Raw genomic sequence first — 57,671 nt, 5'->3', positions numbered from 1 at the left:
GAACTACTCCATTTTAAAAAAGAACCAGGCACAACCAAAAAAATATCAAGGCGAAATATTAGTGCCTTTCTGTGTGGAATCATCGCTTTCGGGAGTAATGGGCGAGGTTAAACCAGACGATCGGATTTGGTACAAACGAACTTTTGAAATTCCGACGGACTGGAGTGAGAAAAATGTAATTCTGAACTTTGAAGCCGTTGATTATTCAACTACTGTTTTTATAAATGGTGCTGTTGTGGGTGCACACAAAGGAGCTTATGATCGTTTTTCGTTTGATATTACAGAATATCTGACCGGAAAAGGAGAACAGGAATTGGTTGTTTGTGTGGATGATCCATCAAGTTTTGGCTCACAGCCGCGGGGGAAACAACAGATGCCTCAGGAGGGAATCTGGTATACTCCGGTAAGCGGAATCTGGCAGACGGTCTGGATGGAAGCTGTTTCTCCGGAAGCGTTTTTGAAAGAGGCGAAGCTGGTTCCCGATATCGATAAAAAAACAATCGCGGTAACTCCTGTATTAAACAAATCATTAAAACCGGAATACAAAATTGAGACGGTGGTTTCGTTTCAGGGAAAAGAAGTGGCAAAAACTGAAATTCCGGCAAATATTAGAGGCTTAATCGATATCCCAAATCCTGAATTATGGTCGACCGATGCTCCTAATTTATACGATTTGAACTTAAAACTTTTTAATAAGGCAGGTGAAAAAATTGATGAAGTGCAAAGTTATTTTGGGATGCGTAAAATTAGTCTGGAAAATCACAAAGGAACAAAATACCTTTTCCTAAATAACCAACCGGTTTTTCAATATGGCCCGCTTGATCAGGGGTGGTGGCCTGACGGATTACACACACCTCCTTCTGATGAAGCAATGAAATACGACATTGAAATGACAAAAAAAATGGGATTCAATATGATTCGGAAACACATAAAAGTTGAGCCTGACCGCTGGTTTTATCACTGCGATAAACTGGGTATGCTGGTTTGGCAGGATATGCCTTCCGGGATGGTTGTTATTCCAAAAACAGGAAATGAAAGACCGGAACATGTCCAACACGTAAGGCCAAACGGGCCCGATTTGAATGTTCGAAATGAAGATGCGCAACAGTTTGAACTGGAACTTCGCAGAATGATTGATACTCATTACAATTCACCAAGTATTGTAATGTGGGTGCCTTTCAACGAAGGTTGGGGCCAGTATGCTACCTGCAGAATTGCAAAAATGGTAAAAGACTACGATCCCACCCGTTTAGTAAATGCAGTGAGTGGCTGGGCGCTTCGAAATTGTGGTGATGTTTATGATATTCATACCTACCAGACTGAGGTACGCATACCTCCTGCTTCGTTGGACAGAGCTTCTGTTATTGGTGAATTTGGTGGAATCGGGTATCCGATAGAGACAAATTTGTGGAATCCCGAGATGCGAAACTGGGGTTATCAGACTTATCATTCAGAAAAGGAATTATTAGATGCCTATATTTACAAATTCAACCAGATTGTTGAAATGAAAAAAACCAAAGGACTTTCTGCGGCAGTTTACACACAAACCACAGATGTGGAAGGCGAAGTAAATGGTTTGATGACCTACGACAGGGAGCTTATTAAAATTCCTGTCGATAAATTACATGAACTACATTCGGTATTATATCAGGAATAATTAAAAAAAAAAGAGTTAAAAGTCGGGTTATGAATAAACAGATATTTTTTTATTTGGTGCTTATATTATTAGGCGGATGTGATTTACAAAAAAACAAAAATTATACGGAATCGTCGCCAAAACCCAATATTATTCTTATTCTCTCCGACGACATGGGGTATTCAGATCCGGGATGTTTCGGAGGAGAAGTGGAAACCCCAAATTTAGATGCGCTGGCCAACAAGGGGCTGCGTCTTACACAGTTTTACAACGGAGCACGCTGCTGCCCAACCCGCGCCAGCCTGATGACGGGTTGCTATCCGCATCAAACCGGAATAGGTCACATGACCAACACTCCCGCTGACTTTGCTCAACACGATTTGGGAATTCCTGAATACCGTGGTTTTTTGAATAAAAACTGCGTAACAATTGCCGAAGTGCTAAAAGAAGCCGGTTATACCACATTGATGACCGGCAAATGGCACCTCGGAATATCCGATAAATCAAAATGGCCCTTACAACGTGGGTTTGATAAGTTTTACGGGTTAATTCCCGGAGCAAGCAATTTCTTTAAACCGGTTTATCCACGAGGTATAACTTACATGAACGATACGGTTTCGGTTAGCGATGACGATTTTTATACAACCGATGCTTTTACCGACTATGCCATTCAGTTTATTGATGAAGCAAAAACAGAGAATAGTAAGAAGCCTTTCTTTTTATACCTGGCTTACACTGCACCGCACTGGCCTTTAAATGCGCCCCGGAAAGTGGTTGAAAAATACAAAGGAAAATACATGGAAGGCTGGACAAAACTGCGGGAAGCCCGTTATGAGAGAATGCAAGAGATGGGAATTATTGATGAGAAATGGGATTTGTCTCCCCAGGATTGGCGCGATTGGAACACTTTGTCCGAGGAAAAGAAAATAGAAATGGATCTGCGACGAGCTATCTATTCGGCAATGATAGACCAAATGGATCAGAACATAGGAAAACTTGTTAGTCATTTAAAAGACCAAAATATATTAGACAATACGCTGATTATCTTTTTAAATGACAACGGCGCCTGTGCTGAAGGCGGGGAACTGGGAGGAGGACCGGCAGAGCAACTGGATACAAAAGAAGGCTATTTCTTGTCGTATGGCGGTGCATGGGCCAATGCTTCAAATACCCCCTACCGCGAATACAAACACTGGGTGCACGAGGGAGGAATAGGAACACCATTTATTGCGCATTGGCCCAAAGTAATTCCAAAAGAAAATGAAGGCCGAATCGTTTCGGAATACGGATTTTTGCCCGATCTTATGGCCACATTTGTTGACGTTGCCCAAACGACTTATCCTGAGGAATATCGGGGAAATAGAATTGTGCCAACTTCAGGAAAAAGCCTTGTTCCGCTTTTAAAAGGTGAAAATAAACCTATTCATACTGAACCCATATTCTGGGAACATGAGGGAAATAAAGCGGTACGACTGGGAAAATATAAACTGGTTTCAAAATGGAATAAAGAACGTGAAACAGAATGGGAATTATATGATTTGGAAACCGACCGGTCGGAGATGCACAACATTGCTTCTCAACAACCGGAAAAGGTAAATGAAATGGAAAAAATGTATGAGGAATGGGCACAGGCAAATCATGTGCTGGCCTGGAATAAAATTCAAAAACTGTACAAAGAAAAAAACAGTTCCGAAAAGAAATAAATCAGGAACTGAAATTAAAAAAATAAAACATGAAAAATTTGTTGTATGTTTTTGTTGCGTTGATTTTTGCAGGCTGCAGCTCAAACACAGAAGAAAAAAAAGAGGAGAAAAAGCCAAATATTATCATCGTTATGGCCGACGATCTGGGCTATTCTGATATTGGTTGTTATGGCGGCGAGATAAACACTCCAAACCTCGACGGGCTGGCAGCCGGAGGTGTCCGGTTTACACAATTTCATAACGCGGCACGGTGTTGTCCTACACGCGCATCCCTGTTGACCGGCAAATATCCTCATCAGGTTGGACTTGACAGAAACGGACAAACGCTTTCACGAAATGCAGCAACTATTGCTGAAGTATTAAAAACAAACGGTTACCATACCGGAATGGCCGGGAAATGGCACCTCTCGCGAACCAAAGCTCTGCCCGACAAGGAAGAACAATTGTTGTGGCTTTCCCATCGAAAAGACACAGGCATTTTTGCTCCCCCGGAATCCTACCCAAGCAACCGTGGTTTTGACGAATACTGGGGGGTAATTTGGGGAGTAGTTGATTATTACGATCCCTTTAGCCTGGTTCATAACGAAGAAGAAATAAAAAATGTCCCCGACGACTTTTATATCACCGATTTTATTACCGACAAAAGTATTGAGATGGTTGATTCGTACAGTAAAGACGATAAACCTTTCTTTTTGTATGTTGCACACACTGCACCACACTGGCCGTTGCATGCTTTGCCTGAAGATATTGAAAAATATAAAGGGGTGTATGACGAAGGCTGGGACAAACTCCGTGAAAACCGATACAAAGGATTAATTGAACAGGGAATAGTCGATCCGGCAATTGCTCCGCTGGCCCCAAACGAATCTGGAAAGTTGTGGACTGATTGTGTAAATAAAGCCTGGGAAGCCAGACACATGGAAGCACATGCTGCTATGGTTGATCGATTAGACCAGGGAATCGGACGGCTGATTCAAAAGCTGAAAGAAACCGGGGAATACGACAATACAGTTATTCTTTTCCTTGCCGACAACGGAGCTTCGCCCGAGCGGGGTTACCAACCTGGTTTCGACCGCCCCGGACACAACCGTGAAGGTGAAGAAATAGATTACAATACCTTTGAACGGCCAGGACCTGAACTCACCTGGGGCTATCTGGGTGTGGCATGGGCCGGAGCTATCAACGCCCCTTTTCGTTACTGGAAAAAAGAATCGTTTGAAGGCGGAAACTGCACACCGTTTATTGTACACTGGCCAGCCGGGCTAAAAGGAAAAGAAAATACCATCAACCAGGGAGTCGGGCATGTTATCGATATTTTGCCCACTTGTCTGGAACTGGCTGAAGCTGAATATCCCTCTATGATAAATAATTTGGAAACTTCGCAGATAGAAGGAAAATCAATCCTCCCCCTTTTTAAAGAAGAAATTTCAACAACTCACGATACACTTTTCTGGGAACATGAAGGCGGACGGGCCTTACGTATTGGCGACTGGAAAATTTCGGCATTAAGTGGCGGTGAATGGGAGCTGTTTAACATGGCAACAGATCGCACGGAAACCAACAATCTGGCTAAAGAAATGCCGGAAAAAATAAAAGAAATGGAAGCAGTTTGGCAAAAAGAATATCAACGGATCTTTCCTGCAAAAAACTAAATATAAAAAACAAAGGGGCAGGTACAAATAGCAGTACCTGCTATACCCCTGATTCTATTCGCCCCCGGGGCAGTTTTTAGTGGGCACCGTCTAATTTGCAAAAACATCTTTTAAGAATAGCCCAGTGGCCTTTTATTAGGAGATTGAGCTGCAACTCGCCACAATGTTCCGCCGGCACGGTATTCCACGGTGCACAATCCGCATAAACTTAGCCATGCCTTGTGTTTCTGACTGTATGTTTTTTTATTCGATTCTCTTTTTCAGAATTAATTCAACTGAGGTCCATGCAGTCCAACTGAAAACAATTCCAAATACCAGTCGATGCGTTATCGGCATCGACCAAAGTCCAAACACAAAGCCCATCATTGATAACACAAGAATCACAGCCGTCAAATTTGCACGAATTCTTACTTTTCTTTTTAACTTTTTGTTATATCCAAGTCTCGAAAGACCAAACAACCAAAAAGCTAATCCAAGACAAATTGCAACGATATGAGCTTTAGAAACAGGTGTTCTGGATAATTGCATATCTATCGGTATCGCTGTAAAAGCAAATCCTAATCCGAATAGCGATAATAAAACTGATAAAAGTTTGTCATTTAGCAAATTTCCATAAGTCAAACCAAAAACAAAAAGTAATATTCCGACTGTTATAAAACCGAACAGATTAAAATACAGAGCGTTTGGTTCTCCTTTGGCTCCAAGTTCACTTATATAATCATTTGTAAAACTAAATTCAGGGTTTAAGGAACCAAATATGAATAAAGCTGCCAACAGATTTAAAACAGACAAAAGCCCTGTAATCCCAATATTTTTTTCCCTTACTATCATTTGCTTTCAAATTTCCATACAACGACATGTGTCTGAAAAATAAAATCAAGCCGTTAAGATTTCAATATATTATTCTTTTTAAAGTCAGCTTCCCAAATCCGTATTTGATACAAAGAGTTTTTTAGAAGACAGTCTGTATTAATATGCGTCGTGCCCGATTCGAAGCTCCAAACGATAAAACTACTGCAATTTAGAATAAATATATGAAACCTAATTTTTTCCAAACCACCCGTATTACGTATATTTTTTGTTGCAAGTCGTTTTTATCTGAATTGTTTTGGTTTCTGATTTTTGCTTGCATTTTTTGCGATTTCCAGAATTCTTTTTTGTCGTGTTTCCGTTCTTTTGGCAGAAATCACCCAATGCAATAAATTTTTTTTATCCGACTTACTTAGATTATCAAAGTAATCTTTGGCGTTTTTGTAATTTAATAATTCCTTTTTTAAATCCTCAGGAACTAACAGTGCTTCAACTCCGTCTAAAATTGTCCAGGAACCATTCTTTTTAGCTGTTTCTATACTATCAAAACCTGCTTTTGTCATTTGATTGTTCCGTATGAGTTTAACAACTTTCTCTTTGTTAATTTTAGACCATGCACTGTTTGGTTTTCTCCTGGAGAAATACTGCATATATCTTTCGTTGTCAATAGATTTTATCGTACTATCTATCCAGCCGAAACAAAGTGCTTCATCAACAGCATCACTCCAACTAACGGAAGCAATTTTTGTTGATGACTTAAAATAAACAAGCCAAACAGACTTTTTTGACTTATGATTTTCCTCTAACCAATTTCGCCAGTCTGTTCGGCTTTTAGGACAATATGTATCTTTTTCCTTTTTATCCATTTCTATTTCATTGAATGAAACCTCATTCTGTTACCTTCAGTATCAATAAACTCCGCCATGAACATTTTTTCAATTGGAGTTTTTGGCATCGTTATTCTTCCGCCTGCTCCTTCAACTCTGGACAAAGGAATGTCCAAATCATCTCCTCCGTTAAAGTAAATTATTGGCCCCTCTGTAGTCGGCACAAAACCTTCCTTTTTTACGATCCCTCCGCTAACAACAGAGCCATCCGGTTTATATGGGAAATTCCCGTATTTCATTTTTCCATCAGGAGAAGGCATTTCTTCCATCTCAACTTGTAATACATCAGAATAAAACTTCATTGCTCTTGCGAAATCTATAGCCGGGATTTCAAACCAGTTAATTACGTTTGTCATTTTAATTGTTTATAGAATTTATTAATACAAACGTACACCTGACATGTGACAGCCCTATGTCAAGGGTCTGCAAAAATTAATGGTATTTGTCAAAATATTCCTGTAAAGTCATTCTGTGAGGTTCAAAGTTTTCTGACAGAATTTCGATTTTTTGAATTCTGTCCAATCGAAAAAACCGAAATTCCTCACGCAAACGACACCAGGCAATCAAATACCAATTTTCTGTACTCAATAATGCAAATGGCTCTAACAACCTGTTCGTTACAGTCTCTTCCTTATTTATATACTGCACCTTAACAAGGTAGTAATTGGTCAATGCATATTGCAGATCAGACAAATTATTGCTATTTCTTTCCTGATTTACAATTTCTTCAAATTGAGTTCTGTTTGCAAGTAAATTTGCTTTGTCTTTGATGGTATATCTTAAAATAGATTTGATTTTATCAATTGCTTCCGAATAATCCTTTACAAACGAAGCGTCCTTATTTTTCAACACCAGCTGCTCTGCAAGTATTAAGGCGTTTGCCTGTTTTTCGCTGAACATTACCGGTGGAATTTTATATCCTTCCATTAACATGTAACCTTTCCCTTCTTCGGTTAAAATAGGAACACCTGCTTGCTCTAGTGCTTTTATATCTCTGTAAATTGTCCTTTTACTAACTTGAAATTTTTGAGATAATTCGGAAGCTGTAACAATACTCTTCGTCTGAAATTGAATGAGAATGGCAGTTAATCGTGATAGTCTGTTTACTTCTGAATATTCCATTTTTAAATATAGTTAAAAGTTGTTTTAGAGAGCAGTTGATACAAGTTGACGAGGCGGATTTCGAAAGGCGTCTTCGTTCTACAGACGCTGACGGTCAAGAAAACAGCAGAGACAACGCACACCACGTCCCCCGCAATACAATTTGCAATTTGTTAACACGAGTATTTTAATCCAATAACATGTGTTTCAATTTATATTTAATTGGAGTTCAATTTAAATAGGTAATCTTCAGCGTAATGCACTATTGTATCGGCGCCAGCTAGACTTAAAATGTATTTACCTGTTCCTTCCATAAAGCGAACTAACTCCTCATTCCGTTCAAGAGACTGAAGAAACTGCGCATTTCTTTCAAATACCATAAGACGTCCCATAAAAACTATTGTTCCATCGTGAATTATAGAATTTCTGTTAAAAATTTCTCTTCTTTCTGCGTGATAATTTAACTCCATGTTTAACATTTCAATCTTTTGCTCTTTTGTAAATCGTTTCAAAATGCTGTCCTGTGCAGAGGCAATTTCAATTGCATACAAATTATAATCGAGAGTATGGGGAAGCTCCTCAGATTTGAAATATGAAATCAGCGCAGCAGGAGCGTCATACCGCCTCTCCAACTCATCAAATCCCCTGCACCAACCTTTCAACAATTTATATCCTGATTGGTATCCGTTTGAGGCTTCGATAACAGCTCCGTAAATTGTCTTGTAACAACTTTTAATTAATCCTTCAGTTGTAATACAACCAAGAACATCTTCCGGAATATTCCAATATTCTTTTATTTCTTCTTTGGTGAAAGACGAATCGGGTTTTTCAGTAGGAAACATGTAAACTCCGTCAACTAGTAAATTGCAAGGATCGGTTTCTTCTTCAACAGGAATATCTCTTTTACTGCAGCCTAAAGCAAATATGCAGATGCATAAAATGTAAATTAATTTTTAGATGTTTTTGTTTTATTTAATATTAGCGTTAACACATCTGTAACCCCACACTTTGGACTATCTCTTTATGGTTACTTTGGTTTATAACACCATTTCAGGTGGATAACCCAACTTTTGAGAAATATATGTTTCCGGAAATGTGTTGGATAAGCATCATGGAATGTGTTTTGAAACGATTCATTTTGAGATGGATTTTATGGGTGGCACAACAGGTTTAGTTCATGAGTTACCGAATTATCGTGCATTAAAAATAACAATCATTTGTTTTAAAACCAAGAAGTTTCTTTCTGCCCTGTAAAATTTAGCGACGGGAGGAAGGACAGTTTTAGAGGCTTAAAAAAAGGGGGAAATGAGGATACCGGGCAAAAATCTGCTTTTGTTTCAGCACAGTACTACACCCTGTGTCTCATTTAGCCCATCACCTCTTTTATCCGACTGTCAATCTGTTTCAACAACTCTGCTATCTGTTTGTGTTTTATCCCCGGGCTATAATAACTCGCATTAATCGTCAAGACATTATTGTATGTCATAATTCCAATCATAAAAGCTGGCGCAAAAAATGCCGGAGAAATTAAACATAAATCTTTAATCCTGGCTTCACCAAAGCAAATAGCCTTAGAATTAAAAATCCCAAGATTCGAAATCATTGGCGTACAGTTTCCTGCTTTCTGAATGGTTTCCCAATCCGATTTTATCAAATTTTTTATTGTTTCATATCCTTCCTCTTCTGCCAGGTCTCCAGCGATTGTTCCGTGAACAAAATTATCTGTATCCGTAATTTTCCGAATTGCTTTATCTGTTTGTTTTACCAGCTCTAAAAAATCAGTCGTTTTTGTTGGCAAATCTGCATTTAAAATAGCGGAAAGGTTACATACGTTTTGAGTTGTATTTGACGGTAGATACTTTCGAAGGTCAATCATAAACTGAAGCTCTTTTATGTTGTCGTCAGGTTTTAAACACCTTTGTAAAGCATCAAAATAGGCTGCCATTAACAAGGTATTTAAGGTTACCTTTTGCTTTTTTGAGCATTGTTTCATTTTTCGAAAGTCATTGGCATTGTAACGTAACTGCTGATATGAAAAAGTCTGTTTTTTAAACATTTCCCGGCTCGTCGGAAATCCCCAGGTTGAAACCAATTCTGCTTTTTCCGGCTCGAAGTAGCTTGCTTTATCTTTAATTTTCAAAGCGTCATAGAAGTTTTGAGTGCCTCTTACTGGAACCTTCGTAGCAGGAACAAATGAACTGTCTTTTTCTAATCGGGTATAAATGGTGGCAAGTTGATTTATCAAATATTTTGAACCTGAACCATCGCAAACAGAATGACTTATTTTTATCACAATTGCATTTGTCTTTTTGTTTTCCAGTAAGCAAATCTTTACCGATAACTGTGTTGATGCATTAATTTTTGTTTTTAGCACAGAATTAATCTCATTTTCAATATTTTCAGTTTCTATCCGGCAACAAACATCATCTGCGTTTACCGGAGCCGGAGTCCATTCAGGCATTTCCTCTTTTTCGACAAACAGACAACCCAAAACCGGTTCAGCCTGTATTAAAAGCAAAACTGACTTTTGGAGCAATTGATAATCAATTTTATCATCTGTTTTCAGAACGTATTGTATTAATGCATTTGATGTAACATTCTGTGCAATATGGTTAAACCAATCTTGTGATGTTGTATTATACTTGTTTGTCATTTACTTCTTTTTTTTCAGCGGGTTAGTCTGTTCAAAATGCACAACAATAAAGATATAAAGTCTCAGCACTTGCGAGTTGCCGGGATTATCCGACCGATACAGATAATGGAACGACATTTGCCCGCAAGGAATCGCCCTTCAACTGCCGCTTATTCGACACTCAGCAACAGCCATTTATAATCTTTTCTTCAGATAAATCATATCAATCAGTTGTATTCCGTCTTCAAACATCGGGTGGTCATAATTATCGGTAAAAAAATTTCTGATAAAATGAGATCTTTCAAATCCACAACTTTTGTAAAATGACAAAACCGCCGGAGTTTCACCTGTTCCTACAAACATCGTTTTATAGCTATTTTTGTAATAATCTGATATAAATTTTATCAGCGCCTTAGCATACCCTTTGCCTTGATATTTTGTATATGTTGCGATGTTTTTCAATTCGCAGCTTTCTTTGTCAGTTGCAACAACAACACAAACGGTTTTCAAATCATCATCGTATAGTGCAAACATATCGCCACGTTCCAGATATCTGTCAATCATATCTTCTTGCTCGTCTGCTAATAACAATAAATCAAGGAATTGCTTCTTATTATCGGTAATTTTTTCTATTCGCACTTTTTTCAGTAATACTCGTTACAAAAATTTGAAAACACCGCTTTTATTGTCCAGGTGTTTGGGCTTCCGCCAAGGTGTTACCACCATACTATCGAGGCTTCGAGGCGTTGCATTGAACTGTTTTTTTGCATGAAAGATAATAAATCTCAGCTTACGTTCCTCCCCCTGCAGCTGAAGCTTAAGGAGTATATTGACTTTTGTACGTTTTACTTCTACTTAAGAATTTTGTAACCAATACAATATCTGGGTATTTGAAGCTTATCAAAACCAATAAAATATAATTCAGAAGACTCTGTTAATTTTTCATTTATTTCTTTTACCGGAAGCTCTTTTCTCAAAATGACCGGTTTTTTTATGTTAAAATTTGAATATGTCTTTTTTAACCTGGCCATAGATGTCCAGTTCCCCATAGAAAGCGAAGATGTTTCTGCCCAGTGAAGAACATTTGGCACTATTTCCATAACATCCAACACCGAAGTATCTTTCGGATAAAAAACAGCCCATACACTATCGGTAAGATTTTCATAATCGGGGTTACAGTTATAAATCCTCAGTGAATTAACATCCGGAATATTTAGTACAGGACTCAAATCAGATGTATGCATATTGTGAAGAATAACTTCGCCCATATCTTTAATGTTTGCTTCTGGAGCGCCCCAAAATTTCTTTTGCTTTTTATAAGAAAAAGCACCAATTTCATCAAAAATTAAATTGGTGATTCCATCGGGTGACGCCTTTTCTGAGTTTGGATAATAGCTAAATGCTCCTTCGGCTGCTACGTAGTAGTTTTTAAAACATATATCAATATTTCTGGCAATCATTTGCTCTGCATTTTTCTTGTCTCCGGTTGAGGCATCATTCCATAAGTACCTTAACAACATAGAAAAACCTTTTGCCTGTCGAAGGTTCCATTCATGTATCTCCGCCAGGTCATCTTCATCCGGATAGGGCTCAGACAATTGTTCCAGTGACGATTTAAAAAGCTTATCGCCGTATTTTAAAGGAAATTCTTCATAAAGATTGTTCCCCTGCTTATCCCTGAAACTTTTAACGATTGATTTTGTGTTATTTAAATCATATTTTCTTAGCTCACCGGTTCTTTTATTTTTGGGTCCCCACATACCACTTGTTGTATCCTGAAAATCATACATCCATTTTAGCATCGTATGTTTCCATTCCGGTGAAAAAGTATACAAATTGTGTGCTTCCAAAGCGTTATCAGCGCTGGTTGCGTCCAGAATATTCCGGGCAAAATGAAAGGTTGTCTGTGGAAAATGTGATGCTAACCAACCGACGTAAGATATGTCATTCAAATGTCCTATTAAGTTTTCCGGTGTATTAATCGAGTCCAGAAATGTTAGCGGATAATGCAGCTTTAAGGGAGCTGTTGTTGAATCGGATAGTGACACTAAATGTTCGATAACATTTTTCGTAGCCTCATAGTAAACACAAAAAGGAGCTGATTCATCAATAAAGGCTCCTGTACGTGGGTTCTGAAGATCAAGATAAAAATCGATTTCTTCCTGATTGTTTTTGAATTCAGGAATTTTAACCAAACCTTCTCTGTTCCTCAGTTTTGTATAATAATCAGACAACTTTGTTTGCGCTTTCCGATATTGGTGTTTATCAATATAGTACCCCATACCGACCAATTGGAATTCAAAACCTGTCATAAAGTAGCCTTCTGCTTTCAATGTCTTATTCAACTTAAACAGTTCTTTTACCTGAGATTTCATTTTTAGCGCGTTATAGCCTGCTAAAATGGCTATGACAATGCATAGGCCAAGTATGCCTAATGTGATATGCCTTACCAGTTTCATTTTGTTTACTATTTTCTGATGAATTCATTTTTCCGGTTTTACAGACTCTTAAAAAAAGCAATAATACAAGTGACAAAACTGAAACAAACATAGCGGTAAACACCTGTGTCACCAAGCATAAGGGATATATGGTCCTAATAAGTGATGAAGTGGAATGAAATAGTGTTCGTTCCTAAAATTCTATAGCGTTGTCATTTTCTCCAACTTTTGCGTCAGCGTTTTAAAATACGTCCGTGAAACAGGAATTTCTTGTAGCTCATCGTCATCAAGAATAAGTCTTGCATTTTTACTGTTTCCCTTCATTTGTTTTGCCTTTTTCATATTTACAATAAAGGCCCGGTGACAACGGAAAAATTCCAGATAGTTTTCTAAATCTGCTTCCACCTGATGCAGTCGACCTCTTTTGGTAAGCTTTGTTGTCACTCCGTCGCTTTTACACAAATGGAAATCTAAATAATTGCCTTTTGATTCAATAAAAACAAGTTTTTCTCTGTTTACAGTAAATTGACCTTTTTCCAACGTTAGTGCCAGATTCTCCTGAGTGTTTTCTTTTTGAGCCGTTTCTATTTGTTGGGAATATTGTTGAATTCGAGAAGACAAATCTCCGACCCGAACACCCGCCGATTTATTGCTGTAATGTAAGTATTCGATAATACCAACTACCGTAAGCAGACTGGTTGTATAATAAAAAAGGGTTGAGTACCAGTGGATATTAAAAGGCATGTCACCGGTAATCCAATAAGAATATAGTTGGATGATAAACACCAGTGGAAACATGCCTACGATATGACTTATAATTTCATCTTTCAGTGCCCATGTTTTTTTTGATTGAAGCATCTTCCTGATGATATAAAACCTGACAATACTATAGGAAAATGCGATAAGAGAAAAACCGGGAAATAGTAGGATTTTTAGTTCTATATCTTTATCCCTGAATCCGAAAGGCTGGAACAAGAGAAAAATGATTAAAACAACGATAGCATGAAAAAGCCCGTTTTTCCATGAGGCATTCTCCTGATTGTATTTGATATATTCCTTATTTAAAAATTCATATAAAATCATTGTTTGTAAACGCTGATTAGTCCACTTGTTGCAATATTACGGGTAAAGGTCATTTGCAGCTTACTTTTTCATATTTCAAAAAGCCTCAGTGCCTGGCAGGATACGACAGCAGAAAAAAAACGAAAACAAAGCACTATACAAACGCCGCTATGCCAGACACAATTATCCCGGCGTTTTATTGTTTTGTATCACCACTCAATTCCCCCGGTTGATTGTATAATTTCCTGTAGGAGCGAATTCAACCCACTTCCCGTTTATTATTTTTTCCTTTTCAGTTCTGTTGTTTACCAAATACAAAGCATACGAAACATTTCTCTCCCTGTATTGTATTTCAACCGAAAATTTTGAATTACCTGATGGTATAGTTACAGTTTCCTGTAAATTGCCATACTTGCTGTCATTTCTTATTGAAGTAGCCGTGTAAATGGTTTTATCTCCGTTAAAATATAGTTTGCCATTCTCAATTCCTGACGGAATTTCAACCAATATTGAATCAGATTCTGTCCAGGCAAATGCATCATATTCGGCGCTTTTAAAAAATGAGGTTTTATCAATGCCAATTCCATTGATGGGGTGAAATGAAAATTCCTGTGACGATTGAAGATTAAAAGAAAAGGAGGTACCTTGCTTTACAAAGATGGAGTCACCATCACTTTCATCAAGCTTATATTCAATTCTATCAAATGTATATCCTTGCGATTTTTTTTGTTTTACCTGAATTTCTTTCGACTCATTTCCGGATTCAAGAACTATTGTGAAGTTAAAATCTTCTCCCGTACTGTTTTCTTTGAGAGCGACTTTAAGTGAAGTAAAAGAATTACGAACAATACTAAATCCCTTATTTGTCCAGAATGCATCTACTCTGCCTAAACTATCTAATTTTAGCGTGTAGTTTTCCCGAATCAAAGAGCCGTCTATAGAATAGCTGTCGCCTGAGATTTTTACATCACCATTTTGATTGATTATTCCGGCAATTTTCCAGTTTGAATGGGTGAATAAAATTTCTGTTTCGCCACCTTCTCCCTCCATTTCAATCTGTGTTAATGAAGGGTCAATCAGGTTAAATTCATTCTCACTATCGTAACATGAATAAAAGTAAAAAGAAATCAGAATGGTCAGGAAGATATTTACGTGTTTCATTTTGAGTATCCTTAATTTTTTTGCAATCTTACTCATTTTACACGCATTTTACAATGTATAATGATTGGTTTATTTACTTAATTCTGACAACACCATATACAGCTCAAAAAGCATCGGATTTTTATACTCATTATTCCACAAAATTACGATTCGGTTTTTTTCTAAAAAACGTAGTGCGTAACTTGAAGTTCCTTTACCTGCACCACCATGGCTTACCGTTGCATCTATCTCATTGCTGGCATAAGGTAAGTCTATTAAGCTAAATCCATACCCGTAAGGACTCTGATGTGGCCCCCATTGGCTTTTGGCCTCTTCGGGTAATGAGTGAGCCTTAAAAGCAAGCGCCCATGACTTTTTTGAAATCAATTGATCCGTTCCGACAGCCAACATAAATTTATGCAAGTCGCGTAGTGTGGTCTTTTCGCCGCCGGGACCCGTAAAATCAAGCTCATCGGCTGGAAGAAATGCATTTCCATCTTCTAAATAATATACAGGCATAGTTGGACCATAAATAGGTGCAGACCAGTATGTTTCATTCATTTTGAGTGGTTTAAAAATATGCTCCTGCAAAATAGCGTTATAATCTTTTCCCAGATGCGCCATTATCACTTCCGATAATAAAACATATCCGGTATTGCTGTATAAAAAGGCTGCTCCGGGTTCAAAAGCCAGGTCTGATTTAGCTATTTTATGTTCAAGGATACTTCTCTGACTTTTTTCATCATGTTCAGCTATTTCTCGTTCCTCATAAATTCTACTTTGGAATCCTGAACGATGGCTCAGAAGTTGATGGATTGAAATACTATCTGCCAACTCATGCCTGAACCAGGGTAGATGTTTGGAAATCGGATCTGTTAAAAAAAGTTTATCCTCTTCTGCGAGTTGAAGAATAAGTACGGCTGTAAACATTTTTCCGATACTGGCATCCCAAAAACGCATCTCATGAGAATTTGGGATGTTCAAATTTCTGTCAGCCAATCCAAAGGCGTTTTCATAGATTATTTGATTTCCTTCTGCGACTAACAATCCACCATTAAATTTTCCTTCTTTGTGTAATTTTTGTGCTACACTGTCAATCTTCGCAGCGTTCTCTAACGTTAATTGACAAAAAACAGATTGTGCTGTTATTAGAAGAATTGTGACAATTGCAGGCGTTTTTTTCATCATCGTAATCTTATTAATACTGAATTACTATAAAAGTAAATCATTCTTTTTGCTTCATTCCTTTATTCGTATTGCTTATCTAATCACAAAGTTGCAAACAATGTAAGAACAAAGATGATAAATGGAAAGTTTGTATTAGGATTTATTAAAGCAAAAGAAATAGATAACTTATCATAAATCTGTTTTGAATTTTCCCACTTATTTACGCAAAATTGTGTCCTACGACAGCATGTCAAAAAAGTAAAATTAAGCCCTGAGTTTTCAATATTTTATTAAAAAAAATCAGTTGCCCAAATCATTCTTTTCTGGAAAGAGGTTAGACAGTCTGGCGGTTGGTAAATGTTGTCAGGGCATATTTCGAAAAGCGCTCATCGCGAGGACTAAACGGCGATACGAGAATCCGCAGTTGGCGTACCACCAGCCCCCGCCATGTAATATCTGCTTCCAAAGTTTGTAATTTATTGCAGAATTTTAAAAGTTGGTTTATAAATCACTTGTTTTTTCTTAATATATCTTCTTGTGTTTATAATAACTAATATGAAATTATATAAATACCAAATTATGACTATTAATGGACTTATTATAAATGAGGCTATTAGCATTCCAAAAAGTAATATATTCCAGGAAATCTGGTAATTTAAAATTACTTTACCGATAGAATCTACGTTTTTAATTTTATCTTTTTGGTTAATCCATATAATCATTGGAACTATTATTCCAATCCAGGGGAAAAATATGAACCCTAATTGAGATAAATTAAGTAATGTTATAATGTTGTCATCTTCTTGAATCTGCCAATCTATGATTTCTTCAGGCGAAACTTGAAGCGCAATAGCTATTTTTTTAAAAGTATCTCCTCTCGGTATAGATTCTCCATTTTCAATTCTTTGAATGGTTCTGAGACTTAATCCCGTTTTATTTGCAAGCTCTTCCTGTGATAATCCTTTTTTAATCCTAAAATCTCTTACTCTTTTTGGTAACTCTGAATTTTCCATATCATGTGAATATTAAACTATTGAGTAAAAGTATTTAGTCTCTATTGTCGTTGTAACGTCATTATTGCGACAATTATATGTAAACTTTGTCATAATTATAAATTCATGTATCTAATATGAATTTCTCATTCGTTATTGTGCCACCCAACGGCTATGTAAGCCAATACTTTCATTTACCTCTTTATGGTTACTTTGGGTTACAACATCATTTCGGGTGGCTAAGCCAGTTCTGAGGAAATATATGTTTTCAGAAAAGCGTTGGATAAGCGTCACGGAATGTGTTTTGGAACGATTCATTTTTAAATGGATTTATGGGTGGAAAACAGTTTTAGTTCATGTGTTACTGCTTTTTTGCGCATTAAAAATAACAATCATTTGTTTTAAAAACAAGGAGTTTCTTCCCGGCCTGTAAAATTAGGTACGGGGGATATCTTTTTTGTAAGAAACCTTTACATATCCTGTCGTTGGCCGGTTTTGGAAGCGTCGGCAAGTAGAATAGAACCATCCTGTCTCGGGATACAATGATTATATCCTTGGATAGCATGACAATATCTAAGGATAGCATGATCATATCCGAGGATAGCGCGATGATATCCCGGTTTTGCATCGTAAAAAAGCGGTTTTTGACACCAAAAACAGGGATAGGATGATCATATCCCACTCTATAACGATCATATCCATGGACACAACGATCATATCCCGGGATAGGACGATGCTATCCTTAAAAAAAAGAAGCATGTAAAAGAAGATTTTGGCAGAAAGCCAAATGGGCAAGGTGATAAAATCGCGCAGCAGTGCAATAAAACCCGGTAGCGGTGTTGTATAACCAAGAAGTTAATATAAAACTATCAATTGCCCGTTATTTTTAATGCGCAGTAAGGATGCTTTGTTACATATTTAAATGTACCGGATTCGACTGTATTTTCTTCCAGCGTTTTCATGTTCCAGGTATCAATCACCTCCAGTTTGTACGATGAATCCCCGGGTAAACTTATTTCAACGCTCTGATTGGAGTCTGCAACATACGCAAGATAATACGCTCCCTGCTTTGAAAAAATGTAAACATTGTTGTTCAGGTTTTCGGGATCGCCCCTATCATTCAATTCAGGTTTCATAGCTGTTACAGGTGCCTGTTCCAATATTGATTGAAAAAAAACTATTCTTTCCGGGCTTTCGCCAACACAGTTTCCGCCTTTTGACCACCATCTTACTTCGGAAGTATCGGAGTCGTTTGTAAATGTTTCGCCATGTGTGCCATATCCTCCGCTTAAACCGGCCATCCAAAAATAACTGACCATTTCTTCCCCGCTTAAATTGCCCCAGTCGCTGGGAACGTCTCCCTCGTAACGCATTTCGTCAAACATCAGTGGTTTTTTGTATCGCTTCCTCCACTTTTCAGCATTGTAAAACTGTGAGGTTTGCGCACTTACATGTGTAAGCCACGAGCGAGAATGATCATAAAAATGATCTTCAGAACCATACCAATTATGTATTCCCCTCATCCGGTGATGGGGATCCTCATTTTGTAATAGTGTTCCTATTCCTTCCCAGTCAATGGTTTCTTTTATATCGGGTATATCCCATTCATTGGCCAGCGACCACCAAACGTTCCGGTACGCAGAAATGCGGGCAATCATATAACGGACATACCGTTTGTTCATTTCGTTTCCCATTTTGCTGTATCCCCAGCGATCGTAGGGATGAAACAGAATCACATCAGCCTGAATACCTAAATCGCAAAGTTGTTTTATACGCTTATCAAAATTCTGAAAAAATTCAATATCCGGATTTTCAAAATTGTTCCTGTTATTTGTTCGTTCAAAAGGATATCTCCATGGTTCAGTTTCATTCCCGTATATATATGATTTGGGAAAAACGCACATTCTAATTTTATTAAACGGCACTTTGGCCAGTGTTTTCAGCGTTTGTTCCTGAACGGACTGTTTTACACTTGTCCACTGGTAGGCAGTTGTTCCCACCGAATAAAAAGGAGTGCTGTCGGCATATTGCAGATACCAGGTATTTACAACTTTTACAGGCCCATGATTTTCTCCCCTTGGAGGTACACAAAGGAATTCGCCGGTTTTTCCCAAAAGATCATTGTTGTTGCTTTGCGTTTTATACTTCCATACTCCCTGCACAGGAGGTGAAAAACGAATTCTGAAAGTGTCGTTGCCATCGTAAAAACCGGGAACTAAAATACGTTTGTCGCCATTTACAAACTCGGCACTTATCTCTGTACTCATAAAAGGATTTCCCTCCACAAAAGCAAACAGACTTATTTGAAAAACATCCCATTGTTCGGTTTCGGGCAAACGGCCTTGTTTTGCACATGAAGCAAAAAAGAAAGCAAGCAGAATAAGCAGATAATTCTTTACGTTTTTCATGTGATAACAGGTTTAATTGGGTTAGTAAAAAACTTATTTCTTATAGCGAATCTCGTAATTTCACATATGTTGGAAGTACAATTTCGGTTCTTAATTTGTTTTTTACAAATGCAGCGGCTCTCTTTCCCATTTCCTCAAAATCGGTTGATATCACCGAAATCCCGTTTCCAACAATCTCCTTCATTGGAGTGTCGTTATACGAAAGCACTCCGACATCCTTTCCCAGTACAAGATTTCTTTTCCGGCATTCTTTAATTATTTTAACCAGATCAGCATCCCTGATTACAAAGTACGCCTGCCCTTTTTTTAATTCTGAAACTTCAAAATGAGCATTTTTCACATACTTAACCTGATTCTTTTTACAAAATTTTTTGATCGCTTTTGCTGTTTCTGAAGGATGTGGTGTATTGTTCTCCTCATAAATTAAAACCAGTTCTTCATATTTTTTTATGGCGTCAGCACCCTGTTCAAGACAGGAAATAACCGATTCGTAAAAATTCTGGGTCAGGTAATTCATTTTATCGTTATCCGGTTTTCCCATATCGATTATCAACAGTTTGTTGGTATCGATCTTCTCCAAAATAGGGTCAACACTTTTATGATCGATATTCATTATAACATACATACTGTATCGTCCCAAACTATTTTGAACAAGTTGCCGAAAAACTTCATGATTGTAATGGTGAAACAGCAAATCAACTGAATACGCCTCCGGCAGATCAGTCCGAAACGATTGGTATAGCTGCTCTTTAAAAGCACTAAAATCATCGAGCAGCATAAAAACTTTAAATGACTCGTTGGCAACATAATATCCTTTTGTTGGCGCCGATTCAACCACACTTCTTCTTTTAAGAATATTATAGGCTTTAAAAACCGTATCGCGGGAAAAGCCGCTTTCCAAACTCAACTGATTTACAGACGGCAACGCATCGCCCACTTTCAGTTTCCCGGTGCTGATTGCCTCGGTTATGGAATAAACCAATTGTTGTACTTTGGTTTGCCCGGCTAATTCGGCAATATGCAGCTCAAAATCATTCAAAATAATTTTTGTTTAAAAAGCGTTTTTAATTTCAGAAACAGTTATCCCAAACACCTGCCGGCAAATACCATTTAAATCTTCTTCTTCTCCTTCAAAATGGACGGTAAGCTGTGTGTGTGCAGCACGCTCGCCGGCCTGCAAGGCCAGAGCAGGTGACGATGACTCCAATTCGTAAAACGGGCCCAACTGGCTTCCGTCTTCCAAAGGTCCGTCGTTGTAGGCGTTAATGGCATCTCCTTTAAAAGGAAAATCCTGCAGCTCCCAGGCCGAATTTACATAGTCGACGGCAGCTTCCGGAATATTGGTTTTTACAATGGTTAAAACTTTATTCTCTGCGTCGTAGCTACCTAAATAAGGCAATGCCCGTTGCGGAGGAATTCCAATTTTTCCACGCGCTTTTCCGTCTCCTCTAAAAAATATCATTCCGTCTCTCACTTTTAAACGATCTTCCGGAATCTTTCCAAAGTAATCGTCTTTTACAATATAATCTGATTCAGCACTGGTTTTGTAAGGAATAAAAATAGTTACCGATGGAGATGGATTAAACATGCCAAGTAACCATATCGAAAGAAGACCGGTTTCCTTTTCCCAGGCTTTATCACCTGTATTTTTTACCGTATTCACCGTTTGATAACCAACACATTTTGTATCAGCAGGAATACTGACGCTAAGTTCATTTTCCAAAACAGGATTTTCCAGAATTTTAATTTTCCTGTTTACCTCCAATTGAAAATGAAAATCGCTGTAATTGACCAGTTCAATCGATTTTGAAAAAACAGCCTCTTTTTCATTTGCTTCAACAACATCGTATGTTTCCGTGTCGATGCCCGCCGGAGTATTCCAGTCTTCAAAATCAAAGCCCTTCCCTGACGGAAAGAAGATTGAAAACTGTCCTCCTTCAGGTCCCAGCCAAAAACGTTCTTCGCCTCCCACCGGATTGAATTGTTTTAAAACTTCACCGGAAGAAATTAAATCATGATTTATCCAGCCGTAACTTTTTCCTGATTTTCCGGCAGAAGTACTTGTCATTACACGTCCCTGATACTTTGCTGAAAGTAAAATACGCGCACTTTTATTGATGAGTTCAATCGGTTTTCCATTTTTTTGCAGCGTTTCCAAATCGTAACCGTAACTCCCCTTTTCAAAATTTTGCATTGCCGCGGATGTATTTGTTTTCTTTCCGGCACTTGAACAACCAAAAAGAAAAACAACAATTGTTATTAAACTAAATATTTTCATTTTGAAAAAATTGTTACCCGGCGAACCACCGGGTAACACCGTATGAACTATTTATAAACGGGACCAAAATTATCGCAGGCTCTGTAATCAGCGCCTTCTTTGTCCTCGCCAAAAGAGTTCCAGGCACTGGGCCTGAAAATAGATTCTTCGTCTACATTATGCATACAAACCGGAATACGCAGAATTGAAGCCATGGTAATCAGATCTGCACCGATGTGCCCGTAACTGATAGCACCGTGATTTGCTCCCCAGTTTGCCATCACCGAATAAACATCTTTAAACGCACCTTTTCCGGTCAGTTTTGGAACAAACCAGGTAGTTGGCCAAGTCGGATCGGTACGCTTATCCAATACTTTGTGAATGTCTTCGTCTAAATCAACCGTGTAGCCTTCGGCAATCTGAAGTACCGGCCCCTGCCCTTTTACAAGATTTATCCTCGACATTGTAACGGGCATTTCTCCTTCGGTTTTAAACTGACTGGAATAACCGCCTCCTCTGAAATATCCTTTGTTTGCAGGGCAAAAACGCGTATTCTCCAAACAGCGGGTCACATCTTCTTCTGTTACGTCCCAGAACGGTTTCATCACCGGATTACCCTGCTCATCTTTCTGTTGAGCCGTTGCATCCATTGTTGTAGAACCGGAATTTATCAGGTGGATAATTCCAAATTTTGCCAAACCGGTGAGTTCTTTTCCTGTCACCCTTTTTACTGCGTCAGGACTCCAGTAGGTACGAACATCAGAGAAAATCTGGGCTGTATTTGTTAACAGGTGCCCAAATAACATGGGTACTGCATTTAAACTGTCATTTTCGGTGGCAAAAACAAAGGCCTCACGAATCCCATTCCAGTCAAACGAACTGTTTAAAATTGTTTCTGAAAAATCGCCGTTAGGATAGTAGTCGGTCCACTGACGCTGTCCCTGAAAACCTCCGGCAATAGCATTTCTTCCCAACGCTTCTTCGCCAAATCCGGCTTCTTTGAGTTTTGGATTCCCTATCATCAGATCCCTAAAAATCAAAGTCATTTTAACAACAATCTCCCATTCCCAGTCTTTTCTTTCGCGGTCGCCCCGGACAAGCACATTGTTATTGTCTTCTCCTTCAATACAATTTTCCCTGGTCCATTTCAGGGCTTTTTCATATTCTTCCTTATCATAAATTTCTTCGTCAATCCGACGTTTTACTTCCGTCATATCAACAAATTCGGTTCGCATTCCAAGATAGTCCTGGAAAAAATCCGGATTCACCATCGAACCTGCAATTCCCATCGAAGTATATCCCAGCGACAAATAAGTTTTGCCTTTCATTTGGGCAACTGCAAGAGCTGATTTTACAAAACGTAATATTTTTTCTTTTACATCTTCAGGTATGCTTTGGTCTCCTGCATCCTGCACATCCCGTCCATAAATTCCAAAAGCCGGCAAGCCTTTCTGGGTGTAACCAGCCAAAGCTGCTGCCAAATATACCGCTCCCGGACGTTCTGTTCCGTTAAATCCCCAAACCGCTTTAGGAATCAAAGGACTGGCATCCATTACCTCGGTGCCGTAACACCAGCATGGAGTAACTGTTAAGGATACACCAACTCCTTCTTTTTCAAACTTGTCGGCACACATTGCAGCCTCTGCAACACCGCCAATGGTTGTATCTGCAATAACACATTCAATTTTTTCACCTCCCGGAAACCGTAAATTATCTTCAATAAGTTTCTGAGCGGCTTTTGCCATATTCATGGTTTGTTCTTCAAGAGATTCCCGAACTCCTCTTTCACGTCCGTCGATAACCGGACGAATACCGACTTTAGGTAGTCTGCCTATTAATCTGTTTGTCATTTTTATTGGTTTATTTAAAATGTTTTTATGAATTATTATCCAAAATACAGAACTATCCCATACTATGCTGTCCTGTACTGTGCTGCAATTTACAAAACTTTTATTTAATTTTTTTTGTAGTAACATTTATTAACAAATAAAATTTCAACGAGAAGTTTTAATTCACAACTCGTATCACAGTCCTCATTCCCTGGAATTTTCAAATTTGCGCTACAATCATTTTGAAATCAAAATATTACAACAAACAAAACACAATCCAAAATAAAACAAGGCATAAACCAATAAAACAAAAGTTCACAAACAAAACAAAATAAAACCTAAGAACCTGATTTACAACAAATAAAACACAAAAACAATTAGCAAAACTGTTGTCAAATATTTTTACTTTTGAAAAAAACAAACCAAAGAATACATGAAAAATTTTACCAACTGCTTCACCGCTATATTTGTATTTAGTTTATTCTCAACAGCAACTTTGTCGGCCTCGGAGAATTACGACATCTATAAAAAACTTACCGTTCAGCAATGCGACAGTTTAATACAAGCAAATGAAACCAATCCGAATTTTGTAATTATTGATGTTCGTACTCCCAGTCAATGGCAGGCTGGACATCTGCAAGGTTCGATAAACCGAAATTACTATGATTCTGATTTTACAGAACAAGTTGATGCACTCCCCAGACACAAAACATATTTAATTCATTGTCAGTCAGGAGGCAGAAGCAGCGGTACATTTACAAAAATGCAAAATTTAGGTTTTGCCGAGGTCTATGACATGCAGGGAGGAATAAGTTCATGGAAAAATGCTTCGCTGCCAACTACTTCGGAAATAGCCCCAAAACTTATGTTGGTTTCAAAAGAAGAAATAACGGGAACATCAAATACCGACTCGATAAAGATTACTGTAACCAACCGTGCCAACGATATTTTAAGTTTTAGTTCTATTGAGCTTTTTGACATTCATGAAATCTATTCTGATTTTGATGTGGAGGCAGAATTAAAGGGTGCCGAAGATTATACATTTTATGTGTTTCATGAACCAGGATATACTGAAACTGATTCAACCTGCATTATATTGGGAAGTAACGGAGGGCAACTGGATATAGATGTGGTTTTAAAAAATGGTGTCATTCAAACCATTCCGGAAAAGAAAATTGCCGATTATATGATTTTTCCAAATCCGGCCAGTGATTATCTGCAATTTAACAGCAACACTGTACAGTTGATTGATAAAATAAAGATTATCGATATTACAGGAAAAACCATTCTGTTAACAAACAATTTTGATCCGGCAGATAAATTATATATTGGCGGGTTGCCAACAGGAATCCATATTTTAACCCTTTACAGTAAAAGATTTACACAGACCCAAAAAATTGTGATAAACCGTTAACAAAACATAATTCCGCATTGTCTTTCTTAATTTTACTTTTGCCCGGCGTTTCGTTTTCCAAAAAGCCATTATATTCGCGCAACCATCAATTAAAAACAGTTGAAACCATGCCGGAAAACACCCTGCAGAAGAAATTCAAGTTTACAGTTTCCCTTCTTTTTTTTATATGCGGGAGCCTTTTTTTTCCATCTGTAATTTCGGGACAAAACCTTTACGGAAAAATCGTCAACGAGCAAAATGAAGCCGTACCTTATGCCACAATTTTTGTTTCAGAAACCCGTGAAGGAACCATTTCAAATGCCAATGGGAATTACAGTCTGAATCTTGAAAAAGGCACTTATCATTTTTTAATTCGGTCACTTGGATATCAGCAAATTGAAAAAGAGATAACGTTGGCTTCCGACTCTCTGCTTTTTGACATCGTACTGCTGCAGCAGGAATATCAGATAAAAGAAATTAAAGTTTTTCCGGGAAAAGAAGACCCGGCCTATTATATTATCAGGAAAGCAATGGCAAATGCGGCCTATTTCCGTGAAAAAATAAAACATTATGAAGCCAATTTATATATAAAAAGCAATTTTACATTTACCAATATTCCTAAACTTTATCAAAACCGAATAGAGATAAATGATAAAAAACTTAAAGATGCTTTTAAGGAGGATGTAACCTATGTTATCGAATCGCAAAACAAAATAACTTATGATTATCCTGAAAGTTATAAACAGGAAGTGATAAGTAAAAAAACATCGCTTACTGGTTTTGATGAACCTCCGATGATGGGATTAATGACGTCTACTTTTTATGAAGAGCGACCAAATCAGGTTATTTCACCCCTTTCAGCAACAGCGTTAAACCACTATAATTACGAATACCAGGGCTTTATAACGGTTGGAAAATTTGATGTTTTCAAAATAAAAGTTGAGCCCAAACGAAAAAGCGACGAATTGGTTTCCGGGACCATATACATTGTAGATAAACTCTGGTGTATTTACAATATAGATTTTAATGCCCGAATCGAATTTTTTCACTACCGGATTAAACAACAATACGAAAATCTTGGAAATGAAAACTGGATGCCGGTTTCACATATTATTAACGGCGACTTTTCTCTGCTCGGCTTAAAAGGCGAATTTTATTACGGAGCAACTTTACAATACAAATCAGTTGAAGAAAACGAACCGGTTTCCAGTCAAACAGCAACAAAAGAACCAACGAACACACAAAAAAGAGAGGTAAATAAAAAAGAAATTGAACTAAGAGATGAAGTTGCGCGCTTAAGTTCAAAAGATGAATTAAGTAATAAAGATGTTCGTAAAGTTGCACGTTTAAACCGCAAAATTTTAAAAGAGCAGTACCAGGATTCTACTTTTGCTTCTTCCTACAACAGCAATTACAACATTGAAGAAAGAAAAGACACACTTGCGAGTGATACTTTTGCCTGGGATTCCGTCAGGACAATTCCCTTAACACCGGCTGAAATTAAGAGTTATGCCATGAGTGACTCACTGGTAAAAATGAAAACACAAAAACCTGATTCAACCGCCGATTCAAAAACCGGCTTCAAAAATTCGGTAGCAATGAAAATTTTTACCGGATATCCTGATTTATACAGAGATTCAATGGTTCGGGTCAGTTATCCGGGATTACTTGCAACAGAAAATGCCGATTACAATGCGGTTGACGGGTACAAATACAAACAATCCGTTCGTTTTTTTGCCGATTTGGATTCAGGGAAATATGTCAGAGTGACACCTGAAATGGGTTATGCCTTTAACCGCAAAGCCATTTTCTGGTCGGTAAATTCGCGTTTTCAAAATCTTTTGGCAAAAAACAATCAACTGGAAATATCATTTGGAAAAGAAAGCCGGGATTTTAAATTTAACGACCAGGGGATTAACCCCGACCTAAACTCAATCAGCTCCTGGTTTTTTGGCGAAAATTATATGCGACTGTACGAAACCGGATTTTTCCGTTTTAATATGGCCCAAAAAGCATTTAAAAGTTTTTATCTAAAAGGCCTGGTCGATTACAACCACTTTTCTCCGTTAGAAAATAATGCGAGTTACTCTTTGTCCGACAAAAAAGAATATTCGCCTAATATTCCAAAGGGATTGGATATAAACAGCCCTTTTTTGCAGGAACAGAAAAGTTTGGTTTATGCCCTTGGTTTGAGCTACCGAAAATACCAGCGAAAACCCTGGCTACAAAATTCCGGTTTCCTGATGATTTCTGATTTTTATGATTTTCTGCTTTCCTACAAACAAGGAGTTAAAGGAATTGTGAATTCAACGTCAGACTTTAGCCGCCTTGATTTTAAATTCCGGCACCAGGCCAACCTCACTCCTACTTCCGGAATTGACTGGCAGTTGAGCACGGGGTACTTTTTTAACGCCAATCAGTTGCATTTTTCTCAATTCAAACACTTTCAAATATCCGAAATTATTGTTCCGTTTAAAAACTTCACACACACTTTTCAATTGCTGAACGATTATGAATTCAGCACCAGTGATAAATATATCAATGCGGGTTTTGAATTCCGGACAGAATACCTGTTGATACGTTATTTATCGCTTTTTAACAAACGTACATGGAGCGAAAGTTTTCATTTAAACTATCTGAGCACTCCAACTCTGAATAATTACTGGGAAGCGGGTTACAGTTTAAATAACCTCTTTTTTGTAGGTAACTTTGGCGTTTTTGCCGGTTTTAGTGAAAGCAGTTTTGAAAGTATTTCTGTTAAATTTTCTATCGCCGGTTTCTAATAATTCTTCGGAATGCAATTTTTCAACTTCATCATAAAACAGGATAAGCTAAAGTGCACTTTGCAAAAAACCTGAGTAAAAGAAACCAATTGTTCTAAAATAAAAAAATCCCGACACAAACTCCACCTGTCGTATAAAACAAACAATCAACAACTTAAAATATCATTGAACTTTCATAAACAAATCCAGGCTCAGACATAATTTGTTCTCATGGAATTTTTCAGGGGTAGGGAAATTTCATAAAAAATGAGGATTGTGAAGGCTCTGGTCAATCTCTACTTTTGACTTTTCCTAAAAGATGTTCCTATGATTAAAAATTTTTATGCCCTTTTTATATTGATTTTCTTTTGTTCCGAAATTCCGGCCCAACAAAAAACAGAAAAAGAACCGCGGTTAAAAATTGGCGGCTACGGAGAAATAACCTATCAACGATATAACTATTCGGCAGACTTTAACCGTTACACCTATCCTGAAAATTTTACCGAAAATGAAAAACGGGCTCAAACCGATGTTCCTCATCTTGTTTTTTCACTCGAATATCTTTTTGACAATAACTGGAAACTGGGTTCAGAAATTGAATTTGAACACGGAGGCACAGCTTCGGAAGTTGAAATAGAAGCAGAAGAATTTGGCGAATATGAACAGGAAGTTGAAAAGGGTGGCGAAATCATTCTTGAGCAATTTTGGCTGGAAAAAAGTTTTAGTTCTCGATTTAATATTCGCGCCGGGCATGTTATTGTTCCGGTTGGGATAACAAATTACCAACATTTACCAACAGAATATTTTACGGTTTTGCGGCCGGAAGGAGAAAATACAATTATCCCACAAACCTGGCACGATAACGGTATCAGCGTTTACGGGCGTCTTGGAATGTGGCGCTATGAAGCCCAGATTATTAATGGTTTAGATGTTGATGCATTTGGTTCGGCAAACTGGGTAAACGGCGGGAGTGTTTCACCTTATGAGTATAAACTGGCAACCAATATGGCCGGAGTAGTCAGAATCGACAATTATTCGGTTAACGGACTACGCTGGGCACTTAGTGGCTACGTGGGGAACAGTGCGCAAAACAGTTTAAAGGCCGACCGGTATGCAGAGTCAAACGGAACAGTGCTTATTGGTTCGGCGGAAGCAGAATATAAAACACACAACTTTTTAGCCAGAACAAATCTTATTTACGGGAATTTGTCGGAGTCGGCAGAAATATCAAAAATCAACAAAAATTTGCCCAATGCGGCGCCCTCGCCACACACCGATGTAGCGAAAAATGCTATGTCGGTGTTGGTGGAGGCCGGGTATGATATTTTTTCACTTGTGCCTGCACAAAACGACAAACTTTTTCTTTTTCTCCATTATACCTATTACAACTCAATGCAAAATACTGTTGAAGGTATGCTTGCTGATAAACGCTACAAAAGAAACTTGTATACAGCCGGGATAAACTATTTTCCTCTCCCCGAAATCGGAATAAAAGCGGAGTACAATATGCGTGTTTTTGAAGCGCCTTACAACCAGGAAAATACTTTTAGCATCGGCATTGTATTCGCTGGAATATTTAACCATTAAAATATATTACGATGAAAAAATGTATCAATAATTTAGTGTTGCTGAGTTTGCTCTTGTTTGTTAGTTATTCGTGTGATAATGACAACGACATAACAGGCTCGGAACAAGACAATCTTCTGACTGAAATACTAACAGATTATACGGATAAAACGGTAATTGCCACCTATACTTCCATGGCTGACAATTCAATTCTGCTGACAACTGCACTGGAAGCCTTTGAAGACGGAATCACCGATGATGAAGTGGTTGCTGCTGCCGATGCATGGAAAGATACACGTGAACACTGGGAGAAAAGTGAGGCTTTTCTATTTGGACCTGCCGCATTTAATAACCTTGACCCGCTGCTCGACACCTGGCCCCTGGATAAAAACCAACTTGACCAGGTTTTAACTGATGTTGAAAGTGGAGAAATAGAAATGAGTGCCGGCTATGTACGCGATAATCTTGGAGCCTCTTTACGTGGTTTTCATGCTGTTGAATACCTGTTGTTCAGGGACGGACAGGCAAGAACCGGAGCCGATATAACTGCAACAGAATATAGTTATTTAAAAGCTGTAGCCCTTATTCTTGCACAAGACTGTATTACTCTTGAATCGTGGTGGGTTGGCACCGACAATCTGAATGCAAACAAACAAAGCATCCTTGCAGAAGCAGAAATAGAAACCGGTGACGCATTTGGTGATGAAATAAAAAGTGCCGGGCTTGCCGGAAGTCGCTACAATACACAGTTCTCGGCTGTTGAAGAAATTATTCAGGGAGCGATGGATATTGCAGATGAAGTCGGGAATGCAAAAATCGCCGATCCGGTTGAATCAAAAAATGTTTTGGATGTTGAATCATGGTACAGTTGGAATTCGCTGACTGATTTTAAGAATAATATCAGAAGTATTGAAAATGCTTATCTGGGAGGAGCCGATGAAAACAACCGCGGAACAAGCATTTCTGCTTTTGTTGCCGGCGAAGATGCAGCGCTCGATACTGAAATAAAAACAAACATTGCAACAGCACTTTCCAAAATCGATGCAATCGGAGAACCTTTCAGAAATAATCTTGACAATGAAAGCGGAACTTCCGAAGCAATTGCTGCCTGCACAGAACTGTTCAACTCCTTGCAAAAAATCAAAAATCTCCTTCAGTAAAATTAAAAACCAAACCAAAAATGAAACTATCTTGTATAAAAAACATCTTTTTATTTACCGTTGTTCTCCTTTTTGCTTCATGTGTAAAGGATGATAGCATTGGGACACCCGAAGATGAAGTTCTCGCAGAGGAATATTATTCAGGAGGAATCAACGGAACTGTTTTTAACGAAACATCAAAATGTTTCGAACAACCGTCGCCTGCTATTTCAGATTTGAATGCTTTTCTAAATGGAGAAGCTTTTTTTGAAGGTACTTTTGTTTCAGATTCCGATGTACCTTTTGGAGGTCTGGGGCCTGTTTATATTAAAACATCTTGTATTTCTTGTCATCCCGGATATGGAAGAGCACAACGTGTCGACGATTTCTCGGTTGACCATGGAAACGGATATATTGCCTTTGTACATATGCCTGACGGATCGATTGTGCCCGGATTTACGGTAATGTTACAAACACATGCTGTTGCACCTTTTGTACCTCCTGCCGAAGGAGTTGACATTACATGGAATCAGTTTGTAGATGAATATGGGAATAAATATCCTGACGGAACGCCATACAATGCAGGGAAGGCAATTGAAGGGACATTGATTTACCCAACTGCCGAACTTATAAATTGTATTATGGATTTACCGGCAGGCTATAAAGTTTCCATCGAAGCAACAATAGGAATCTACGGAACCGGTTTACTGGATGCCATTGCCGATGAAAGTATAATTGATGAATACGAACGGCAACAGGCGATGGATGGCGTTATAAAGGGGCAGCACGGACCGTGGATTACCGAAAGCTTTGACGGGAAACAACACCTGGGAAAATTTACCTGGCATTGCAGTCGGGCTACCTTACAAAACGGACCTGGATACAACGCATTGTACAGTATTTCAAATATTACAAGGGAAGACCGTCCCAATCTTTATGCGACTACTCAATGGATAGAAAAACAGCACGAACTCGGGATAGATACCACCGGACTACATGGCCCACAGAAAGCAGAACTCTCTTATGATGATTTGCTTGATTTTATGGTCTGGCACAGAGGACTTGCTGTTCCTGCCGCCCGAAACCTCGGTGATCCTGATGTGCAGCAAGGCAAAAATCTTTTTTATGAAGGGAAATGTGCAGAATGCCATAAACCTTCATGGACAACAGGAGATTACGAATACATTCCCGAATATTCAAACCAAAAAATCTGGCCATACACCGATCTTCTGATGCATGACATGGGAGATGAAAACCAGGGCAGATTTCGTACATACCGCACACCTCCGTTGTGGGGACGCGGATTAATGAACAAAGCAGCCAACCATACGGATATGTTTCATGATTTGCGTGCCCGTAATTTTGAAGAAGCTATTCTCTGGCATTTTGGAGAAGCTGAAGATTCACGTGAATTTTTTAGAAACCTGGCAAAAGAAGACAGGGAAGCGTTAATCCTGTTTTGTGCATCAATATAAATTGTTCGATGGAAAGAAAAATAACAATCGTACTCATGGTCGCTTTTCTTTTATTATCCTGCGGTAAAGAAGAAAACAAAATCATCTCTTTTTCGCAGGATATCGCCCCATTTCTGGAAATTACATGCACTGCATGTCACTACGGAGGAAGGCAGGAGCCAAATCTTCATGAAAATGTAAGTTACAACCAACTTACAGAAGGCGGATATGTGACTCCGGGAAAAGCAAACCAAAGTGCAATTGTTATTCAACTTGAAAACGGACACCCCGAAAATATTGACATCCCTTCAAGCCAGATAAAAATTTTAAAAGAATGGATAAACCAGGGAGCGACTAATAACTAAAATAGAATGATGAAGAGGTCGATGTGCAGAGGATTATTATTGATTTTTTTGATTGTTTTTTTTGCATCTTGTACAAAAGAAGTAGAAACAGTTCCAACTAAAATTGAAGGAGAAAAAGCCGGTGGAGAAACAACAGTTTATCTGCAAAGCAGCACCGCCATTTCAAGCCCGGCCCCAAATTTAACTGCCAATAATCTTGAAAAACATTTAAAAGGAGACGCCGCTTTTGAAGATATTTTTGTTTCCGGAGATTCACCTGTAAACGGCGGACTTGGCCCCATTTTCAACAACAATTCCTGTATCTCCTGTCACCCGGGCGACGGTCGTGCAGCCTTCCCAATCCAGCTTAATGATATCAGTGGATTTTTCTTTAAAATAAGTGTACCGGGTACGGATGAAAACAATGGCCCGGCACCGGTCGAAGGATTTGGAACCCAGTTGCAACATCAGGCCAATTATGGTTACGCTAAAGAAGCAGAAATGGCCATTGAATATGAAAACATTGAAATGATTTTTGATGATGGCACCGCAATAACATTAAAAAAACCGGTTTATTCCATTATTAATCCTTACACAGCCTTACCTGCAAATGTAATGTTATCTCCCCGAATTGGAATGCCTGTTTTTGGACTCGGACTTCTGGAAGCAATCCCGGAGGATGATATAGTTGCCAATGCAGATATGAATGATATGGATGGCGACGGAATATCCGGAAAACCAAATTATGTATGGGACCCTGTTTCGGAAACGACCGCTCTTGGCCGTTTTGGATGGAAAGCCGGAACCCCCAGTGTTTTGGTTCAGTCGGCCGGAGCCTACAACGAAGATATGGGAGTTACAAATCCGGTAAAACCTGTGGAAAGTTCCTATGGCCAAACCAATGGCGACAACGCCGAGCATGCGGTTGAGCTTGATATGGAAACCCTCGAAAACGTTACTTTTTACGCCATGACACTTGGTGTGCCGGCCGGAAGAAATTTTGATGACCCGGAAGTTGTACAGGGTCGAAAATTGTTCGAAAAAATAAACTGCACTGCCTGTCATGTTCCATCATTTAACACCGGTCACTTTGAAGGTATCCCGGAAATAAGTAATCAGAAAATATATCCCTACACCGACATGCTTTTACACGACATGGGCGACGGTCTGGCCGATAACAGACCCGAGTATCTTGCAAATGGCAAAGAGTGGAAAACAAGACCACTGTGGGGAATCGGGCTTACGAACCTTGCCAATGGACATACCCATTTTTTACACGATGGAAGAGCCGCCAACTTAACAGAAGCAATTTTGTGGCATGGTGGAGAAGCTGAAAAATCGAGAGATGAATTTATGAAACTGAGTAAATCGGAACGCGATGCCTTACTCACTTTTCTAAATGCACTTTAAAATGAAAATTCTTATTTTAAGCATATTGGCTCTTCTGTTTTTTGCTGAATTTCACACAAAGGGAACTCAACAAAAAGAACAATTTCCTTTTTACAAAAATGAATTTTCAATGCTCCCGGCGACAAATAAGGAAATTGCAGATGACAGTACCATGTTAGTTGTAGACAGAGCACAAAATCCGCTCTTTTATTGCCGTAACATATTTACAGAAGTTTGCAGCACCGGAGAATGTAAACCCGCTGAACTTACTCTTTACTGGGATATAACCGGAAATTTCCTCGGTCTTTCAATACCTGAAAAAAAGCCTTTAACAAAAATCGGGCATGAAAAATTTAACAAAAACGACTACTATCAGCTTTTTACCGTATTAAATAATCCCTTTTCAAAACTCAAAGAAACAGATGAAGAAAAACTGGTTCGACTGAATGCACAAAAAACAGATGCGACCAGCGGCGCCACTATTTCTGTCAAAAATGAAACACTGGTAGCTGGTGGAGCTTTTACCTGCTTTACCTTATGGAATATCGTTTACCACAAGAAGAACAGCCTTGTGATGAATATTCATGAAACCATACATCCCGGATTTAAAAATGATAAAAATACAAACGATTGGAAAACCTATTTTTCAGACATTCAAAATACACATCCCAATGAATTAACTATCGCTTTAAATACAGCAGATCAACAAAAAGTATTGCGTAAATTTAGTATTCAAACATTGCTAACAGAAAAATTACAAAACCTCTCTCCCATTCAGATTTTGTTAATCAACAATTATCTTAACCGGCAAAAATATGTTTATCCGGAAGCAAAAGAAGAGCTAAAAAATTGCAAAAAGCTGCAGGAAATATTTAAAAATATGGCAGGCCTTTCTGTTTCGCCGGAATAACTTTTTTGAGTATAGTTAGTTGATATAACAATAATTTGTACATCCTCATTTATTATGATAGCGGTTGGGAAATAAAAACTATTTTATTGCTTCCTCGGGTGTTATTAGTTTATTCATTAAAGCATAAACCGTAAGCGCTGACACAGTTTTAACCCCAAGTTTTTCAGTAATATTTTTCCGATGGGTAATTACCGTATTGATGCTGATATACAGTTTATCTGCAATTTCCTTGTTGGCCAATCCTTTTGCAACTTCTTTCAGCACTTCCGTTTCCCGGTCACTTAAAATATCCTCGGCACCGTTTACTGTTGAAGTATCGTCTTTTTCGCTAAAAAAATCCTGGAATTTTTCAAGTATTTCCTGCCGGTTGTCACTATTAAGCACAAAATGGCTGCACGGACAATTTTTAATCACCCGGTTACCAATAATCAATATCTTACTTTTACTGTATTTTTTTGCGATATTCAGAAGGTACTCCGATTCCGGTTTTACCAATAATGACTGTTCTATGATTAAATACGATTTTGAACCTGGCGGAATAACCGAATCAAGCTCATCCAAATGAGCAAGTTCCTTGTACTCCGGCTCTATACCGATTACGCTTAAGAATGTTTTAATCCCAAGCCGTGTTAAAACCTGCGAAACTGCAATAATTACAGTCATTTTCTTAATTTGATACGCCACTTTTTTTCAGAATACTTTGTTCAAAAGATTTGACTTTGGGAACCAGCACTTTCTCCTCAATACGCGAATGGTCATTCAAATCAATTTCAACCCGGAACAATTCAGTAAGTAATTTCTGTACCAATTCAACGTTATCGTGCGGAGGCAGATATTTAATAATCAGGTTTTTAAGATCATTAAGTTTTATTTCGAGGTTATCATGTTGTCTTTCGTATTCCTCAATCGGCTCATTAATAATTCTTTCAATAAGTTCTTCGGCTACATTCCCGGAATCGATAGCCTGTCCAATTTGCTCTATGTATGGAAAAACATCCTCCTCTTCGTGTGAAAAATGCAAATCAATTTCTTCTACATATTTTTTAAAAAAATCATCAAGTAACTTGATGTTTTTACTGTTCTCTTCCGGAGCAGAATTCATCAACTTATCAATAAATACCTGAATTTCAGGTATTTTAACTTTCTGAAAATAACGATGTGTATTAACCAAATAAGCTATGATATCGGAAAATGAAAAGTCTCTCAGTTTTTCTGTTGGAAAATAATCCCGGTTATGGTAAGCATTCACAATCTCAAGAAAAAACCATGTATTTATGTTATATTGCCGACATACTTCTTCAACCGTTCTATTCCTAAAACCGTATTTTATACCGAATCTTCCCAGTACCGGTATTAATAAATAATTATGATAAACGATGTCGGCCATTTTCATTTGTGCCGAAAATAATGTGTATTTACTCATTAAACTAAATTTTATGATTACGAAGTAAACAATAAAAATAAATCCTTAAAATCCCAATTTGTTGCTATTTTTTACCCTCGGTACATTATCAAATAATAAGAACTACTAAAATGGACAGAAAGAAATTTGGCATCTGTATGAAAAGAGATAAATTAGCAACTTCCGATTAAAAATATAAAAGACCAAAACGTGAAAATAAAAAAATTAAAACTTCATTGGCAAATACTAATTGCATTAATCCTTTCTGTGCTTTTTGGATATTTTGTACCCGATGGGGTTAAATATGTTGCCTGGATGGGCGATATTTTTCTCAGGGCTTTAAAGATGGTTATTATACCTCTTATTTTTAGTTCTATAATTAGTGGTGTTACGAGTATGGGCGAAGGAAAAAACCTCGGCAGGCTGGGACTGAAAACACTCACCTACTATTTGGGAACAAGTACACTTGCCATTGTTACCGGCTTGTTTGTTGTAAATATTGTAAAACCCGGAGTAGGTGTTGAAATGGGGTTTACCCAATCGGTTGAAGGTTTAGCTGAAAATGCAGGTTCGGTAAAAGATATTTTCTATCGTTTGATTCCCGACAACATTGTTGATGCAATGGCGCAGGGCTCTATTTTATCTGTGATTTTCTTCGCAGTAATTTTTGGTTTTTTTATCACCAAAGTAGAAGGAAAATATAAAGATTCGCTGACTACTTTTTTTAATGCTGTTTTTGAGGTAATGATGAAAATAACCTTGTTCATCATAAAATTTACACCATTTGGAATTTTTGGTATTGTAGCAAGCGAAGTTGCCCGAAACTCTGATCAGTTAGCAAGTATTGCCGGAAGTTTGGCCATTTACAGTCTTTGTGTTTTTGTTGCTCTTATGATACATGCTTTTGTTTCCCTGCCTTTAATTGTTCGTTTTATAGGAAAAGCCAGGCCGTTTGCCCACATGAAAAATATGATTACCCCGCTGCTAACCGCATTCTCCACATCTTCATCAAGTGCAACATTGCCGCTGACAATGGATGCTTTAGAGAATAACAGCGGAGTATCAAATAAAATATCAAGTTTTACATTGCCGCTTGGAGCCACAATAAATATGGATGGTACAGCACTTTATGAGTGTATTGCGGCCATGTTTATCGCACAGGTTTACGGCGTGGAACTGAGTATTGCACAACAGGCTTTGGTCGTAGTTACGGCATTGCTTGCATCAATTGGTGCAGCCGGAATTCCAATGGCCGGACTGGTAATGATAACTGTTGTATTAACGGCAGTAGGGCTGCCCCTGGAAGGAATAGGATTAATTCTGGCAGTAGACCGGATTCTGGATATGATTCGTACTTCTGTTAATGTTTGGAGCGACAGTTGTGGCGCAGTAACCATCGCCCGTTCAGAAAATGAGGAAACCAGTGTTGCTATCTAGCACTTTTTTGTAGGCAAAAAACAGGATTTAATCTGCAAAAGAAAACTTATCATCTACAAACAACAATTGCAGAATTAATTGTATAAGTGGCAGAAAGTCAGTATTTTTTTCAGAGAAAAAGTTTACCATTGTGTAATAGTTACAATATTGGTTAAATGAAAATCTTTAAATATCGGATTTTAAACCACATTCTTTTTTGGATATTTATTTATGCATTTTATACCATACCTTTTATTTTGTCGTATGGTTTTGAAACAGATGCATTTATAAATATGATTTATTTGCCGTTTGATGTTTTCACGGTTTATTTTGTTATCAGTTTTTTGATTCCTCGTTTTTTTATCAAAAACCGTAATCTTCCTGTACTTTTAATTGGCGTACTAACTGCTTTTACAATCAATATTCTTATTTCCAGATATATCAATTTCGTAATACAACCGCGGCTTGGATTTTGGGTAAGCCGGAAAGCTTTAACCGTAGAACTCTTTTACTCACTTCTTTCCAATTTTATGATAGTTGGAACTGCCTCCGCACTGAAATTGTTTAGTTACTCTACAAAAATACAGCTCAACCAATCGGAACTGGAAAGAAAAACAGTACAATCTGAACTAGGTATATTACGCTCTCAGGTAAATCCGCATTTTCTGTTTAATGTTTTGAACAACATTGATGCATTGATTTTCGAAGATAAAGAGAAAGCTTCAAATGCCATATTTCTGCTTTCAAAAATTATGCGTTACATGTTACAGGAATCTGCCGAAGAAAAAGTCAGGTTGGATAGGGAACTAACTTATATCGAGGATTATCTTGAACTGGCCAAGCTAAGTTTTGAAAATCCTAAATTTTTAAAATTTGAGACAACAGGCTCCTCTGCCGGCAAATTGATTCCGCCGCTTCTGTTTATACCGATTATCGAAAATGCGGTAAAACACTGCAATAAACAGGTAAAATCACCCGGCATCCAGATTTCATTCAAAGTTGAAAATGAATTTATTGAATTAAAAACCTCAAACCATGTCAAACGAAATGATTTCAAATTACCTGATAACAGTAGCGGTAACGGACTGAAAATTGTGAAAAAAAGACTAAAACTCATGTACGGAGAAAATTTCATTTTTGATATTAATCGCGATATGGATAAATTTGATGTTTACCTAAAAGTACCTTTATCATGAAAATGAATTGTATTGCCGTTGACGACGAAATTTTAGCCCTGAAAAAAATAAAAAGGTACGCTGATAAGATTGATTATTTAAATCTGCTGGGAACTTTTGACAATGCCCTCTCTACATTTTCATTTCTTCGTGAAAATAAAATCGACCTTATTTTCCTCGATATACAAATGGACGAATTTACAGGTATCCAGCTTCTGGAGACGATAAAAGATCCACCCTATGTAATTTTAACCACAGCCTACGATGAATATGCTTTAAAAGCCTACGAATTGGACGTGATGGATTATCTTTTGAAACCCATTCCTTTTGAACGTTTTGTAAAAGCTGTGGAAAAAGTATATGCCCGTTTCCTGAGGGAGGCCTCCCACAAAAACCACCAGACTTCAGGTGAAATTCATCAAACTGTAACAGCTCCTGATTATACTTTTATAAAATCAGGGAATAAAACGGTGAAAGTCTATTTTAATAAAATTCTGTACATCGAAGGGATGCGTGATTATCTTCAAATTCACACAGAGGATAGCAAAATAATGACCTTGCTAAATTTCAAAACAATTCAGGAAGTTCTTGATCCAAAAAAATTTATCAGGGTACACAAATCGTATATCATTGCCATCGATAAAATCGACTACATTGAAAATAACGCCATAAAAATAAAAAACAAACTTATTCCCGTGAGCAACAGCTACAAAGTGCCATTTTTCAATATGTTGAATAAAAAGAATTTTATTTAAGCAAAACTTCGTGTATCCTGTAATTTATTCAGGCCTCCATAAGATTTATCTCTCAGTTATCCGACGAAATACTCTTATTTTCATTTTTTTGAAAAGAGTAGCTTCAACAATTCTCAGCCAGCCAAAAATTTCACATCTTTTAATATTTGAAATTTTATTGAAATCCCTATTTTTGCACCTGTTTGCAAAATCAGAAAACCTAACAAAATGGAATTAAAAAAATTGAAATTCGTTGTTTTTTTACTGGCCATTTTAATTGGTCTTACCAATTGTAAAAGAGATAACAATGACATCGTTTACAATAAAAAGTACATCGATGCGATAAAAAAGGTCAGAAAAGATTTTAGCTTTTACCTGACAAGCAATTCTATCCCTGGAGGATCAATTGCCATTTCAAAGGGAGGAGAAATCATTTACTCCGAAGCCATGGGGCTTGCATCAAAAGATTTGGATGTTCCGGCGACTCGCAATACCAAATTTAGAACTGGTTCGTTAACTGAGCTTTTTACCTCTCTTACTTATCAGTTACTTGTTGAAAAAGGGACACTTCATCCCGATTCTTCTGTGCAGTATTACATGCCTGAATTCCCCGAAAAAAAATATAAAATCACACTGGAAAACCTCGTTAATAACACTTCCGGAATTCACCCGGAACGAGCCGGTGAAGAATACAAAACCAAATTTAATCTTAATCTGCAAAAAGGAATTGACTCCTTTAAGGACGACTCTTTGATGGCAGAACCAGGATATTATCAGTATGCTTCTTCATTGAATTACAATCTTCTTGGCGCTGTAATGGAAAAGGCAACCGGTAAAAATTTTGAAAAAATTGTTCAGGAATTGGTAATCGATACTTTACACCTGGAAAATACAGTTTTTGATCAACCCCTTGGAACGATAAAAGGAAGGAGCGATTTTTACGATCATAATATTGTTGCATTACTCATCAATGCCACCTCCGTTGATTTACGTTCACAGGCTCCTTCAAAAGGTTTATTGTCAAATGCAGAAGATCTGGTAAAATTAGGAAACGCTTTTTTGTTCTCAGATTATATTTCTGAAGACACAAAAAACCGGATTTTTACTCTTTCGGAATTAAAATCAGGATTTCTGGCCCAAAACAGCAACGGCTGGATGATTCTTGAGGATAATTACGGAAGGAAAATTTATGCCAGAACAGGTTCTGTTATTGGTGGTGGAGCTACCATCCTCATTTTTCCGGAAGAAGAACTCATTGTGGCCTGCACGGTCAATGCCACAATGAGTATGCAGGAGCCACCGGATTATAAAATAGCAACTTATTTTTTACCGGAACCTGAAAAGCCTGAGCAATCAGCCGGTGAGGCTTCGAATTCAGCTGCATCGGATAAATAATTCGGGGTTTCTCTAAAAAGTTATAAATTAGGGTTGAAAATAGAATACTATGGAGACTCTTATTTTGCTGGGAGTAATTCTGGGGCTTGCTGCAGGCGCGGTAATTTCGATGTATTACTACAAATACAAAAACACGCAACAACTAAAGGAACAGTCAGCAGTATTACTAAAACAGATAAAACAGGTTTTTAAACTGGTAACTGTTGAGGGTGAGTTTTCGGAGATATTCACCCACCGAAACGGGAAGAATATATTCTTTAACCTCTTGCAACTGGAAAAGAAAGTAATCCTTATTGTAAAGGCCAGGGTAATGGTTGGCTTTGATTTAACACAGATTGATATTAAGGTTGATTCAACAAACAAAAAAATAAGACTATCAAAATTCCCTCATCCTCAAATCATTAGTATTGACACTGATTTGGAATACTACGACATTCAGAAAGGGATAGTAAACAAACTTTCGGAAAAAGATTTGACTGATATCTCAAAAAAATCAAAAGATTTTATTCGGGAAAAGGTAGACGAAAGTGATTTGTATTTGATTGCTGAAAACCAGGTAAAAGAAACCATTGAGTTTATCAGTCAACTCGCAAATTCAGTAGGCTGGGAAATGGTAACAGAAAAACCACTTGAAAAACTGCCTGAATCTAATAAAATGAAAGATTAATAACTACACTTTACACAAGTTTGCGATTGTGGCATAACTAACAAACGACCAACCGGAATGGGTGCTTTACACCGAATACAAATTCCAAAATTCTCTTCATTAATTTTTGAAAGTGCAAACTTTAGTTTATCCATCTTTTCCCTGGCTTTTCTCAATGCCGCTTCCGTAACACTTTTGTTGTTAATGGCGTCCATTCGAGAAATACGGCCGATGGCATTTTCCGGTTCAACAGGTTGAGTCAGTTCGATATATTCAGAAATCAACTTTTCTGTTCTCTGAATTTCAGATTCAATTTTTTGTTTTATTTCAGGTTTGTTAAGTTTCGGCATTTGCATTTACTTCCTAGGAGAACAACGAATCAACAAATTCCTGTCTCCTGAAAATCTGAAGGTGTTCCATTTTTTCACCAATACCGATATATTTTACCGGAATTTTAAACTGGTCAGAAATCCCAATCACAACCCCTCCTTTTGCTGTTCCGTCAAGCTTTGTCAGCGCCATTGCTGTCACTTCTGTAGCTTTTGTAAATTGTTTAGCCTGTTCAAAAGCGTTTTGTCCGGTAGAACCATCCAGAATCAAAAGAACTTCGTGAGGTGCGTCGGGTACAATTTTCTGCATCACTTTTTTAATCTTCGAAAGTTCATTCATCAGGTTAATTTTATTATGCAGTCGCCCGGCGGTGTCTATTATCACAACATCAGCGCCGCTTGCTTTTGCTGAAGAAAGCGTATCATAGGCGACTGATGCAGGATCGGATCCCATTTTTTGTTTTACAATAGGAACATCAACACGTTGGGCCCAAACCTCCAATTGCTCAATCGCAGCAGCACGGAATGTATCGGCAGCTCCAAGTACCACTTTCTTACCTGCTTGTTTAAAGTTGTAAGCCAGTTTTCCTATGGTTGTTGTTTTTCCCACACCATTTACGCCAACCACCATAATTACATACGGACCTTCGGTTTCAGGCAATTCAAAATCATCAACGTCTTCGGTGTTATTTTCTTCCAAAAGAGCAGCAATTTCCTCTTTCAAAATATTGTTGAGTTCGCCAACTCCCATATATTTATCCCTGGACACACGCTCTTCAATTCGTTCAATAATCTTCAGGGTTGTATCAACACCAACATCAGAGGTAATCAGAACTTCTTCCAGGTTATCCAGTACCTCGTCGTCGACTTTTGATTTACCAACAACCGCACGGCTTAGTTTTTTAAATACACTCTCTTTGGTTTTTGAAAGCCCTTGATCAAGGGATTCTTTTTTATTTTTACTGAAACTTCCGAATAAGGCCATATTCTATATATTAGAGGAGTAAAAATAATAATTTTTAAATTAGAAAGTCAGCCTGAAACAAATACAAAAAAAGCTTCCACCATTGATGAAAGCTTTTTCTGTTCTGTAGGCATTTTCCCGATTCCGGGATTATTTTTTAAAATAATTTTTTACGTCGTCGTTCGGAACCACTTCTTCTTTAAAAGAATATGCACCGGTTTTTTCCGATTTCACCATTTTAATTACTTTGGCATAACCTTTACCAGCTCCTTTTTGTAATGTAGCAACCGCTTTCTTTGCCATAACTTATCCTATTTTATTTCTTTATGAACTGTAACCTTTTTTAATATCGGGTTGTATTTTTTCAACTCCATACGTTCAGGTGTATTTTTCCTGTTTTTGGTAGTAATGTACCTTGAAGTTCCTGGCACACCACTATCTTTGTGCTCTGTACACTCCAGAATAACCTGAATCCTGTTACCTTTTCCTTTTTTTGCCATTTCTAAATATCTTTAATATTTATCAATATAACCTTTCTCAACTGCGTTCTGCAATGCAGATTTTACTCCGTTTTTATTTATTGTGCGGATTCCTGCAGCAGAAACTGTTAAATTTACCCAGCGATTTTCGTCCGGTAAATAAAATTTCTTTTTAAACAGGTTTACATCGAACGTTCTTTTAGTTCTTCTTTTTGAGTGAGATACATTATTTCCCACCAATGCTTTTTTCCCTGTTATTTGACAAACTCGTGACATTTCCTTTTTATTTCTTTGTGATCAAAACAAACACGTTATTCAAACGGCTTGCAAAGAAAATACTTTTTTAATAAATAATCAAGTTGTTGCCCCAATTTTTCAATAAACAATTAACAATTAATTGTTAACTACTATTTTGACTCCCAACAATAAAATATTTTAAAGCCAGCTACAAAATTAACATCTAAACTAAAAACTAAAAAAAATAATTGATAACACACACATTTAAATCCATCTTGCAGAACAGTTTAGTATCCAATATACCTAACATTAGGTATTTCTGCGACAATGCGATCCCTTTACCTTTGTTAACAATAAAATACCCTGTTCCTTTGAGAAAATAAAATTGGAACAACTTTCAATCAAAAAAATAAAAATCAAATTAATTAACTATGCTTACCTTAAAAAATTATCCAGACGTCAACACACAGCAGCGGAAAAAGTTATTTTTATGTTTCATTATTCTATTTTTTAGTGCTTGTGATTTAATTTCGGAAGATAGTGAAAATAAATGCAAAGAAACAGAACAACCTTCGTTTGAAAAATCATTCTCACCAGCAATTCATATCAAAAACAGCAAAGGTGAAGATTATTGGGGCGCGCATGTTGAAATTAACATATATAAAGAATATTGTAGCGGCACCATTAATGGTATTTTCGATAAGGAGGCGACGACAGACGAGGAAGGATATGCCAATTTTGCATATATTTTCACCTATAAATTTGCAAATCTGGAAGATAAGGTAAATTACACCATTACCGTTAAAGGAGAAGATCCGCTTACCGGAGATACAAAGGAATATAAATATTCCAACAGTATGAACTACGAAGAGACTGCCGAATATGCTGTAAACCCGGTGTACTTAAATCATACTTTACAAGTTACGTGGTAATTTATCGTATGTTTAATTTACAGCAGAATCCGCAGTTATTACTCCGTGTTAATTATTTTGTATTTTTAAAAGAAAAACAAATTGAAGCTAATTTTCCCTATACTATTTTGTCTTTTTGTTATTCACAGCCACGCACAAAACTCCACAATCGATAGTTTAAATTCACTTTTAAACTCAACAACTGATAAATTTGAGACCGCAAAAATAAATCTTGAACTCTCAAAACTTTATGAGGGAATTGATCTTCAAAAAGGAAAAGAGTTTGCAAAAAAGGCAGAGCAATTTAATAATAACGACTCATTAAAAGCCGAAGCCAGCAATCAACTGGGAAGGTTTTATTTTTTTATGGCAGACATGGATTCTGCTGTCTATTATTTCATTAAAGCAAAAGAAACATTAAGCAAACTGAATGATGATAAAAGAGTGGCCATCATAAACATTAGTTTAGGAGCAGTGCAACTCCGGCAGGGCGATTACAACGGCACCATAAAAACACTCACAGAAAGTGCTGCATATTTTGAAGAAAACGGAGACAAGCTAAATGCTGCAAAATGTTACAGCAACATTTCAACTGCGCTGGCCGAACTTGAAAATTTTGAACAGGCAATTGATTACAATAAACGAGCACTGGATGTGTTTGAAACACAAAACCTGTTTTCTTTTCAACTGATTACTCTTCCTAATCTGGCGGCACAACATTATAAAAACGGAGATACACTTAAAGCCATTGGGTACAATCTGGAGGCAGAAGAACTCGCCGAAAAAAAAGGAAATAAACGCTCACTATCTATTATTTACAACAATCTGGGTAGTATTTATTTAGATACGGCCCCTGCAAAAGCAAAAGGTTATCTGGAAAAAACCATCCAGTTAAAAAATGAGCTCAACCTAAAAGCCGGGATTGAGGTTACGCTCGGAAACCTCGGATATTTAAGCATGAAAAACGGTGATTATAAAACTGCCATTTCCTACTACAAACAGGTAGCCGGGATTGTAAAAGGTAAACAGCTGGTATTTGCATACAACCAACTCAAAGATTGTTATAACAAACTCAGTCAACCTGCAAAAGCTTTGGTATATTCTGAAAAATCACAACAACTAAACGACAGTATTTTGAATGCTGAAAACAAAAAAATTTTCACCGAAATTCAAACAAAATACGAAACAGAAAAGAAAGAAAAAGAAATATTTGAACTGCAAACCAAAAATCTGGAAGTTGAGGTCAAGAAAAACAGAAACAGAAATTTACTTTTTATCGTTCTCGGAATTTTAGCGGCTACTATCTTTATTGTCTATCTTTTGCTAAAGAGCTCAACACGCAAAAGAATTGTCGCCGAACAAAACCTAAAAATCAAACAACAGGAAATTACCCAAATTTTAAAAACTCAGGAATTAAACGGAATCGATGCGATTATTTCGGCGCAGGAGGAAGAACGCAGTCGGATAGCCGACGATTTACACGACAACCTGGGAAGCAAAATTGCAACGCTGAAATTATACATTGAAGAACTCAAAACATCGAAAAGTAACGGAAAGGAAGAATTAATTGAAAAATTAAAATCACTTTCCGATGAAACTTACAAAGAAGTGCGAAAAATAGCTCACAATAAAAATTTTGGAGCTTTAATCAATCAGGGATTGATTCCTTCAATAAAAACAATTGCAAGAGAAATTTCAATTTCAGAAAAACTGCAAATCGATGTTATCAACATCAATGTAAACAAACGCATAAAAAACAATATCGAAATTCAGGTTTTCAGAAGTGTTCAGGAATTGCTTACCAACATTATCAAACACGCTGAAGCTACTGAAGCAATTATTCAGTTCTCGGAAGATGATAACCGGCTAAATATTATGGTTGAAGACAACGGAAAGGGGTTCAGTTTAAACGAAGTAAAAATAGGCCTTGGCCTGACAAATATTGAAAAAAGGATTGAAAATATTGACGGTAACATTGTTGTTGATTCAACTCCGGGAAACGGAACCACAGTCATTTTAAATATTCCTTTATGAAAATTAAAGTAGCGATTGCCGACGATCACAAGTTATTTATAGATGGTATAAAATCAATTTTATCCAATCAAATTGATGTTAAAATCGTAATTGAAGCCGCAAACGGGCTGGAACTTGTCAAAGCAGTTGAAAAAGGTCCTCTTCCAAATGTAATTGTGACGGATATTCGAATGCCTGTTATGGATGGAATTGCTGCTACAAAAATACTAACTAAAAATTATCCAAATATTCCGGTACTTGCATTAACGATGTTTGACCAGAGTGCTGATGTATTTGAGATGCTGGAGGCCGGGGCGAAAGGTTTTGTAACGAAGGAAGCAGACAAGCAAGAGCTTCTGCTGGCGTTAAAAAGTTTATTACACGGCAAAAAATATTTTAGCAAAAGCCTGCCGGAAAACTTTAATTCGTGGTTTTCCAATACTCCCGATGAAAACGAACTTGCCCTCACCCGCCGCGAAAAAGAAATCCTTGGTTTGATTGCAAAGGGAAGAACTACCTTACAAATGGCAACCGAACTAAAGCTAAGCAAATTTACCATTGATACTCACCGTAAAAACATACACAAAAAGCTGGGAATAAAAAGTAATACCGGTTTAGTAAATTATGCACTCAAAAATCTTGATCTGAATTATTAGTTCCTAAAAAATATACCTAGTAGTAGGTATTTTAAGCCGCCTTCGAGAAAGTTAAATTTGTACAAAAACCAGAATTTAATCTAACCTCGACAGTATGAAACAATATTTTACTCAACAGCTAATACAATTTGGTTTTATCATTTTTCTTCTTTCTTTCTCCTTAAACGGATATGCACAAAAAACATTTACGGTTGTTTGCGACAAAACAGACAATACAGTAAAAGTCGTTGATGCTGATAAACGATCGCCAAATTACGTTCCCATAAAAGGGGGATTTCCTTTTCGCCAGGTAGCACAAAAATGGATCGACGAAAACTATTCAACGGCCCAATGTGACCCGGGAGAAATAACAAATCAGATTAAAGCTGAATCACAACCTGTAAACTCGGACAGTAAAAACAATACAGTTACCGCTGTTCCCCCACAACACACTACTGCTCCCGGTATTAAAAATGTACAAAATCAAACGGCAGATACTCCAATAAAATTTAATAACACATCTCTTTTGCTCGACATTAAATTTTCGAATCTTGGAGAGGCCTTGTTACTCGAAAATGACCTTGTACCCGGAATAGAAATAGGTATGGAACAGCTGTTTGGAAATGAAATATATTTTGGTACAGGGGTTCATTTTAATGCCTATCTGGCAACACTTGAAAACAGCGGAGACGACGATTCACAGTTTTACTATTTCGGACGAATCCCTGTTTTCTTAGGATATCGTTTAAACTACAGCGGAATGATGATTATGGCAGAAGCCGGTGCCGAGATAAATACAAAAATGGTTTCTACAGAAACCGATAAAACAATACTCGGAAGAACAGGAAAAAACAATTCTGTTAATTTCCTGGGAAGAGTTAAAATTGGCAGCGAAACTGTAATGTTGGAACTGGGAACTGAATTCTGGCTGACCGAAATTCTGGAAAACTATGAAGACTTCAACATGACTGCGTTTTATCTTGGACTTAGATTTTATTTTTAAACCCATGAATAATGTTTCGGAATTTCCTCATAATTATCATTCATTTCATTTTGATAGCCCAATTTTCTTCCTCACAAATAACTGTAGATCAAGACCAACTATCGAAGGCATTAAAAGAAGAAATCGAGGATGAGATTACCAGTAAATTAACTACATCAGTTCAAAGTGCAGAAGCCTGGGTAACGAAAGAAACCTATTTTTCAATCATATTAGAACCGCTTGAACCTTTTGGAATAAACCCTTCTGATCCAAATTTTATAAATCAGGCAAACGACACTTACCAAAAAATCCAGCAAAAAGTAAAAGACGATCCTTCGTTAACAAGGAGCGGTCTTTTAAAAGATGAAATGAAAGGATGGGTAAAACAAGGGTTAATAAATTATGCTTCAAGCTATATCGATAAAGAATCATTTGAAATTTACGACCAATGTTCCGGCCTTTTTTCAGCCGGAAAAGAAAAAATAAAAGCACTTTTAGATGCGGCAGAAGGAATTTCCGGCTTAGCGCCGGACAACGAAGATTATGAATCGGAGGTTACGGCGATTTTAAAAAAATATGGAATAAAATCAGACTATTTTTACCTCATTGACGATCTCGACAAAGTCCTCTCCGTAGGATACGACAAGCTGGCCGATCCGATAAGTGCTTTTTCAACGGTTGCATCAGCGATGAGTTCGGATGACCCGGTATATAAAATTGAAATGTTGCTTGAACTGGGTGAGTCATTTGGCGGAAAAGTACCGATAATCGGCGATTTAATCACACCCATTTTCACGTTGGGAAAAGGTGTTCTTTCAGCTGCAAAAGGATTGGAAAATGTATTTGAAAAAAATCTGAACCAAGGTTGTATTAATGCTGATGGAGGAACTTATGCGTCAGCCAACAAAAACAAGAGAACATCTTTTATTCAGCAATTTCCAAATGCCGGAAGAGTTTGTCCATTAAATCAGAATGTCTATAATCCGGTGTACAACAACACCTATCAAAGCGAAGATTATGCTACTGATTTATATTTTTATTTGAACAACAAATGGATACAGGGCAAAAAAGACAAACTGCATTCAGGAAGGGATGACATCTTTTCCACCATTCAATGGTTAAGAAGCAACGGACACAGTCAAAAAGCAACCGACCTGGAGTTTATTGTAAAATCTTTTCAAAAGGAATACGGCTGGAAAATCTATACCGATGAAGTTCAAAAAAGAATAAACAGAATACAGCAACTTTTCCAATATTCCTATGCAACTATCAATACATGCAACAAACAAAAAGTTGAACAGTTCTACATGGATAAAATCGGATTTAGCTGGCTTGCAAGATTACTCAATTCCAACGAACTGGAGTATACATGGAATGAATTAAAGTATTATAACATAGCCACCCATGATATTTTAACCTCAATGATAAAAAACTATTATCTGAGTAAACATCATGACAACCTGAACCAGCTCGACAGAATTATCAGAAACCTGGAAGAAAATGTTCCGGTAAATATTTACGGAACTGTAAATAACGGCAACGGAATTCCTGTTAGCGGAGCAAAATTACAGGTTGGCTTAAATTCAATGTTTTATTCAGGTGATTCCGATCATAAAATCATTACATCAGCCAGCGGCTATTTTTCATATTATATTTTAATGATGCTGAATAACAACACGAACATGACTGTCTCCGCCACAACACCCGATGGAAATCCGGTGAGTACCGACATTCGCGTTGAGCCCGGACTAAAAGACAACACATACCGCGTAGAACTTAATCAACCCTACGAAGACCAGGATCAGGATACTACATCATCTGTTAGTCAAGACAGCATAAGAACCACTACGACACAGGACAGCATACCGTCTCCACCTGGCCCGGACACAACTGCCATCGATATTGACGAGCGAATAAAAAACTCCGATTGTGCAGGAGATCCCTATGCTACAGCAGTTTGGGATGCAGTTAACGAAATGGTCGTTTGCACATGCAGTGACTATTATACATGGGACGAAACACAAAAAAAATGTGTCCCCGACATCAAGCTAATTCTTGAAAATTCCGACTGTTCCCAGTATTCCAACACGCAAGCTATTTGGGATTATGCTTCAAATGAAGCCATTTGTGAGTGTAAACCAGGTTATGTGTGGAATAAAGAAGGGACAGGGTGTGTGGAAGGGCAAGCGCTGCAGATCACCAATTCTGACTGCTCGGGATATTTTAATTCACGCCCGGTTTGGGATGACAGATTACAGGAAGTTATTTGCGAATGTCTTCCCGGTTATGTATGGAACAAAGAAGGAACAGGTTGTATTCCGGATTGGGAAGATGCCCTTGCCAATTCCGATTGTACTTCGTACCCAAACACAGAACCTGTTTGGGACCCTGTTGCGCAGGAGGTTTACTGTGATTGTATTGCCGGCTATCAGTGGGCAGATGATAATCTACATTGTGAAAAAATAACAACCGAGCAATTTCAAAATGAAGATTGTTCATTGTATCCCAACACCGAAGCTGTTTACGACCCGACATCAAATCAATATTACTGTGAATGCCTCCCCGGTTATAAATGGAACAGCAGCCGAACAGGCTGTGTACCCGAAAGAAAAAAACCGGATATAGACTGGAACGGCTTGTTATCTGCTACAATAGATATTATTAGTGCAGCAAGCGGAAATAACCCCTTTAGCGGAACATCCACTAGTTCTGGTTCAGGTACCCAAACTCAGCAAGCTGTTGTTCATCAAAGTAACTGCAACGACAAACAGGAAGCTGGCGGAGATGCCCCTGAAGTACATAACATTAACCTGGGACAATCTTTCGGAACCTTTGTATTTGACTACGACACCTATGACATAAAAGATCAAATCATTGTTACTCAGGGCGGACAAACTATATTTAATTCCGGTTGTGTTGGTGCAGATGGCAGTATACCTTTAAATTTAAACGGGCGTTCATCAACAGTTACAGTAAGAGTAAATCCGAATTGTGACGGAACCAGTGGAACAAGTTGGAATTTTACAGTTCACTGTCCAAGAAATTAGCATATTTATATCTTTCCATAAAATCAGAAAAAATACCCGTACGTTACTGATTAAACCAAGTCTATTTACCATAAAAAAAATCGATACAGAAATTGAAAATAACTTATGTTCTTTTGAACTTATTCTCTTTATTCTTGTTCTACTATCGAAGAAAATTTTAATATAAAATATTTAAATAAAACCATTATGGAAGAACAAAATGTAGCACAAATGCCAAGAATTGGTGACATGGCTCCCGATTTTAAAGCCAACACAACACATGGTCCAATTCAATTTTCAGAGTACATCAAAGATAGCTGGACGATTTTGTTTTCTCATCCTGCTGATTTTACTCCGGTATGTACTACCGAAATGAGTGGTTTTGCTGTTCGCGGCGACGAATTCAGGGCATTAAATACCAAACTTATTGGTTTAAGTATCGACAGTATTCACGCTCATGTAGCCTGGGTAAATAACGTTAAGAAAAACACAGGTGTTTTATTCGATTTTCCGATTATCGCGGATATTGATATGAAAGTGTCTCAATTGTACGGAATGCTCCAGCCAAATGAAAGTGAAACAGCAGCAGTTCGTGCCGTATTTTTTATTGACCCTACCGGGAAAATCCGTTTAATTATGTACTACCCGTTAAACGTTGGTAGAAATATGGATGAAATCGTAAGGGTACTTACTGCTCTTCAAACAACCGACAAACATGGTGTTGCGTGTCCGCTTGACTGGAAACCGGGTGAAAAAGTTATTGTTCCACCGCCAAAAACAGTGGCAGAAATGGAAGAACGCGAAAAAAGTGATTATGAAATGGTTGACTTCTACCTTGCAAAAAAAGATTTGTAAGATTTGATACATTAATAATTTCTTGGAAAAGAGGCTGTTTTGCAATTCAGCCTCTTTTTATTTTTACCCACCGATTGCTAAGTTAAAGTGTAAAAGTAGACATTCTAAAAAACAAAATTTTGTATCTTACATTTTCAAAATCTAACATAATAAAAACCGACATGAAAAAAATATCATTGCTAACCATTTATACATTTTCCGTTCTATTTTTATGCGCTCAAAATCAGGAAAATTCAACGGTAACATTAGACAAAATTTCTGATAACCTTTATCAGGTATCAGGCGGTAGAGGTGCCAACGGTGGTATGTATATTGGCGACAACCAGGTGGTAATTATAGACTCAAAAATGGATAAAACTTCGGTTGATGGCATTTTTTCAGCTGTAAAAAAATTGACCGACAATCCGGTTACGATACTGATAAATACACATAGCGATGGCGACCACATAAACGGGAATCAATTTTTCCCAAAAGAAGTTACCATTATAGCACACGAAAACTGCCGGAAAGAATTTCTTTTACCACAACGCGATGGTTCAGCGTCCAACTGGTCAGGCGACGAAATGATGCCATTTGTTCCGGAAATTACGTTCAATGATAAAATGCAACTTTATTTAGGAGGCAAAACCATTGAACTTTATTACTTTGGGATTGGGCATACAACAGGCGACATTGTTGTATATTTTCCGGAAGAAAAAACGGCTTTTATTGGCGACCAGGTATTTTTTGAGCGCCCCCAACTGATTCATTCCTATAAAGGAGGAAATTCTTTTGAACACGTAAAAACTACAAAAAAGCTCCTTGCTACCATTGATGCTGAAAAATTCTGCTCCGGGCATTCTGAAATTAAAACACGCGCCGATATTGAAAAACACTTGATTGAAATTACAGCCCTTCAACAAAAAATTAAAAATATGGTTGCAGAAGGAAAAACGCAGGAAGAAGTAAAATCAGCGTTTGCAGAAAATGAAAGTCGGCTTGTGGAATCGGTTTACAACGAAATAAATAAAATGTAATTCTCCTTTTTAAAAAACATTGATATGAAAAATCTATTCTCTTTTACGCTTTGTATCCTTTTTGCAGTTGCTGTTTCTGATAAAAGTTATGCATCTGAAAACCCGGAAAAACAGAATTCAAATAATAAAACGATTCAACTTTTTAACGGGAAAAATTTAGACGGCTGGTATACTTTTTTGAAAGAACGAGGCAAAAATAATGATCCGAAAAATGTTTTTTCTGTAAAAGATAGAATGATCCATATTTCCGGGGAAGAATGGGGATGTATTACTACAAACAAAGAATATGACAATTATCGGGTACTTGTTGAATTCAAATGGGGAAAAACCAATCACCCTCCGAGGGCAGAAAAAGCCCGCGACAGTGGTCTGCTTATTCATTCAGTGGGTGAAGACGGTGCATCAGGTGGCATATGGATGTACTCTATCGAATGTCAAATGATTGAAGGCGGAACCGGAGACATAATTGTTGTTGGCGATGGTACCGATAATTTTAATGTCACATCAACAGTAGCAGATGAAAAACAAGGGAATTCGTTTATCTTTCAACCCGACGGGAAGAAAGAAAGTATCTCTTCTGGCCGTATTAACTGGATGCAACGTGACCCTAAATGGAAGGATACGCTTGGATTCCGGGGTGAAAACGATGCTGAAAAACCTTTAGGAGAATGGAATCAACTGGAATGTATTGCGGATGGAAATCAGATCACCATTTTTTTGAATGGAAAACTGGTTAACAGGGCAACGGATGTAAAACCGGCAAAGGGCAAAATTCAAATCCAATCGGAAAGTGCAGAATTGTTTATCCGAAAGATTGAATTAGAACCTTTATCGAAAAACAGAAATTGATGTTGTGAAAAAAATTCTATAAACTCACGTTCACCAAATCATCACCTGCTCCTAACTCTTTAAGGTGAAGTTTAATATCATCTGCAAAGTTGTCGGGCCCGCATAAATAAAACGGTTGGTTGAAATTAGAAAACTGCTCTTTCAGAAAACGTTTATTTATTCTTCCGTGTAAATATTTTTCATTTTTTTCACGGGTTAGCACATTGATAAAGTTATCCCCCAGCATTCGTTTAAATTCATCAAAAAGAAAAATATCTTTTTCTGATTTATTGGAAAATATCAGTGTACTTCCGTCGATATTCCCATCCACTTCCATTTGTCGCAACAAAGCAATAAAGGGAGTTACGCCTGTTCCTCCGGCAATAAATACTCCCGAACCTTTATTTTTAAATGAATCCCACGGTTCGGTAATCAGAAAACTATCGCCTTCTTTTAACTTTGAAAGAGCCAGTGTAACTCCGTTATGTTTAGGATAAACCTTTATTGTAAGTTGTAAATCTTCATCTTTGTTTAAACTTGTAAGCGTAAAAGGAGACCAGGCATCTTTGTATTCTTTGGAGTCAATCGTCGCTTCAATAGCCTGCCCTTCCTTGTAGCTGAAATCTGCCGGCCGTTTCAACAATAATTGAATTACATCATGCGTAAGCCATTTTTTTTGTTCAATTTTTACTTTATACTCCATAATTTATTTTAGTTTATTTCCTTCTTATTTAATATTTTGTTGTATATCCTATAACACAAATCAATTACCATAAACCAAATAAATCCTTTTGTTACGGATAGGAATCTGTCTTTGTTGCTTAAGCAATTTCACAGCTCAGTCAACATCACCCCAACATGTTAAAAATAAACACATTACACCTCAATCTCAAAATTATAAACTAAAAAAATGATATTCTTACCGCTTATGATTAAAAATGATGATAAAAAACGGCGTAAGGGAATCGGGGAAAGCTTTCCCCAGTGCGGAAAAAGGTCACGTGCCAAATCTCTTTTTTTGAAACACAGGCACAAAGCACGAGTATAAAAAAGCTCACGTAAAAAGTAAGTTCCTCCGTCATCCTGAAATTGTTTCAGGATGACATTCTAATATTGTCTTGATTTTTAGAGATAACCTTTCGCCGGATATCTTATTATGGCTATACTTTTTTCAGAGCTTCAAGCACACGTTCCGGTGTCATTGCCATTTCGTAAAGCCGTGCTCCGGTTGCATCATAAACAGCATTAGCGATAACAGCTCCCATACAAACAATGGCAGGCTCACCACCTCCCTGAGGAGGTTCGTGTCGGTCCAAAATTTTTGTTTGAATCTCTGGAATCCACGAAAAACGAGGAATTTCATAAGAATCGAAATTGTTGGTTTTTACTTTGCCTCCTTCAAATTCAACCGTTTCCTTCAAAGCGTACCCCAGCCCCATATTTATACAGCCTTCCATTTGAATGGTTGCTCCCTGTGGATTGACACAAAATCCCATTTCCTGTGCACACCAGACTTTATTTACTTTTATCTCTCCTGTCTCTTTATTTACATCAATCTGTACGATATGCGCCACGTAGGTTCCGGCATCAAAACCAATAGATACACCAAATCCTCTCCCGCTCGGAGATTTAGTCGGTTTCCAGTCAGCCATTTTTGCCACTTCTTCCAGTACATCAATAGCTCTCTTATCCGTAAGATTTTTCAGGCGAAACTCCACAGGGTCGATACTTGCTTTGGCGGCCATAATATCAACCTGAACCTCGCGCCCAAAAGTATTGGTACTATTACCCGGACCACGCCAGGCTCCGGTTGGGAAAGGATGTATTCCCGGCGCGCGCCAACCACGTCCGTAAACCGTTCGCTTTTGGTGCGGAACATTATACATGGTTTCTGCTCCCCTGTCACCTGCATAATACACATGATAATCCCAAAACGTTATTTTTCCGTTACCGTCAATTCCCGAATTCACTTTTATGATAGCAGCCGGGCGAAATTCATCATAAAAAAATTCTTCTTTCCGATTCCAGTCAACCATAACCGGTTTTTTTGTGATTTTCGCCAAACGAGCTGCTTCTATAGCTTGCTGATGAGAAGATTTTCCTCCAAATCCTCCTCCCAGAAACGGTGGCTGCACCCGCACTTTTTCTTCTTCCACCCCAAGCACACGGGCAATATTACTTTTAGCCGGGAAAGGCGTTTGTGTGCCCGCACGAACAATCATTTTATCGCCTTCCATGTATGCCATTGCAGTGTGCGCCTCCATGGGTGAATGAGCAACATAACCATCGTGATATTCATTTTCGAAAACTGAAGTCGACTGCTTTCTGCCTTCCTGAAGATCGCCCTTGTCAATATTACTGTTTCCTTCCGGCGCATTCGCAAGAAGGTATTCAAACACATTAGCGTTATTAATATCTTTCTCCTTTTCAATTTCAAACTCCGCTTTTATTAGCTTTCTTGCCTTATCCGCTATTTCCGGATTTTTATGTAATACGGCGACTAAATCACCATCTTTTACAATTTCGACACCTTCTATCTTTTCTGCATCTGATGTGTCGGCAGATACCAGTTTGGCAGCGTGCGACGGTGGCCGGACTATACGTGCATAAACCATCTCTGGTTTCCGAATGTCTCCTGAGTACAATGCTTTACCGGTAACTTTGTCCACCGCATCCTGATGGAGTTTTGGTGTTCCCATCACTCTTAATTCCGAATATTCTTTTACTTCGGGTTTTTTGTCCATGTAACGGGCAATCTTCTGCCCTTTTGTTAACTCCGGGTAAGTAACCTTTTGTTTCTTATTATTTTTATTAAAAATCACACCACTTTCAACTGAAAGCTCTTCTGGTTCAACGCCCAATTTTTCAGCGGCCATTTGAAGCAATACTCCCCGAGCTTCAGCAGCCGCAGCTCTTACTGACGGACCTAGAATACGCACCGACATCGATCCAAAGGTGCCCATATCCCAGGGACATAAATCTGTATCACCCAAAACCATTTTCACCTTATCGTATTCAACATCAAGTTCGTCGGCAACCATTTGAGGAAATGATGTAATGGCTCCCTGCCCCATATCAATTTTTCCAACAAAACAGGTGACCGTTCCATCTTCGTGAATTCGAAGAAAAGCGTTAAAGTCATCGGGTACACTTTGCCGCTGTTCTCCTTCTCCTCCCAAAGCGTTAAAAGCAACACCGGGGTTGAAAAAAACATAAAGTCCGCCACCCATCCATTTTAAAAATGCCCTTCTTTTGACATCGGGAACATGTGTTTTCAAGTATTCTTTAAAATCTTTTAATTCATCCATTTCGTTTTCTTTAAAATTTCAACAAACACTTTAAGCTCTTTTTAACTGCTGCCTTTCATCTTGTCAGCAGCTGTTTGAATGGCTTCAACAATCCGGTTATGTGCCCCACATCGGCACAAGTTGTCTTCCATACCCCAAATGATGTCTTCTTTTGAGGGGTTTGAATTTTGATTTAACAGCCCTACCGCATTCATTATCATTCCTGGCGTACAGTAGCCACACTGAAGAGCATCGTGTTCTACAAATGCTTTCTGTACCGGATGAAGTTCTTTCCCTTTGGCCAAGCCTTCAATGGTTACCACTTTTTTACCAGATACTTCTCCAATTTTGGTTGCACAGGATCGAACAGCTTCGTTGTCAATCAAAACTGTACAGGCACCGCAATACCCCTCTCCGCAACCGTATTTTGTTCCGGTAAGGCCCAATTCTGTTCTAATCACCCAAAGTAGTGTCTGGTCAGTATCTAATTCCAAAGCTACTTTTTTTCCATTTAGCTCAAATTGAATTTTTTCCGTCATATATGTAGTGATTTGTTCATTTCAGACTTATCCGTTTTGGTCATTATTGTTCTGAATTCTTCGTAATTTAAAAACACAGTTTTTTCACTGTGTAATCTCTCCAGATATTTTGTGATATCAAAAAAAATAAT

51 protein-coding genes (1 of these 51 only partly in view) are annotated in these 57,671 nt (G+C 37.8%); 24 read left to right on the top strand and 27 right to left on the bottom strand.

All coding sequences use genetic code 11. The features are described 5' to 3' along the window. The 3 genes in view from K5G00_RS02800 to K5G00_RS02790 are tightly spaced (at most 29 nt apart) and all read left to right on the top strand, a layout consistent with a single transcriptional unit that may run on beyond the window. Positions 1 to 1,657 carry the 3' portion of a glycoside hydrolase family 2 protein gene (locus K5G00_RS02800; RefSeq protein ID WP_238764137.1) on the top strand. 185 nt of this gene lie to the left of the window's left edge, so the window shows 1,657 of its 1,842 coding nt (coding positions 186-1,842); its start codon lies off the left edge, out of view; its stop codon occupies positions 1,655 to 1,657. A 29-nt stretch (positions 1,658 to 1,686) separates the two neighbouring features. Then, the gene (locus K5G00_RS02795; RefSeq protein WP_238764136.1) at positions 1,687 to 3,339 is read left to right on the top strand and encodes an arylsulfatase; all 1,653 of its coding nucleotides are present in this window, start codon (positions 1,687 to 1,689) and stop codon (positions 3,337 to 3,339) included. A 29-nt stretch (positions 3,340 to 3,368) separates the two neighbouring features. After that, positions 3,369 to 4,991: an arylsulfatase gene (locus K5G00_RS02790; protein WP_238764135.1), complete on the top strand. Its 1,623-nt coding sequence runs from the start codon at positions 3,369 to 3,371 to the stop codon at positions 4,989 to 4,991. 243 nt (positions 4,992 to 5,234) lie between these two features. On the opposite strand, the gene K5G00_RS02785 is transcribed toward K5G00_RS02790, so the two are convergent. The 17 genes from K5G00_RS02785 to K5G00_RS02705 all read right to left on the bottom strand — a co-directional run bounded on the left by K5G00_RS02785 (position 5,235) and on the right by K5G00_RS02705 (position 23,735). Beyond that, a complete protein-coding gene (locus K5G00_RS02785; protein ID WP_238764134.1) occupies positions 5,235 to 5,822 on the bottom strand; it encodes a DUF998 domain-containing protein in 588 nt (195 codons plus the stop codon). Positions 5,823 to 6,085: 263 nt separating this feature from the next. Beyond that, positions 6,086 to 6,667, bottom strand: a complete 582-nt coding sequence (locus tag K5G00_RS02780; RefSeq protein ID WP_238764133.1) for a YdeI/OmpD-associated family protein — start codon at positions 6,665 to 6,667, stop codon at positions 6,086 to 6,088. Positions 6,668 to 6,669: 2 nt separating this feature from the next. After that, a complete protein-coding gene (locus K5G00_RS02775) occupies positions 6,670 to 7,044 on the bottom strand; it encodes a VOC family protein (protein ID WP_238764132.1) in 375 nt (124 codons plus the stop codon). A 76-nt stretch (positions 7,045 to 7,120) separates the two neighbouring features. Next, complete coding sequence (locus K5G00_RS02770) at positions 7,121 to 7,810, bottom strand: helix-turn-helix transcriptional regulator (RefSeq protein ID WP_238764131.1); 690 nt, start codon at positions 7,808 to 7,810, stop codon at positions 7,121 to 7,123. Positions 7,811 to 8,007: 197 nt separating this feature from the next. Next, positions 8,008 to 8,631, bottom strand: a complete 624-nt coding sequence (locus K5G00_RS02765; RefSeq protein ID WP_238764130.1) for a hypothetical protein — start codon at positions 8,629 to 8,631, stop codon at positions 8,008 to 8,010. 524 nt (positions 8,632 to 9,155) lie between these two features. Then, on the bottom strand, positions 9,156 to 10,442 hold the full coding sequence (locus K5G00_RS02760) for a condensation domain-containing protein (protein WP_238764129.1): 1,287 nt from the start codon (positions 10,440 to 10,442) through the stop codon (positions 9,156 to 9,158). Positions 10,443 to 10,616: 174 nt separating this feature from the next. Continuing rightward, on the bottom strand, positions 10,617 to 11,060 hold the full coding sequence (locus K5G00_RS02755; RefSeq protein ID WP_238764128.1) for a GNAT family N-acetyltransferase: 444 nt from the start codon (positions 11,058 to 11,060) through the stop codon (positions 10,617 to 10,619). Positions 11,061 to 11,272: 212 nt separating this feature from the next. Then, positions 11,273 to 12,880 (bottom strand): hypothetical protein, encoded by a 1,608-nt coding sequence (locus K5G00_RS02750; protein WP_238764127.1) that lies wholly within the window; start codon positions 12,878 to 12,880, stop codon positions 11,273 to 11,275. Between the two features lie 180 nt (positions 12,881 to 13,060). After that, positions 13,061 to 13,942: a LytR/AlgR family response regulator transcription factor gene (locus K5G00_RS02745; protein WP_238764126.1), complete on the bottom strand. Its 882-nt coding sequence runs from the start codon at positions 13,940 to 13,942 to the stop codon at positions 13,061 to 13,063. 195 nt (positions 13,943 to 14,137) lie between these two features. Continuing rightward, positions 14,138 to 15,118, bottom strand: coding sequence for a hypothetical protein (locus tag K5G00_RS02740; RefSeq protein WP_238764124.1), 981 nt, complete (start codon positions 15,116 to 15,118; stop codon positions 14,138 to 14,140). 33 nt (positions 15,119 to 15,151) lie between these two features. Next, on the bottom strand, positions 15,152 to 16,249 hold the full coding sequence (locus tag K5G00_RS02735; protein WP_238764122.1) for a serine hydrolase domain-containing protein: 1,098 nt from the start codon (positions 16,247 to 16,249) through the stop codon (positions 15,152 to 15,154). A gap of 455 nt (positions 16,250 to 16,704) precedes the next feature. Next, positions 16,705 to 17,241 (bottom strand): helix-turn-helix domain-containing protein, encoded by a 537-nt coding sequence (locus tag K5G00_RS02730; protein WP_238764120.1) that lies wholly within the window; start codon positions 17,239 to 17,241, stop codon positions 16,705 to 16,707. Between the two features lie 132 nt (positions 17,242 to 17,373). After that, the gene (locus K5G00_RS02725) at positions 17,374 to 17,538 is read right to left on the bottom strand and encodes a hypothetical protein (protein ID WP_238764119.1); all 165 of its coding nucleotides are present in this window, start codon (positions 17,536 to 17,538) and stop codon (positions 17,374 to 17,376) included. Positions 17,539 to 18,089: 551 nt separating this feature from the next. Continuing rightward, the gene (locus K5G00_RS02720) at positions 18,090 to 19,628 is read right to left on the bottom strand and encodes a DUF5060 domain-containing protein (RefSeq protein WP_238764118.1); all 1,539 of its coding nucleotides are present in this window, start codon (positions 19,626 to 19,628) and stop codon (positions 18,090 to 18,092) included. Between the two features lie 40 nt (positions 19,629 to 19,668). Next, entirely contained in the window at positions 19,669 to 20,667 is a 999-nt protein-coding gene (locus K5G00_RS02715) for a GntR family transcriptional regulator (RefSeq protein WP_238764117.1), read from the bottom strand. Between the two features lie 12 nt (positions 20,668 to 20,679). Continuing rightward, positions 20,680 to 21,906, bottom strand: a complete 1,227-nt coding sequence (locus K5G00_RS02710) for a DUF6786 family protein (protein ID WP_238764115.1) — start codon at positions 21,904 to 21,906, stop codon at positions 20,680 to 20,682. 47 nt (positions 21,907 to 21,953) lie between these two features. Further along, positions 21,954 to 23,735: an L-fucose isomerase gene (locus K5G00_RS02705; protein ID WP_238764114.1), complete on the bottom strand. Its 1,782-nt coding sequence runs from the start codon at positions 23,733 to 23,735 to the stop codon at positions 21,954 to 21,956. 412 nt (positions 23,736 to 24,147) lie between these two features. Here K5G00_RS02705 and K5G00_RS02700 point away from each other — a divergent pair, with 412 nt between their 5' ends. The 8 genes from K5G00_RS02700 to K5G00_RS02665 all read left to right on the top strand — a co-directional run bounded on the left by K5G00_RS02700 (position 24,148) and on the right by K5G00_RS02665 (position 34,671). After that, on the top strand, positions 24,148 to 25,128 hold the full coding sequence (locus K5G00_RS02700; RefSeq protein WP_238764113.1) for a rhodanese-like domain-containing protein: 981 nt from the start codon (positions 24,148 to 24,150) through the stop codon (positions 25,126 to 25,128). Positions 25,129 to 25,235: 107 nt separating this feature from the next. Beyond that, the gene (locus K5G00_RS02695) at positions 25,236 to 27,890 is read left to right on the top strand and encodes a DUF5686 and carboxypeptidase regulatory-like domain-containing protein (RefSeq protein WP_238764112.1); all 2,655 of its coding nucleotides are present in this window, start codon (positions 25,236 to 25,238) and stop codon (positions 27,888 to 27,890) included. Positions 27,891 to 28,196: 306 nt separating this feature from the next. Further along, the gene (locus tag K5G00_RS02690) at positions 28,197 to 29,456 is read left to right on the top strand and encodes a hypothetical protein (RefSeq protein WP_238764111.1); all 1,260 of its coding nucleotides are present in this window, start codon (positions 28,197 to 28,199) and stop codon (positions 29,454 to 29,456) included. An 11-nt stretch (positions 29,457 to 29,467) separates the two neighbouring features. Then, complete coding sequence (locus K5G00_RS02685) at positions 29,468 to 30,595, top strand: imelysin family protein (RefSeq protein ID WP_238764110.1); 1,128 nt, start codon at positions 29,468 to 29,470, stop codon at positions 30,593 to 30,595. A gap of 20 nt (positions 30,596 to 30,615) precedes the next feature. Continuing rightward, complete coding sequence (locus K5G00_RS02680) at positions 30,616 to 32,049, top strand: di-heme oxidoredictase family protein (protein WP_238764108.1); 1,434 nt, start codon at positions 30,616 to 30,618, stop codon at positions 32,047 to 32,049. An 8-nt stretch (positions 32,050 to 32,057) separates the two neighbouring features. Continuing rightward, entirely contained in the window at positions 32,058 to 32,393 is a 336-nt protein-coding gene (locus K5G00_RS02675; protein ID WP_238764107.1) for a hypothetical protein, read from the top strand. Positions 32,394 to 32,399: 6 nt separating this feature from the next. Then, on the top strand, positions 32,400 to 33,782 hold the full coding sequence (locus K5G00_RS02670; RefSeq protein ID WP_238764105.1) for a di-heme oxidoreductase family protein: 1,383 nt from the start codon (positions 32,400 to 32,402) through the stop codon (positions 33,780 to 33,782). A gap of 1 nt (position 33,783) precedes the next feature. Beyond that, positions 33,784 to 34,671 carry a hypothetical protein gene (locus tag K5G00_RS02665; RefSeq protein ID WP_238764103.1) on the top strand — a complete coding sequence of 296 codons (888 nt, stop codon included), beginning with the start codon at positions 33,784 to 33,786 and terminating at the stop codon, positions 34,669 to 34,671. 78 nt (positions 34,672 to 34,749) lie between these two features. On the opposite strand, the gene K5G00_RS02660 is transcribed toward K5G00_RS02665, so the two are convergent. Together K5G00_RS02660 and K5G00_RS02655 are read right to left on the bottom strand one after the other, a co-directional pair. After that, positions 34,750 to 35,334, bottom strand: a complete 585-nt coding sequence (locus K5G00_RS02660) for a response regulator transcription factor (RefSeq protein WP_238764101.1) — start codon at positions 35,332 to 35,334, stop codon at positions 34,750 to 34,752. Positions 35,335 to 35,338: 4 nt separating this feature from the next. Then, the gene (locus K5G00_RS02655) at positions 35,339 to 36,094 is read right to left on the bottom strand and encodes a hemerythrin domain-containing protein (RefSeq protein WP_238764100.1); all 756 of its coding nucleotides are present in this window, start codon (positions 36,092 to 36,094) and stop codon (positions 35,339 to 35,341) included. Between the two features lie 189 nt (positions 36,095 to 36,283). Between K5G00_RS02655 and K5G00_RS02650 the strand changes: the two genes are divergently transcribed. The 5 genes from K5G00_RS02650 (at position 36,284) to K5G00_RS02630 (ending at position 41,460) form a co-directional block, all read left to right on the top strand. After that, a complete protein-coding gene (locus K5G00_RS02650) occupies positions 36,284 to 37,510 on the top strand; it encodes a dicarboxylate/amino acid:cation symporter (RefSeq protein WP_238764097.1) in 1,227 nt (408 codons plus the stop codon). Between the two features lie 155 nt (positions 37,511 to 37,665). Further along, entirely contained in the window at positions 37,666 to 38,685 is a 1,020-nt protein-coding gene (locus K5G00_RS02645; protein WP_238764096.1) for a sensor histidine kinase, read from the top strand. Further along, positions 38,682 to 39,419: a LytR/AlgR family response regulator transcription factor gene (locus K5G00_RS02640; protein ID WP_238764093.1), complete on the top strand. Its 738-nt coding sequence runs from the start codon at positions 38,682 to 38,684 to the stop codon at positions 39,417 to 39,419. The genes K5G00_RS02645 and K5G00_RS02640 overlap by 4 nt, the downstream gene beginning before the upstream one ends. A gap of 207 nt (positions 39,420 to 39,626) precedes the next feature. Beyond that, a complete protein-coding gene (locus tag K5G00_RS02635) occupies positions 39,627 to 40,793 on the top strand; it encodes a serine hydrolase domain-containing protein (protein WP_238764091.1) in 1,167 nt (388 codons plus the stop codon). A gap of 49 nt (positions 40,794 to 40,842) precedes the next feature. Continuing rightward, on the top strand, positions 40,843 to 41,460 hold the full coding sequence (locus K5G00_RS02630; RefSeq protein WP_238764088.1) for a DUF4230 domain-containing protein: 618 nt from the start codon (positions 40,843 to 40,845) through the stop codon (positions 41,458 to 41,460). On the opposite strand, the gene K5G00_RS02625 is transcribed toward K5G00_RS02630, so the two are convergent. The 5 genes from K5G00_RS02625 to rpmB form a co-directional block, all read right to left on the bottom strand. Continuing rightward, positions 41,457 to 41,789 (bottom strand): TraR/DksA family transcriptional regulator, encoded by a 333-nt coding sequence (locus K5G00_RS02625; RefSeq protein WP_238764085.1) that lies wholly within the window; start codon positions 41,787 to 41,789, stop codon positions 41,457 to 41,459. The two genes, K5G00_RS02630 and K5G00_RS02625, sit on opposite strands and share 4 nt — an antisense overlap. Before the next feature lie 13 nt (positions 41,790 to 41,802). Continuing rightward, positions 41,803 to 42,753: a signal recognition particle-docking protein FtsY gene (ftsY, locus tag K5G00_RS02620; RefSeq protein WP_238764083.1), complete on the bottom strand. Its 951-nt coding sequence runs from the start codon at positions 42,751 to 42,753 to the stop codon at positions 41,803 to 41,805. Positions 42,754 to 42,882: 129 nt separating this feature from the next. After that, entirely contained in the window at positions 42,883 to 43,035 is a 153-nt protein-coding gene (locus K5G00_RS02615; RefSeq protein ID WP_158862008.1) for a DUF4295 domain-containing protein, read from the bottom strand. 8 nt (positions 43,036 to 43,043) lie between these two features. Next, positions 43,044 to 43,232 (bottom strand): 50S ribosomal protein L33, encoded by a 189-nt coding sequence (rpmG, locus tag K5G00_RS02610; protein WP_238764079.1) that lies wholly within the window; start codon positions 43,230 to 43,232, stop codon positions 43,044 to 43,046. A 12-nt stretch (positions 43,233 to 43,244) separates the two neighbouring features. Further along, positions 43,245 to 43,487, bottom strand: a complete 243-nt coding sequence (gene rpmB, locus K5G00_RS02605; protein ID WP_238764076.1) for a 50S ribosomal protein L28 — start codon at positions 43,485 to 43,487, stop codon at positions 43,245 to 43,247. 392 nt (positions 43,488 to 43,879) lie between these two features. Here rpmB and K5G00_RS02600 point away from each other — a divergent pair, with 392 nt between their 5' ends. The 8 genes from K5G00_RS02600 to K5G00_RS02565 all read left to right on the top strand — a co-directional run bounded on the left by K5G00_RS02600 (position 43,880) and on the right by K5G00_RS02565 (position 53,735). Next, positions 43,880 to 44,380 carry a hypothetical protein gene (locus K5G00_RS02600; RefSeq protein ID WP_238764075.1) on the top strand — a complete coding sequence of 167 codons (501 nt, stop codon included), beginning with the start codon at positions 43,880 to 43,882 and terminating at the stop codon, positions 44,378 to 44,380. An 81-nt stretch (positions 44,381 to 44,461) separates the two neighbouring features. Further along, complete coding sequence (locus tag K5G00_RS02595; RefSeq protein WP_238764074.1) at positions 44,462 to 46,393, top strand: tetratricopeptide repeat-containing sensor histidine kinase; 1,932 nt, start codon at positions 44,462 to 44,464, stop codon at positions 46,391 to 46,393. Beyond that, complete coding sequence (locus K5G00_RS02590) at positions 46,390 to 47,028, top strand: response regulator transcription factor (RefSeq protein ID WP_238764073.1); 639 nt, start codon at positions 46,390 to 46,392, stop codon at positions 47,026 to 47,028. Before K5G00_RS02595 ends, K5G00_RS02590 begins: the two co-directional genes overlap by 4 nt. 94 nt (positions 47,029 to 47,122) lie before the next feature. Further along, positions 47,123 to 48,010, top strand: a complete 888-nt coding sequence (locus K5G00_RS02585) for a hypothetical protein (protein WP_238764072.1) — start codon at positions 47,123 to 47,125, stop codon at positions 48,008 to 48,010. 11 nt (positions 48,011 to 48,021) lie between these two features. Beyond that, a complete protein-coding gene (locus tag K5G00_RS02580) occupies positions 48,022 to 51,036 on the top strand; it encodes a peptidase associated/transthyretin-like domain-containing protein (protein WP_238764071.1) in 3,015 nt (1,004 codons plus the stop codon). 186 nt (positions 51,037 to 51,222) lie between these two features. Beyond that, entirely contained in the window at positions 51,223 to 51,870 is a 648-nt protein-coding gene (locus K5G00_RS02575; RefSeq protein ID WP_158862026.1) for a peroxiredoxin, read from the top strand. 161 nt (positions 51,871 to 52,031) lie between these two features. Beyond that, positions 52,032 to 52,886: an MBL fold metallo-hydrolase gene (locus K5G00_RS02570; protein WP_238764069.1), complete on the top strand. Its 855-nt coding sequence runs from the start codon at positions 52,032 to 52,034 to the stop codon at positions 52,884 to 52,886. Between the two features lie 24 nt (positions 52,887 to 52,910). Next, positions 52,911 to 53,735 (top strand): 3-keto-disaccharide hydrolase, encoded by an 825-nt coding sequence (locus K5G00_RS02565; protein WP_238764068.1) that lies wholly within the window; start codon positions 52,911 to 52,913, stop codon positions 53,733 to 53,735. A 16-nt stretch (positions 53,736 to 53,751) separates the two neighbouring features. Here the strand turns inward: K5G00_RS02565 and K5G00_RS02560 are convergent, their stop codons facing one another. From K5G00_RS02560 to K5G00_RS02550, 3 genes are all read right to left on the bottom strand, one after another. Continuing rightward, positions 53,752 to 54,417, bottom strand: a complete 666-nt coding sequence (locus K5G00_RS02560; protein WP_238764065.1) for an FAD-binding oxidoreductase — start codon at positions 54,415 to 54,417, stop codon at positions 53,752 to 53,754. Positions 54,418 to 54,874: 457 nt separating this feature from the next. Next, entirely contained in the window at positions 54,875 to 57,022 is a 2,148-nt protein-coding gene (locus tag K5G00_RS02555; RefSeq protein WP_238764063.1) for a xanthine dehydrogenase family protein molybdopterin-binding subunit, read from the bottom strand. A 41-nt stretch (positions 57,023 to 57,063) separates the two neighbouring features. Next, positions 57,064 to 57,540 (bottom strand): (2Fe-2S)-binding protein, encoded by a 477-nt coding sequence (locus K5G00_RS02550; RefSeq protein WP_238764062.1) that lies wholly within the window; start codon positions 57,538 to 57,540, stop codon positions 57,064 to 57,066. Between the last annotated feature and the right edge of the window lie 131 nt (positions 57,541 to 57,671).

Source organism: Maribellus maritimus (genome assembly GCF_022267315.1).
Taxonomy (GTDB): domain Bacteria; phylum Bacteroidota; class Bacteroidia; order Bacteroidales; family Prolixibacteraceae; genus Draconibacterium; species Draconibacterium maritimum.
Note: the sequence above shows the minus strand (reverse complement) of the source record. Positions and strands in the feature narration are given on the sequence as shown.

Coding starts and splice junctions, on each gene's coding strand:
- K5G00_RS02795 (WP_238764136.1), top strand. CDS start 1,687: ATGAATAAACAGATATTTTTTTATTTGGTGCTTATATTATTAGGCGGA.
- K5G00_RS02790 (WP_238764135.1), top strand. CDS start 3,369: ATGAAAAATTTGTTGTATGTTTTTGTTGCGTTGATTTTTGCAGGCTGC.
- K5G00_RS02785 (WP_238764134.1), bottom strand. CDS start 5,822: ATGATAGTAAGGGAAAAAAATATTGGGATTACAGGGCTTTTGTCTGTT.
- K5G00_RS02780 (WP_238764133.1), bottom strand. CDS start 6,667: ATGGATAAAAAGGAAAAAGATACATATTGTCCTAAAAGCCGAACAGAC.
- K5G00_RS02775 (WP_238764132.1), bottom strand. CDS start 7,044: ATGACAAACGTAATTAACTGGTTTGAAATCCCGGCTATAGATTTCGCA.
- K5G00_RS02770 (WP_238764131.1), bottom strand. CDS start 7,810: ATGGAATATTCAGAAGTAAACAGACTATCACGATTAACTGCCATTCTC.
- K5G00_RS02765 (WP_238764130.1), bottom strand. CDS start 8,631: ATGTTTCCTACTGAAAAACCCGATTCGTCTTTCACCAAAGAAGAAATA.
- K5G00_RS02760 (WP_238764129.1), bottom strand. CDS start 10,442: ATGACAAACAAGTATAATACAACATCACAAGATTGGTTTAACCATATT.
- K5G00_RS02750 (WP_238764127.1), bottom strand. CDS start 12,880: ATGAAACTGGTAAGGCATATCACATTAGGCATACTTGGCCTATGCATT.
- K5G00_RS02745 (WP_238764126.1), bottom strand. CDS start 13,942: ATGATTTTATATGAATTTTTAAATAAGGAATATATCAAATACAATCAG.
- K5G00_RS02740 (WP_238764124.1), bottom strand. CDS start 15,118: ATGAGTAAGATTGCAAAAAAATTAAGGATACTCAAAATGAAACACGTA.
- K5G00_RS02735 (WP_238764122.1), bottom strand. CDS start 16,249: ATGATGAAAAAAACGCCTGCAATTGTCACAATTCTTCTAATAACAGCA.
- K5G00_RS02730 (WP_238764120.1), bottom strand. CDS start 17,241: ATGGAAAATTCAGAGTTACCAAAAAGAGTAAGAGATTTTAGGATTAAA.
- K5G00_RS02725 (WP_238764119.1), bottom strand. CDS start 17,538: ATGAATCGTTCCAAAACACATTCCGTGACGCTTATCCAACGCTTTTCT.
- K5G00_RS02720 (WP_238764118.1), bottom strand. CDS start 19,628: ATGAAAAACGTAAAGAATTATCTGCTTATTCTGCTTGCTTTCTTTTTT.
- K5G00_RS02710 (WP_238764115.1), bottom strand. CDS start 21,906: ATGAAAATATTTAGTTTAATAACAATTGTTGTTTTTCTTTTTGGTTGT.
- K5G00_RS02705 (WP_238764114.1), bottom strand. CDS start 23,735: ATGACAAACAGATTAATAGGCAGACTACCTAAAGTCGGTATTCGTCCG.
- K5G00_RS02700 (WP_238764113.1), top strand. CDS start 24,148: ATGAAAAATTTTACCAACTGCTTCACCGCTATATTTGTATTTAGTTTA.
- K5G00_RS02695 (WP_238764112.1), top strand. CDS start 25,236: ATGCCGGAAAACACCCTGCAGAAGAAATTCAAGTTTACAGTTTCCCTT.
- K5G00_RS02690 (WP_238764111.1), top strand. CDS start 28,197: ATGATTAAAAATTTTTATGCCCTTTTTATATTGATTTTCTTTTGTTCC.
- K5G00_RS02685 (WP_238764110.1), top strand. CDS start 29,468: ATGAAAAAATGTATCAATAATTTAGTGTTGCTGAGTTTGCTCTTGTTT.
- K5G00_RS02680 (WP_238764108.1), top strand. CDS start 30,616: ATGAAACTATCTTGTATAAAAAACATCTTTTTATTTACCGTTGTTCTC.
- K5G00_RS02675 (WP_238764107.1), top strand. CDS start 32,058: ATGGAAAGAAAAATAACAATCGTACTCATGGTCGCTTTTCTTTTATTA.
- K5G00_RS02670 (WP_238764105.1), top strand. CDS start 32,400: ATGATGAAGAGGTCGATGTGCAGAGGATTATTATTGATTTTTTTGATT.
- K5G00_RS02665 (WP_238764103.1), top strand. CDS start 33,784: ATGAAAATTCTTATTTTAAGCATATTGGCTCTTCTGTTTTTTGCTGAA.
- K5G00_RS02660 (WP_238764101.1), bottom strand. CDS start 35,334: ATGACTGTAATTATTGCAGTTTCGCAGGTTTTAACACGGCTTGGGATT.
- K5G00_RS02655 (WP_238764100.1), bottom strand. CDS start 36,094: ATGAGTAAATACACATTATTTTCGGCACAAATGAAAATGGCCGACATC.
- K5G00_RS02645 (WP_238764096.1), top strand. CDS start 37,666: ATGAAAATCTTTAAATATCGGATTTTAAACCACATTCTTTTTTGGATA.
- K5G00_RS02640 (WP_238764093.1), top strand. CDS start 38,682: ATGAAAATGAATTGTATTGCCGTTGACGACGAAATTTTAGCCCTGAAA.
- K5G00_RS02635 (WP_238764091.1), top strand. CDS start 39,627: ATGGAATTAAAAAAATTGAAATTCGTTGTTTTTTTACTGGCCATTTTA.
- K5G00_RS02630 (WP_238764088.1), top strand. CDS start 40,843: ATGGAGACTCTTATTTTGCTGGGAGTAATTCTGGGGCTTGCTGCAGGC.
- K5G00_RS02625 (WP_238764085.1), bottom strand. CDS start 41,789: ATGCCGAAACTTAACAAACCTGAAATAAAACAAAAAATTGAATCTGAA.
- ftsY (WP_238764083.1), bottom strand. CDS start 42,753: ATGGCCTTATTCGGAAGTTTCAGTAAAAATAAAAAAGAATCCCTTGAT.
- K5G00_RS02615 (WP_158862008.1), bottom strand. CDS start 43,035: ATGGCAAAGAAAGCGGTTGCTACATTACAAAAAGGAGCTGGTAAAGGT.
- rpmG (WP_238764079.1), bottom strand. CDS start 43,232: ATGGCAAAAAAAGGAAAAGGTAACAGGATTCAGGTTATTCTGGAGTGT.
- rpmB (WP_238764076.1), bottom strand. CDS start 43,487: ATGTCACGAGTTTGTCAAATAACAGGGAAAAAAGCATTGGTGGGAAAT.
- K5G00_RS02600 (WP_238764075.1), top strand. CDS start 43,880: ATGCTTACCTTAAAAAATTATCCAGACGTCAACACACAGCAGCGGAAA.
- K5G00_RS02590 (WP_238764073.1), top strand. CDS start 46,390: ATGAAAATTAAAGTAGCGATTGCCGACGATCACAAGTTATTTATAGAT.
- K5G00_RS02585 (WP_238764072.1), top strand. CDS start 47,123: ATGAAACAATATTTTACTCAACAGCTAATACAATTTGGTTTTATCATT.
- K5G00_RS02580 (WP_238764071.1), top strand. CDS start 48,022: ATGTTTCGGAATTTCCTCATAATTATCATTCATTTCATTTTGATAGCC.
- K5G00_RS02575 (WP_158862026.1), top strand. CDS start 51,223: ATGGAAGAACAAAATGTAGCACAAATGCCAAGAATTGGTGACATGGCT.
- K5G00_RS02570 (WP_238764069.1), top strand. CDS start 52,032: ATGAAAAAAATATCATTGCTAACCATTTATACATTTTCCGTTCTATTT.
- K5G00_RS02565 (WP_238764068.1), top strand. CDS start 52,911: ATGAAAAATCTATTCTCTTTTACGCTTTGTATCCTTTTTGCAGTTGCT.
- K5G00_RS02560 (WP_238764065.1), bottom strand. CDS start 54,417: ATGGAGTATAAAGTAAAAATTGAACAAAAAAAATGGCTTACGCATGAT.
- K5G00_RS02555 (WP_238764063.1), bottom strand. CDS start 57,022: ATGGATGAATTAAAAGATTTTAAAGAATACTTGAAAACACATGTTCCC.
- K5G00_RS02550 (WP_238764062.1), bottom strand. CDS start 57,540: ATGACGGAAAAAATTCAATTTGAGCTAAATGGAAAAAAAGTAGCTTTG.